At 72.2% G+C, this 57671-nt stretch carries 45 protein-coding genes (2 of these 45 cut by a window edge); 24 read left to right on the forward strand and 21 right to left on the reverse strand.

Going from position 1 to position 57671, the window contains the following annotated elements; all coding sequences use genetic code 11:
* Positions 1-61 carry the 5' end (the start) of an N-acetylmuramoyl-L-alanine amidase gene (locus B7C62_16170; GenBank protein ARF73624.1) on the reverse strand. Its footprint begins 710 nt before the window's first position, so the window shows 61 of its 771 coding nt (coding positions 1-61); the start codon lies at positions 59-61; its stop codon lies beyond the left edge, outside the window.
* A 170-nt stretch (positions 62-231) separates the two neighbouring features.
* Between B7C62_16170 and B7C62_16175 the strand changes: the two genes are divergently transcribed.
* Positions 232-1839 carry an amino acid transporter gene (locus B7C62_16175; protein ID ARF73625.1) on the forward strand — a complete coding sequence of 536 codons (1608 nt, stop codon included), beginning with the start codon at positions 232-234 and terminating at the stop codon, positions 1837-1839.
* A gap of 1 nt (position 1840) precedes the next feature.
* Positions 1841-2269 (forward strand): universal stress protein, encoded by a 429-nt coding sequence (locus B7C62_16180; protein ARF73626.1) that lies wholly within the window; start codon positions 1841-1843, stop codon positions 2267-2269.
* Between the two features lie 86 nt (positions 2270-2355).
* Here the strand turns inward: B7C62_16180 and B7C62_16185 are convergent, their stop codons facing one another.
* Positions 2356-3582: a cation/H(+) antiporter gene (locus tag B7C62_16185; protein ID ARF73627.1), complete on the reverse strand. Its 1227-nt coding sequence runs from the start codon at positions 3580-3582 to the stop codon at positions 2356-2358.
* 195 nt (positions 3583-3777) lie between these two features.
* Positions 3778-5397 (reverse strand): hypothetical protein, encoded by a 1620-nt coding sequence (locus B7C62_16190; GenBank protein ID ARF73628.1) that lies wholly within the window; start codon positions 5395-5397, stop codon positions 3778-3780.
* A gap of 278 nt (positions 5398-5675) precedes the next feature.
* Between B7C62_16190 and B7C62_16195 the strand changes: the two genes are divergently transcribed.
* Together B7C62_16195 and B7C62_16200 are read left to right on the forward strand one after the other, a co-directional pair.
* Positions 5676-8003, forward strand: a complete 2328-nt coding sequence (locus B7C62_16195) for a transporter (GenBank protein ID ARF73629.1) — start codon at positions 5676-5678, stop codon at positions 8001-8003.
* A 50-nt stretch (positions 8004-8053) separates the two neighbouring features.
* A complete protein-coding gene (locus B7C62_16200) occupies positions 8054-9166 on the forward strand; it encodes a hypothetical protein (GenBank protein ARF73630.1) in 1113 nt (370 codons plus the stop codon).
* 99 nt (positions 9167-9265) lie between these two features.
* Here B7C62_16200 and B7C62_16205 read toward each other — a convergent pair whose 3' ends face one another.
* The 3 genes from B7C62_16205 to B7C62_16215 form a co-directional block, all read right to left on the reverse strand.
* Positions 9266-10840, reverse strand: a complete 1575-nt coding sequence (locus tag B7C62_16205; protein ID ARF73631.1) for a DEAD/DEAH box helicase — start codon at positions 10838-10840, stop codon at positions 9266-9268.
* A 248-nt stretch (positions 10841-11088) separates the two neighbouring features.
* Complete coding sequence (locus B7C62_16210) at positions 11089-11292, reverse strand: cold shock domain protein CspD (protein ARF73632.1); 204 nt, start codon at positions 11290-11292, stop codon at positions 11089-11091.
* 421 nt (positions 11293-11713) lie between these two features.
* Complete coding sequence (locus B7C62_16215) at positions 11714-12040, reverse strand: MerR family transcriptional regulator (protein ID ARF73633.1); 327 nt, start codon at positions 12038-12040, stop codon at positions 11714-11716.
* A 409-nt stretch (positions 12041-12449) separates the two neighbouring features.
* Here B7C62_16215 and B7C62_16220 point away from each other — a divergent pair, with 409 nt between their 5' ends.
* The 4 genes from B7C62_16220 (at position 12450) to B7C62_16235 (ending at position 15784) form a co-directional block, all read left to right on the forward strand.
* Complete coding sequence (locus B7C62_16220) at positions 12450-13175, forward strand: hypothetical protein (GenBank protein ARF73634.1); 726 nt, start codon at positions 12450-12452, stop codon at positions 13173-13175.
* 10 nt (positions 13176-13185) lie between these two features.
* A complete protein-coding gene (locus B7C62_16225) occupies positions 13186-13785 on the forward strand; it encodes a toxin (GenBank protein ARF73635.1) in 600 nt (199 codons plus the stop codon).
* A 131-nt stretch (positions 13786-13916) separates the two neighbouring features.
* Positions 13917-15176 carry a hypothetical protein gene (locus B7C62_16230; GenBank protein ID ARF73636.1) on the forward strand — a complete coding sequence of 420 codons (1260 nt, stop codon included), beginning with the start codon at positions 13917-13919 and terminating at the stop codon, positions 15174-15176.
* Positions 15173-15784 carry a hypothetical protein gene (locus B7C62_16235; GenBank protein ARF73637.1) on the forward strand — a complete coding sequence of 204 codons (612 nt, stop codon included), beginning with the start codon at positions 15173-15175 and terminating at the stop codon, positions 15782-15784. The genes B7C62_16230 and B7C62_16235 overlap by 4 nt, the downstream gene beginning before the upstream one ends.
* 173 nt (positions 15785-15957) lie before the next feature.
* Here the strand turns inward: B7C62_16235 and B7C62_16240 are convergent, their stop codons facing one another.
* Complete coding sequence (locus B7C62_16240; GenBank protein ARF73638.1) at positions 15958-17487, reverse strand: chromosome partitioning protein ParB; 1530 nt, start codon at positions 17485-17487, stop codon at positions 15958-15960.
* 220 nt (positions 17488-17707) lie between these two features.
* On the opposite strand from B7C62_16240, the gene B7C62_16245 reads away from it, so the two are divergent.
* Together B7C62_16245 and B7C62_16250 are read left to right on the forward strand one after the other, a co-directional pair.
* Positions 17708-17959 carry a hypothetical protein gene (locus tag B7C62_16245; GenBank protein ARF77199.1) on the forward strand — a complete coding sequence of 84 codons (252 nt, stop codon included), beginning with the start codon at positions 17708-17710 and terminating at the stop codon, positions 17957-17959.
* 81 nt (positions 17960-18040) lie between these two features.
* Positions 18041-18904 (forward strand): GNAT family N-acetyltransferase, encoded by an 864-nt coding sequence (locus tag B7C62_16250; GenBank protein ID ARF73639.1) that lies wholly within the window; start codon positions 18041-18043, stop codon positions 18902-18904.
* A 48-nt stretch (positions 18905-18952) separates the two neighbouring features.
* Here the strand turns inward: B7C62_16250 and B7C62_16255 are convergent, their stop codons facing one another.
* From B7C62_16255 to B7C62_16285, 7 genes are all read right to left on the reverse strand, one after another.
* A complete protein-coding gene (locus B7C62_16255; protein ID ARF73640.1) occupies positions 18953-20719 on the reverse strand; it encodes a diguanylate cyclase in 1767 nt (588 codons plus the stop codon).
* An 85-nt stretch (positions 20720-20804) separates the two neighbouring features.
* On the reverse strand, positions 20805-21563 hold the full coding sequence (locus B7C62_16260; protein ARF77200.1) for an alpha/beta hydrolase: 759 nt from the start codon (positions 21561-21563) through the stop codon (positions 20805-20807).
* Between the two features lie 202 nt (positions 21564-21765).
* Positions 21766-23049, reverse strand: coding sequence for an ABC transporter (locus B7C62_16265; protein ARF73641.1), 1284 nt, complete (start codon positions 23047-23049; stop codon positions 21766-21768).
* Positions 23046-23846 carry a macrolide ABC transporter ATP-binding protein gene (locus B7C62_16270; GenBank protein ARF73642.1) on the reverse strand — a complete coding sequence of 267 codons (801 nt, stop codon included), beginning with the start codon at positions 23844-23846 and terminating at the stop codon, positions 23046-23048. The genes B7C62_16265 and B7C62_16270 overlap by 4 nt, the downstream gene beginning before the upstream one ends.
* On the reverse strand, positions 23843-25600 hold the full coding sequence (locus tag B7C62_16275) for a hypothetical protein (protein ARF73643.1): 1758 nt from the start codon (positions 25598-25600) through the stop codon (positions 23843-23845). Before B7C62_16275 ends, B7C62_16270 begins: the two co-directional genes overlap by 4 nt.
* A gap of 38 nt (positions 25601-25638) precedes the next feature.
* Positions 25639-26571, reverse strand: a complete 933-nt coding sequence (locus tag B7C62_16280; protein ID ARF73644.1) for a hypothetical protein — start codon at positions 26569-26571, stop codon at positions 25639-25641.
* 274 nt (positions 26572-26845) lie between these two features.
* Positions 26846-27253 (reverse strand): hypothetical protein, encoded by a 408-nt coding sequence (locus tag B7C62_16285; GenBank protein ID ARF73645.1) that lies wholly within the window; start codon positions 27251-27253, stop codon positions 26846-26848.
* A 590-nt stretch (positions 27254-27843) separates the two neighbouring features.
* On the opposite strand from B7C62_16285, the gene B7C62_16290 reads away from it, so the two are divergent.
* From B7C62_16290 to B7C62_16300, 3 genes are all read left to right on the forward strand, one after another.
* Positions 27844-28341 carry a hypothetical protein gene (locus B7C62_16290; GenBank protein ID ARF73646.1) on the forward strand — a complete coding sequence of 166 codons (498 nt, stop codon included), beginning with the start codon at positions 27844-27846 and terminating at the stop codon, positions 28339-28341.
* Between the two features lie 180 nt (positions 28342-28521).
* Positions 28522-29994, forward strand: a complete 1473-nt coding sequence (locus tag B7C62_16295) for a flotillin (protein ARF73647.1) — start codon at positions 28522-28524, stop codon at positions 29992-29994.
* A 141-nt stretch (positions 29995-30135) separates the two neighbouring features.
* The gene (locus tag B7C62_16300; GenBank protein ARF73648.1) at positions 30136-30696 is read left to right on the forward strand and encodes a damage-inducible protein DinB; all 561 of its coding nucleotides are present in this window, start codon (positions 30136-30138) and stop codon (positions 30694-30696) included.
* On the opposite strand, the gene B7C62_16305 is transcribed toward B7C62_16300, so the two are convergent.
* On the reverse strand, positions 30683-31798 hold the full coding sequence (locus B7C62_16305) for a hypothetical protein (protein ARF73649.1): 1116 nt from the start codon (positions 31796-31798) through the stop codon (positions 30683-30685). The two genes, B7C62_16300 and B7C62_16305, sit on opposite strands and share 14 nt — an antisense overlap.
* 282 nt (positions 31799-32080) lie before the next feature.
* Here B7C62_16305 and B7C62_16310 point away from each other — a divergent pair, with 282 nt between their 5' ends.
* Positions 32081-32515 carry a hypothetical protein gene (locus B7C62_16310; protein ID ARF73650.1) on the forward strand — a complete coding sequence of 145 codons (435 nt, stop codon included), beginning with the start codon at positions 32081-32083 and terminating at the stop codon, positions 32513-32515.
* Between the two features lie 449 nt (positions 32516-32964).
* Here B7C62_16310 and B7C62_16315 read toward each other — a convergent pair whose 3' ends face one another.
* Positions 32965-33372: a hypothetical protein gene (locus tag B7C62_16315; protein ID ARF73651.1), complete on the reverse strand. Its 408-nt coding sequence runs from the start codon at positions 33370-33372 to the stop codon at positions 32965-32967.
* A 172-nt stretch (positions 33373-33544) separates the two neighbouring features.
* Entirely contained in the window at positions 33545-33775 is a 231-nt protein-coding gene (locus tag B7C62_16320; GenBank protein ID ARF73652.1) for a hypothetical protein, read from the reverse strand.
* Positions 33776-34239: 464 nt separating this feature from the next.
* On the opposite strand from B7C62_16320, the gene B7C62_16325 reads away from it, so the two are divergent.
* Positions 34240-34695 (forward strand): Tellurite resistance TerB, encoded by a 456-nt coding sequence (locus B7C62_16325; GenBank protein ARF73653.1) that lies wholly within the window; start codon positions 34240-34242, stop codon positions 34693-34695.
* A 28-nt stretch (positions 34696-34723) separates the two neighbouring features.
* On the opposite strand, the gene B7C62_16330 is transcribed toward B7C62_16325, so the two are convergent.
* Positions 34724-35797: a regulator gene (locus B7C62_16330; GenBank protein ID ARF73654.1), complete on the reverse strand. Its 1074-nt coding sequence runs from the start codon at positions 35795-35797 to the stop codon at positions 34724-34726.
* A 512-nt stretch (positions 35798-36309) separates the two neighbouring features.
* Here B7C62_16330 and B7C62_16335 point away from each other — a divergent pair.
* The 4 genes from B7C62_16335 to B7C62_16350 all read left to right on the forward strand — a co-directional run bounded on the left by B7C62_16335 (position 36310) and on the right by B7C62_16350 (position 46960).
* Complete coding sequence (locus B7C62_16335; GenBank protein ID ARF77201.1) at positions 36310-36993, forward strand: hypothetical protein; 684 nt, start codon at positions 36310-36312, stop codon at positions 36991-36993.
* A gap of 371 nt (positions 36994-37364) precedes the next feature.
* Positions 37365-39488 (forward strand): hypothetical protein, encoded by a 2124-nt coding sequence (locus B7C62_16340; GenBank protein ARF73655.1) that lies wholly within the window; start codon positions 37365-37367, stop codon positions 39486-39488.
* A gap of 257 nt (positions 39489-39745) precedes the next feature.
* Complete coding sequence (locus tag B7C62_16345) at positions 39746-44872, forward strand: DNA repair ATPase (GenBank protein ID ARF73656.1); 5127 nt, start codon at positions 39746-39748, stop codon at positions 44870-44872.
* A 30-nt stretch (positions 44873-44902) separates the two neighbouring features.
* Positions 44903-46960 carry a potassium transporter TrkA gene (locus tag B7C62_16350; protein ARF73657.1) on the forward strand — a complete coding sequence of 686 codons (2058 nt, stop codon included), beginning with the start codon at positions 44903-44905 and terminating at the stop codon, positions 46958-46960.
* Between the two features lie 25 nt (positions 46961-46985).
* Here the strand turns inward: B7C62_16350 and B7C62_16355 are convergent, their stop codons facing one another.
* A complete protein-coding gene (locus tag B7C62_16355) occupies positions 46986-48053 on the reverse strand; it encodes a tryptophan--tRNA ligase (protein ID ARF73658.1) in 1068 nt (355 codons plus the stop codon).
* Positions 48054-48644: 591 nt separating this feature from the next.
* Here B7C62_16355 and B7C62_16360 point away from each other — a divergent pair.
* From B7C62_16360 to B7C62_16380, 5 genes are all read left to right on the forward strand, one after another.
* Positions 48645-50495 carry an alkyl/aryl-sulfatase gene (locus tag B7C62_16360; protein ARF73659.1) on the forward strand — a complete coding sequence of 617 codons (1851 nt, stop codon included), beginning with the start codon at positions 48645-48647 and terminating at the stop codon, positions 50493-50495.
* 163 nt (positions 50496-50658) lie between these two features.
* Positions 50659-51750 carry a 5,10-methylene tetrahydromethanopterin reductase gene (locus tag B7C62_16365; GenBank protein ARF73660.1) on the forward strand — a complete coding sequence of 364 codons (1092 nt, stop codon included), beginning with the start codon at positions 50659-50661 and terminating at the stop codon, positions 51748-51750.
* Positions 51751-51755: 5 nt separating this feature from the next.
* Positions 51756-52445: an oxidoreductase gene (locus B7C62_16370; protein ID ARF73661.1), complete on the forward strand. Its 690-nt coding sequence runs from the start codon at positions 51756-51758 to the stop codon at positions 52443-52445.
* A 115-nt stretch (positions 52446-52560) separates the two neighbouring features.
* Entirely contained in the window at positions 52561-52983 is a 423-nt protein-coding gene (locus B7C62_16375; GenBank protein ARF73662.1) for a universal stress protein UspA, read from the forward strand.
* A gap of 82 nt (positions 52984-53065) precedes the next feature.
* On the forward strand, positions 53066-56488 hold the full coding sequence (locus B7C62_16380) for an ATPase (protein ARF73663.1): 3423 nt from the start codon (positions 53066-53068) through the stop codon (positions 56486-56488).
* Between the two features lie 210 nt (positions 56489-56698).
* Here the strand turns inward: B7C62_16380 and B7C62_16385 are convergent, their stop codons facing one another.
* Together B7C62_16385 and B7C62_16390 are read right to left on the reverse strand one after the other, a co-directional pair.
* Positions 56699-57556, reverse strand: a complete 858-nt coding sequence (locus B7C62_16385; protein ID ARF73664.1) for an ABC transporter — start codon at positions 57554-57556, stop codon at positions 56699-56701.
* On the reverse strand, positions 57553-57671 hold the 3' portion of the coding sequence (locus tag B7C62_16390; GenBank protein ARF73665.1) for a daunorubicin/doxorubicin resistance ABC transporter ATP-binding protein DrrA. Its footprint extends 853 nt past the window's final position; 119 of the gene's 972 nt are visible here — the last part of the coding sequence; its start codon lies beyond the right edge, outside the window; it ends in the stop codon at positions 57553-57555. Before B7C62_16390 ends, B7C62_16385 begins: the two co-directional genes overlap by 4 nt.

Genomic DNA, 57671 nt, shown 5'->3' on the forward strand with positions numbered 1-57671 from the left:
GGAACACCAGGAGGACCAGAAGCAGCAGCAGGGTGCCCAGGGTGATTCGGCGGGACCACATGGACTCCACCCTGCGCCCTGACCTCGGCCTTCGCAGGAGGGCGGGCCGATCGGGTGACCCCTGCCCGGCGCGGTCGTTTCGTCCGGAATGCGCACCGGGGGCGGTGTTCTTACGATGAGATCCGGATCATCCGCCGCGCCCTGCGGCGGGCCCGCCCGGATCGAGGAACCATGGCCCACGACCGTACGCAGGACGCATCCGCGGTCAGCCTGAAACCGAACGCCATCGGGTTCGTCGACGCCCTCGTCATCGGCCTCAACGCGACCTCCCCCGCCTACTCCCTGGCCGCCGTGATCGGCCCGATCGTGGCCCTGGTGGGGATCTACGCCCCGGGCGTCATGTTCGCCTCCTTCGTCCCGATGCTGCTGATCGCCTCGGCGTTCTACTACCTCAACAAGGTGGACCAGGACTGCGGTACGACGTTCTCCTGGGTGACCCGGGCGATGGGCCCGTGGGCCGGGTGGCTCGGCGGCTGGGCGATCACCATGACCGGCGTGCTGGTGGTCGGTTCGCTGGCCGATGTGGCGGTGAGCTTCACCCTGCTGGCGGTGGGTCTGGACGGCTGGGTGGCCAACGACTTCGTGCGCCAGCTGCTGACCGTGCTGCTGATCATCGTGATGACCGGGCTCTGTGTGATCGGCACCGAGCTGTCGGCCAAGGTCCAGAACGCGCTGATCCTGCTCCAGGTCGCGTTCCTGCTGGTTTTCGTCGCGGTGGCGCTCTACCGGGTGTACGCGGGCACCACCGGCTTCGACTCCATCGAACCCTCGGCGAGCTGGCTCAACCCGTTCGGCGCCGGTGGGGCCGCGCTGACCGGCGGGCTGCTGCTCGGGGTGTTCATCTACTGGGGCTGGGAGTCGGCGGTCAACCTCACCGAGGAGACCGAGGACTCCGCGAGCGCGCCGGGGAAGGCGGGCCTGTGGTCCACGGTGGTGCTCCTGGTGACCTACCTGTCGGTGGCGATCGCGGTGGTCGCCTTCGCGGGGACGGCGTTCCTGGCGGAGAACGCGGGCGAGGAGGAGTTCATCTTCGCGCAGCTCGCCGGGGACGTGCTGGGCGGCTGGGACTGGATTCTGCTGCTGGCCGTCGCCACCTCCGCCATCGCCTCCACCCAGACCACGATCATCCCGGCGTCCCGGACCGCCCTGTCGATGGCCCGGCGTCAGGCGCTGCCCCAGCACTTCGGTCACATCAGCCCCCGGTTCCGTACCCCGGACGTCAGCACGTGGTGGGTCGCGGGCATCGCCATCGCCTGGTACCTGATCGTCAACCAGATCTCCACCAACGCCCTCTTCGACTCCCTCACCGCGCTCTCCCTCCTGATCGCCTTCTACTACGCCCTCACCGGGGTGGCCTGCGCCGTCTACTACCGGCGCCATCTGACCGAGAGCGTGCGCAACTTCGTCCTCATCGGCCTGGGTCCTGTGGTCGGTGCCGGACTGCTGGCCTGGCTGCTGGTGCGCTCGGTGATGGACATGTCCGACCCGGCCAACTCCTACAGCGGCACCTCCTGGTTCGGCCTCGGCCCGCCGCTGGTCATCGGCATCGTGATCTCCCTCGTCGGCGTGATCCTCATGGTGGTGTGGCGGCTGCGGGACGCGGTGTTCTGGCAGGAGCGGCCGTCGGTCGCCGACCCGGAACTGGTGCACGCCACGGTCGCGAAGTCCACCGGCGGGAAGTCCAGTGGCGGGAAGTCCGGTGCCGGGAAGCCCACCGGGGGTGGGTCCGCCGACGGCAGGTCCGCCGACGGTGATTCAGCCGACGGGAAGGAGCGCTGACATGTCGGTCGTCCTCGGTTACGACGAGTCCCCCGGCGCCGCCCGCGCCCTGCGCATCGCGATCGAGGTGGCGGCGGCGTACGGCGAGGAGCTGGTGCTCGTCTACGGCGCCGCCGCCCCGGGCCTGCGCGACGGGGCCGAGTACCGCAGCCACTACGACGCCATCCGGCAGGCCGGCCGCACCGGTCTGGAGCACGCACTCACAGCGGCCGAGGCAGCAAACGTACCGGCGAGCGTGGAGGTGCTGGACGAGAGCCCCGCACAGGCCCTCCTGGAGGCCGCCGAACGGCACGGCGCCCGGGTCATCGTCGTCGGCACCTGGGGCGAGAGCCCGATGCGCGGGGCCCTCCTCGGCTCCACCCCGCACAAGCTGCTCCACATGTCCCCGATCCCGGTGCTGTGCGTCCCGACGGAGGAGGACGCGCCCTAGCTCCTCCGCGTGAAGCTCCCGGGGCCCGGTGCGGGGCCCCTGAGCGCTCCGGAGACCCTCCGCACGGCCCCCGGGCGCTCCGGCCCTCACCACGCCTCCCCGCTCTCCGCCGCCCGGCCCGGCGCCGCCGCCCCCGTACCGCCCTCCTCCCTCCGCAGCAGCCGGAACGCCAGCAGCGGGAACGTCAGCACCGACAGCATCGCGGCGGCGACCAGGGCCGCGGCCTCCCCCGCGCCGATCACCTTCTCGTCCAGGCCGATCGCGGTGATCGCCACCACCAGCGGCAGACACGTGGAGGAGAACAGCGCGAGCGCGGACCGGGGAGCGCGCCCGGTCAGGTCGCGCGGGGCCAGCAGATACGCCGGTACGCCCCGGACCAGCAGGAACAGCAGCAGAAAGACCGGCAGGAGCAGCAGCGGACGGCCCCCGTCCAGAAGCGCCGCGAGGTCGAAGTCGATACCGGTCACGATGTAGAAGAACGGGACCAGGAAGCCGAAGCCGATGGCCTCGATCCGCCCCAGGATCTCCCCGCTGCGCTCGGGCACCGCCCCCTGGAGGACCAGCCGGGTCAGCATCCCGGCGGCGAACGCGCCGAGCAGGGTGTCCAGGCCGAACACATGGGCCAGCCCCAGCATCCCGGCGAGCAGCAGCATCACGAAGCGGACGGCGAACTGGCCGCTGCTGTGCAAGGTCTGGGCGATGATCCGGGCGAACCACGGGGGCCTCGGCCGCATCGCCCAGAGCACCGCGCCCACCGTGAGGGCCGCGAACACCGCCAGGACCGCGCTCGCCGCCCCCGGGCTCCGCCCGCTGAACAGCAGGGCCATCGCGATGATCGGCCCGAACTCGCCGACCGAACCGAACGCCATCACCACCGACCCGAACCTCCCCTCCAGCCGCCCCGCGTCCCGCAGGATCGGCAGCACCGCCCCCAGGGCCGTACTGGTGAGCGCGGTGCCGATGACCAGGCTCTTCGCCAGGTCCCCGCCGCTGAGCAGCAGGGCGATCCCGAGCCCGGCGGCGAACGAGCAGATCCAGGCCCCACCGGCCCGGCGCAGGGTGGGGCCGCGGACCTCGGCGAACCGGATCTCGTACCCCGCGAGGAAGATCAGCATCGAGAGGCCGAGGTCGGACAGGGCGTCGATGACCTGGTCGTGGTGGGCCCAGCCGAGCACATGGGGTCCGACCAGGATGCCGAGCACGATCTCGAAGATGACGACGGGGACGGACAGCCACCGCCCGGTCGCATAGCCGAGCAGCGGGGCGAGAACCGCCAGGGCCATGATCAGGACGAGGGTCCCGGGATGCTCCATCGCTCGTGTATAGCAAGGCACGTCCAGGAATCAGCCGATATGACACCTTGTCACCATTCCTTCCCACAAAGCCCGGTCGACCCGGTCGGCTCGGTCAGCCCAGTCGGCTCGGTCAGTTCGGGCAGCCGGTCAGCCGGTCAGCCAGTCAGCCAGTCAGCCAGTCAGCCGGTCAGCCGGTCAGCCCAGTCGGCTCGGTCAGTTCGGGCAGTGTGTGTCCCGGGCGGGCCGTGCCCCGGTCACCAGGAAGTCGCTGACCACCCGGTCCCCGCAGGCGTTGCCGCTGCCCAGATACATCCCGTGGCCGCCCTGTCCGACCGTCACCATGCGGGCCCGCTCCCCGAGCGCCGCCCGCATCTTCAGGGCCCCGGCCAGCGGGGTGGACGGATCGCGCAGGCTCTGGATCATCAGGATGTTCGAGGGGCCCTCGTCGGTCATCCGGGTGGGCCTCGGCTCCTCGTCGTACGTCCAGAAGGCGCACGGCGTGATGTTCACGGGCATCCCGGCCGTCAGCGGATGCCGCGCCCGGTCGGCGGCGACCCGGCGGGCGTACCCGGAGGCCGGCCCCGGCCAGCGCACGTCGTTGCAGACCGCCGCGACCGTCATCGACGCGTCCTCGTCCGGCAGCGGACCGGCCAGCTCCGGCGGAAGAACCGGGCGGCCCCGCGGGTCCTGGGCCTCCTTCACCAGCCGGGCCAGCCGGGGGAACGCGGCATCGCTGTACAGGGCGTTCTGGAGCGCCTGCCGTAGCAGGTTCCCGGTGAGCGGGGCGGACGGCACGTCCGAGGCCCTGGGGTGCCGGTCCAACTGCCGTGCCAGCGCCAGGAACAGCGGCTGTACGTCACCGGGGCGCCGGGCCAGCCGGAGCCCCTCGGCCTCCCGGGCCGGGTCCGCAGCCCAGGCCGCGAAGTCGGGGAAGCGCTCGGCGGCGCCCGGCGCCATGTTGGCCAGCCAGCCGTACGCCACCCGCCCCGGGTCCGGGTCGCCGGTGCTGTCCAGGACCAGGCGGTCGACCCGGTCCGGATGCCGCTGCGCGTACACCGCGCCGACATAACTCCCGTACGAGGAGCCCCAGAGCGACACCTTCCGCTCACCCAGCGCGCCGCGCAGCCGGTCCAGGTCGCGCACCTCGTTCTCCGTGGTGAAGGACCGCAGCACCGGGCCCCCGTTACGGGCGCAGAGCTCGGCCGTGCGGCGGGAGCGCTCGGTGTTGGCCGCTGTCGAGCCGTCCGGCGCGGGCCAGGACCGCAGCGTCACCAGATGCCGGTCGGCCGCCGGAATGCCGCAGCCCGCCCGGACGGAGGAGCCGACCCCGCGCGGGTCCAGGCTGACCAGGTCGTACGCCCCCTCGGTCGCCGCCCGCAGCGCCTCGCCCTTCTGCGCCAGGCGCTGCACCCCGGAGGAGCCGGGCCCGCCGGGGATCACGAACAGCGTGCCCCGCCGGGCGTCCGGCCGGTCGGTGCGCAGCCGGGCGACGGCCACCTCGACCGTGCGGCCCCCGGGGTCGCCGTAGTCCAACGGGACCCGCAGCACGGCACACTCCTGCCCGCCCGCCGGGACCGGCGCCCCGGCGGGCTGCTCACAGGGACGCCAGACGAGCGGGGACGAGGACATGAGCGAGGGCGGAGACATGGCCGGGGACGTGAACGAGGGCGGAGACGTGCCCGGGGACATGAGCGAGGACGGAGGCGCGAGCGGGGGCGCGGCGCGGCCCGCCGGGCTGCCGTGTGCGACCGGCGTCACGGCGGCGGTCAGCGTGGCGGCCGCCGCGGCGGCGGAGAGGGTGAACAGGAGTGCTCTACGGGTCCAATGCGTCATGGAACAAGCCTGGTTGACCCGAGCCCCGCCGCCCATCCGGGAGGCCGGTCAACACCCACGGGGGCATCCCCCAGGACAACCTGGGGCCACCCCCCCGGACCACCTGGGACCACCCCCCAGGCCCCCCCTGGTGCCACCCCCCGGACCACCCCTGCGGCATGCCCCCGTCACCCGTTCCCCCGCACCGGGGTGCCGGGTGGCGAGCGGAGCCGTTGAATGCGAAGTCCCCGACGCCTCGGACGGAGGCGCTTTCGGGAACGGCGCAGGACAGGAGCCCCATGCCGTCGTCACAGGCCCGCACCGGCCGGGAAGCCGCCCCGCGCCGGGGAGCGCTGCGCACCACCGGCGAGTGGTGCGCCCGGCACTTCCTCACCGTCCTGGTGCTGTGGGTGGCCGCGCTCGCCGGACTCCAGGTCCTCCAGCACGCCTACGGCGGCGACTACTCCGACGACTTCTCGCTCCCCGGCACCCAGTCGCAGGACGGCCTCGACGTCCTGAAGGCGCACGCCCCGTCGGCGGGCGGCTACAGCGCCCAAGTGGTGCTGCACGACGCCGACAAGCCACTCACCTCGGTCTCCGACCAGGTCGCCACGGCCGTCGCGGACCTGGAGAAGCTGCCCGACGTGCTCTCCGCGCAGAACCCACTGCCGTCCTCCGGTTCCACCCCGCCCCCACCGCCCGACCCCGACACCGGGCCGCTCTCCACCGACCAGAAGACCGCCTACATCACCGTCCGCTTCAGCGTGCAGCCCTCCACCCTGGACCCGTCCTACCTGGACGGGGTCGACGCGGCGGTCCAGCCGCTGCGCTCGGCCGGAGTGGAGGTGGAGTACGGCGGACCGCTCGGCGAGCTGGCCCGGCCCGAACCGAGCGACCGCACCAGCGAGGCGATCGGCTTCGGGGTGGCGATCGTGGTCCTGCTGATCGGTTTCGGCAGTCTGCTGGCCGCCGTGCTGCCGCTGGTCACCGCCCTGATCTGCGCCCTGTGCGGGCTCGCGCTGCTGGGGCTACTGGCCGCCGCCGCGACCTTCGCGACCGTCTCCCCGACGCTCGCCACGATGATCGGTATCGGCGTCGGCATCGACTACGCCCTCTTCCTGGTCACCCGGCACCGGCAGAACCTGATCGACGGCCAGGACCCGGTGACCGCCGCCGGGAACGCCGCCGCCACCAGCGGGCACGCCGTGCTGCTCTCCGGCTGCACGGTGATCATCGCGCTGTCCGGGCTGTGGGTCTCCGGCATCGGGTTCATCGGGAAGCTGGGCCTGGCCGCCGCGGTCACCGTGGTCACGGCGGTGCTCGGCGCCCTCACCCTCGTACCGGCGATCCTCGGCCTCATCGGCCGCCGCATCGACCGGGTGCGGGTACGGAAGCCGGTGGCCGAGACCGTACCGGCGCAGGAGGGCTCGGAAGCGGGCGGAAAGAAAGAGAAAGAAGAGAAGGAAGGGAACGCGAAGACCACAGGCACGAAGGAGCCCGGCGGGTGGCACCGGTACGCGCGGCGGGTGGAGCGGCGGCCCTGGTGGTTCCTGGCCGGTGGGGTGGTGGTGCTGGCGGTCCTCTCCTTCCCCGTCTTCTTCATCCAGCTCGGCCACATCGGCGACGGCGCCGACCCGAAGTCCTTCACCGACCGCCGCGCCTTCGACCTGATGTCCAGCGCCTTCGGCCCCGGCTCCAACGGCCCGCTGACCCTCGTCATCGACCAGAGCAAGGTGCCGTCGGGCGACCGCTCCGCCCTCGCGGACCAGGCGCAGAAGGCGCTCACCGGCGTCCCGGACGCGGCCGTGATCACCCCGCTCACCGCCACATCGGACGGTGACGTGCTGACCGCCACCGCCTACTCGGTGGCCGCCCCGCAGGACGAACGGACCACCTCCCTGGTGAACCGGCTGGTCGACGACGTACTGCCGCAGGCCGTCTCCGGCACGGACGCGAGCACGTACGTCACCGGCACCACCGCCGCCCAGGTCGACTTCCTGGACATCGTCTCCAGCCGGCTGCCCCTGATCATCGCGGTCGTCGTGGCCCTGGCGTTCCTGGTGATCCTGGCCGTCTTCCGGGGCCTGCTCGTCGCGGTGAAGGCCGCCGTGCTCAACGTCCTGTCGATCGCCGCCTCGTACGGGGTCGTGGTGGCCGTCTTCCAGTGGGGCTGGGGCGGTCCGGCGCTGGGGGTGTCGGGGAAGGTGCCGATCGAGAGTTACGTCCCGATGATGATGTTCGCCATCGTCTTCGGGCTGAGCATGGACTACGAGATCTTCCTGCTCTCCCGCATCCACGAGGCATGGCTGCGGACCGGCGACGCGCGGGCGAGCGTGGCGCACGCGCTGGAGATCACCGCCCGGGTCATCACCTGCGCGGCGCTGATCATGGTGAGCGTCTTCGCCGCGTTCATCATCAGCGACAACATCGTGGTGAAGATGCTGGGCCTGGGGCTCGCCGCCAGCGTGCTCATCGACGCCACCGTCGTACGGCTGCTGCTGGTCCCGGCGGTGATGACGCTGCTGGGCCGGTCCGCCTGGTGGATTCCGGGCCCGCTGGACCGGATTCTGCCGCACCTGGACGCGGAGGGGAGCGCACGGGAACCCGAGGCTCCCGCGAAAACGTGATGTGGGACACAGCGAGCGGAGGGAACGCCTCCGCGTTCTAGGGTGTCAGGATGCCTTCCCCCCGCACCTCGGAACAGCCGCGCCCCGGCACCGCCGCTGCCACCGCTCCCGCCACCGCCGCACCGGAGGCCGGAAAGCGGCCCGCCGACGGCCGGGACCACTTCTTCGACAACGCGAAGTACCTGGCGATCGTGCTGGTGGCGATCGGGCACGCGTGGGAGCCGCTGCCCGAGGGACGGCTGGTGGAGGCCGCGTACACCCTGATCTACGTCTTCCACATGCCGGTGTTCATCCTGATCGCGGGCTATCTCTCCCGTAACTTCGAGCTGCGGCCGGACCGGGTGTGGAAGCTGGTCACCAGCCTGCTGGTGCCGTACGTCATCTTCGAGGTCCTCTACACGGTCTTCCAGCGCGTCATGCGCGACCCGGACTACTCGCTGTCGCTGCTGTCGCCCTATTGGCTGCTGTGGTTCCTGCCCGCGCTGTTCTTCTGGCGGCTCTCCACCCCGGTCTGGCAGGCCGTGCGCTTCCCGGTGCTGGTCTCCCTCGCCATCGCCGCCGTGGCGACCGTGTCACCGGCCGCCGACGGGTCCCTGCCGGTCCAGCGCATCCTTCAGTTCCTGCCGTTCTACGTCCTGGGCCTGCGGCTGGGCCCGCAGCACTTCGCGTTCGTACGGCGTACGTGGGTGCGCGTCGTCTCCGTACCGGTCTTCGCGCTCGGACTGCTGGTCGCGTACTGGCTGGTGCCCCGGACCGCGACCTCGTGGTTCTTCCGGAAGAACAGCGCCCAGGAGATGGACACCCCCGAGTGGACCGGTCCGACGGCGACGCTCCTGCTCTTCGTGGCCGCGATCGTGCTCGGCGCGTGCTTCCTGGCCTGGGTGCCCAAGGGGCGTACATGGATGACCGCGCTGGGGACCTGCACGCTGTACGGGTACCTGCTGCACGGCTTCGTCATCCGGGGCCTGCGCTACGACGGCTTCTACGACCGGCCGTTCTTCAACACGACGCTGGGCACGGTCGCCGTCACCGCGGGCGCGGCCCTCATCGTGACCCTGCTGTGCACCCCGCCCGTACGCCGCCTGCTGCGGCCGGTGCTGGAACCCCGCATGGAGTGGGCCAGGCAGCGGACCGCTTCCCCGTCCTCCCCGTCGCGTTCCTGAGCGTCCCGTCGCGTTCCTGAGCGTACGGAGACACGGGGGGGGCCGCCGGGGCCCGGGCGTCCTCGGGGAGGCGGCGTGCACACCGCCTCCCCGCGCGGGCTACGCGGCGCGGTTGGACCGGCGCTGCGCGGCGGCGGCACGCGCCTCCGGCGTCGGCACACCGGGACGGCCGCGCCGGGCCGGGGCCCCGCCGCCGCGCTTGGTGCCGCGCCCCATGAACGCGCCGCCACCGCCGCGGCCGGAGCGCTCCTTGGGCGGGGCGGTGACGACCACCGGAACACCCGAGGGCGCCTGCGCACCGGTGATCCGGCTCAGCTCGGCCTCGCCGGAGCGGACCTGGGCGATCTGCGGGGTGATCCCGGCGTCCGCCATCAGCCGGGTCATCTCGCGGCGCTGGTTGGGCAGGACGAGCGTGACGACGCTGCCGGACTCCCCGGCGCGGGCCGTACGGCCGCCCCGGTGGAGGTAGTCCTTGTGGTCGCTCGGCGGGTCCACGTTGACGACGAGGTCCAGGTTGTCGACGTGGATGCCGCGGGCGGCGACGTTCGTGGCGACGAGGACCGTGACGTGCCCGGTCTTGAACCGCTCCAGGGTGCGGGTGCGCTGCGGCTGGGACTTGCCGCCGTGCAGCGCCGCCGCCCGGACCCCGCTGTGCAGCAGGTGGTCGGTGAGCTTGTCCACGGCGTGCTTGGTGTCCAGGAACATGATCACGCGGCCGTCGCGGGCGGCGATCTCCGTGGTGGTGGCGTACTTGTCGGCGCCCTGGACGTAGAGCACGTGGTGCTCCATCGTCGTGACGGCACCGGCGGCCGGGTCGACGGAGTGGACGACCGGGTCGTTCAGGTAGCGCCGCACGAGCAGGTCGACGTTGCGGTCGAGGGTGGCCGAGAAGAGCATCCGCTGCCCCTCCGGGTTCACCTGGTCGAGCAGCTCGGTGACCTGCGGCATGAAGCCCATGTCGGCCATCTGGTCGGCCTCGTCGAGGACCGTGACGGTGACCCGGTCGAGCTTGCAGTCGCCGCGCTCGATGAGGTCCTTGAGGCGGCCCGGGGTGGCGACGACGACCTCGGCGCCGCCGCGCAGCGCACTGGCCTGGCGGCCGATGGACATGCCGCCCACGACGGTGGCGAGGCGCAGCTTGAGCGAGCGGGCGTACGGGGTGAGCGCGTCGGTGACCTGCTGGGCCAGCTCCCGCGTCGGTACGAGGACCAGGGCGAGCGGACGCTTGGCGTCGGCTCGGCGCCCCTCGGTGCGGGCCAGCAGCGCCAGGCCGAAGGCGAGGGTCTTGCCCGAGCCGGTCCGGCCCCGGCCGAGCACGTCACGGCCGGCCAGCGAGTTCGGCAGGGTGGCCGCCTGGATCGGGAACGGGACGGTCACCCCTTCCGTGGCGAGGGCGGCCTTGAGCTTGGCGGGCATCTCCAGCTCGCCGAAGGTCTCGACGGCGGGGAGCGCCGGGGTGATGGTCACCGGCAGGGCGAACTCGCCCTTCGGCGCCGAGCTGCGGCGTCCGGCGCCACCGGAGCGCCCGCCCGCACCACCGGAGCGCTTGGGTCCGCCACCGAACCCGGCGGCACGGCGGTCGCCGCCGCCGGAGTAGCGGGAGGCGCCGGAGGGGGAGCCGGAGCGGCTGCGGCCGAATCGGTCGTTCGAGCGGGGAGTGCGTTCGCGGTTCATACGGAACCTTTCCTCGATGGGGCACGTATCGAGGGATTCTTTTTCGGGAAGCGGCCGTGAACGGCACCCAGAATCGCAAGAACGAGCCGATGAAATGACAAAAGCGAAGGACGGAGTCCGGCCGTCGGGAATCGGCGTGCCGGACGCGGCTTCGACGGGGGCGCGCCCGGCGGGCCCCGGAAACAGCAACGAGCTGGGGCCCGCACCCCAAGGTGCGGGCCCCAGCTGCGCAGTACTGCCTGAGTGGATCAGGCGGGGGTGATGTTCTCGGCCTGCGGGCCCTTCTGGCCCTGCGTGACGTCGAAGTTCACCTTCTGGCCCTCCTGCAGCTCACGGAAGCCGCTGGCGGCGATGTTGGAGTAGTGGGCGAAGACGTCAGCGCCGCCGCCGTCCTGCTCGATGAAGCCGAAGCCCTTTTCCGAGTTGAACCACTTCACGGTGCCAGTAGCCATGTCATATCTCCTTAGGGGAGGGGCAGTGCCCGTGGGCCCACACTGTGCGGACCCCACGTCGCCGCGATGATTACCCCGTCCGGAAGAACACCGGAAATACAAAAGCGCACCTGCCGACATCCAGTCGGCTGATGCACTTGTAAGTTTTTGGGAACCACAACTGCAACTGAGATCAACAGTAGCACGGCAGCCCCCTGAGAGGCTGAACGAAATATCACTCGGCAGGGCGGAACAAAACGGCGGGACAACCATGGGACAACAGCCGGAGAAGGACCGGACAGGGACCGGACAAGGACGGGGCAAGAGGACGGGAAAAAGCCTCATCGCCCATTGCGTGAAATTCTGTGCCGACGAATGCAGATATCTTCCCGGCCCACCGGAGGCCCGGGCCGGGCGATCCCGGCGGCCGGGCCCGTACACCTCAGCGGTCCGCGCCGCCCCGCAGCTCCTCGTTGAGGCGGAGCGCCTCTTCAAGCTGGTCCTCCAGGATGACGATCCGGCAGGCGGCCTCGACGGGCGTCCCTCCGTCGACCAGCTCGCGGGCGCGGGCGGCGATGCGCAACTGGTAGCGGGAGTAGCGGCGGTGGCCGCCCTCGGACCGCAGCGGCGTAATCAGCCGGGCCTCACCGATCGCCCGCAGGAAACCCGGCGTCGCCCCGATCATCTCGGCGGCCCGCCCCATCGTGTAGGCGGGGTAGTCGTCGTCATCGAGCCGGTCCATGGCGTTCGAGGGGGGCTCCGGGGGCATCTGCACCTCTTCTGTCACGCAGGACCGAGGACCCGGGGGCGGTGTGGCGCCTGCGGGGTGCCCCTCTGCCGCGTAACGCTGTTCTCGCCTGACTGCACAAGAAACCCTAATCGCCCGGGAAGGCCATGTCTATCGCGACCGGAGCAGGTTTGGGCGGGCACCGGCGGGGCGGCGGACGGGGCGCCCGAGAGGACTGACCGACTGGTCAGTTGTCGTCGGGCGGACCGCGGGGCCATAATGCACGCGTAGCCCTTCACGCATCCCCCGTCGTGAAGGGCTACACCCCTGTCCGGAACCGGTTCCGGACAGGGCGGGACCGGGCCCGAAGCAGGGGAGAACCTCATGAGCAAGGGACTCCCCTCGTGGTCCCCTGCTCATGTTTTTTCGAGTTAACAGTGACGTAGAGTGTTTGCGCAAGCTCAGTTCCGACTCCGAGGTGAGCGTGGAGGCCCGGATGGCCATGGTCGACGGTGACGAACCCGGTACGGAACGGAACGAACCGCCCGGGCCACCTGGACCTCCCGGACTGACCGGACCTTCCGGACCTTCCGAGCCGAACGGCCAGCCCCCGCTGAACTCGCTGCGGCAGAAGGTCGAGTACATGGTCGAGAAGACCTTCCCCGGCCAGAAGGTCTCGGGCCGGGTCTTCGCGGAGCTGGTGCGGGAGCGCGGCGGCTCCCTCTCGCACAGCTACTTCTCCAACATCCTCGCCGGGAAGGTCACCCAGCCGTCGGAGGAGATCCTCAAGGCCCTCGGGCTGGGGTTCGGCGTGGACTGGCGCTTCTTCAAGGACGAGTCCGAGGTCGTCGACGACGTCGTGGCCGGTCTCCAGTTCCTGGCCAAGCGGCGGACCGGCGAGATCAGCGGGGTGGCGGGCCGGGGACTGGACGCGGACGGGCTCCCGCCGGAGCTGCTCCGGTTCGCGCTCTCCCTGCTGGAGGACGCGGCACGGGACGGCGCCGTACGGGACAGCCCACGGGACGACGCCCTACGGGATGGCGCGCGGGACGCCGTACGGGGCAGCCCACGGGACGGTGCGGAAGGCGGCGCGGGCAGCTCACCGGACGGCTCCGGGAGCAAGGAGAACGCGGGCGGTGAGGGCATGCGCCACCGCCCGGCCGGTCCGGGAGCGTAGCGTCGGTGGCATGTCCCTGCGGAAGCTGCGCAAAGAGTGCGAGGACCGGCTCGCCGACCTGCCCATCCCGGCGCCCTTCTCGCTGACCGGTCTGGTCGCCAACATGGAGGCGGCGCGCGGCCGCACCATCCGGCTGCACGAACTGCCGGACCACCTCGCCCGCGTCAACGCCGCCTGCGGGCTGCGCCTGAAGGCGGGCGACACCAGCCTCGTCCTCTACCGCCGCAGGCCGACCGCGTACCAGACCGAACACGTCATCCTGCACGAGCTGTGCCACGAGTGGTTCGACCACGGGACGACGCTCGACGCGGAGCAACTGCGCACACTGCTCCCGGTCTTCGACACCTCGCTGATCGCCCGGATGCTCTCCCCCGAGGCCGCCGAGTCCCTCGCCTCCGGCGGCTCCACCGTGCAGGCCCGCGCGCAGTACGCCACCCACGACGAACGCATGGCCGAATTCGGTGCCTCGCTGATCCCGCGCATGGCGCGGGATCTCACCACCGATGACATGGTGGGGCGGCTGACCGACTCCCTGTCCCGCCCGGTGGCCCACCGCCGACGCGGGCTGTTCCCCCGGATCGGCCGGAGGGGGCCCTCGGACGACGCGTGACCCAGGGGCCTGCCGCCTCACCTGACACGTGCTACCACCGGCCCTCCCCCCCAACCCCGCGCCCCCGACACCCGAGGACGAAGACGCTGTGACCCCCCCTCGATCTCGCCGGTTACCTGATAGCCGGCCTGATGACAGCCGTTGCCCTGTGGCGTATGCCCGCCGCCCTGTGGGGCGACGAGGAGGACCGCAGACGGCGGGCCCTGTGGGGCTGTTACGCCGGATTCGCGATCGCCCTGTGGACGAAGACCGAGGCGGTGCGCACCGGGCTCAACAACAGCGCCGTCACCGACCTCGCCGTCCTCATCAAGCACTACACCGCGACGGTGGCGATTCTGGCCATCCTCAGCTACATCGTCGCCATCTACGGCAGCTACCCGGAAGCGGGCGCCGTCCCCCGCCACGTACGGTTCGCCCGGCTCGTCCAGCGGGTCGCGGCGAAGGCGTCGGTGGCGACGCTGGTCCTGCTGACCGTCCTCTTCTTCACCGTGGTCGACCGCTCCGAGCCCTCCGACCGCTTCGTCTCCGACCACGCGGGCGAGTGGGGCGCCACGCTCTACATGAGCGTCTTCTACCTCTACCTCGGCGCCGCATCCGCCGTCTGCGCCTTCCAGTGGGCGCTGGCCACCGCCGACGCCCGGCGGCGCCATCTGCGGATCGGGCTCGGGATGATGACGTTCGCGATGTTCATCGGCGTCGGCTACACCGTCAGCCGGACCCTGTTCCTCTGGATCAGCGTGGTGGACGAGCCGAGCGAGGCGTTCGCCCTCCGCTTCGACCAGGTGACCGAGGCCGCGCAGCTGGTCCTCTTCGCGTTCTTCGCCCTCGGCGCGTCCGTCCCCGCCTTCAGCACCGGCGCACGCCGGGTGCGGCTGTGGCGGGCCCAGGTCCGGCTGCACGCCCTCTGGTACGAGCTGATGGCGTCCTTCCCCGACCAGCCCTTCGACCCGCCCGCCTCCCTCGCCCGGGAGCTGACCCGGGTCGACGCCCCGGCCGACCTGCGTGTGGACCGCTGGGCCGCCGACATCGCGGACGCGGTGGAGAAACTGCGCCATTACGTCCCCGACGAGCTGGTCCCCGCCGCCGAACGGGCCGCCGCCGCGCGGGAGACCGCCGATGCCCGCCGGACGGCGGCGCTCAGTGACGCGTACTGGATCAGGGCCGCCCTGCTGGCCAAGGAGTCCGGCGCCGCCGCCGGTCCCGCCGCCCGGGTGGCCACCCAGCACGCCGCCGACCAGGACGGCGAGGTGGCCCGGCTGGAGCGGGTCGCCGCCGCGTACCGGACGGTCACCGAGGAGGGCGCCCGCGAGGTGCTCGCGGCGGCGACCACACCCCGTACAGCGACCGCGGCCCGTACGGCGGACACGGCGACGACGGAGAAGAGCTCGTGAGCACCACCACCGGCAGCACGCCCCCCGGAGCCACCGCCCGCACCTCCCTCGCCCGTACGGTCACCGACGTACTCCAGCCCCGCAACACCCTGCTGGCCGGGATGCTCGGCCTCGGGCTCGCCGCCGCCGGTGACGGGACCGGGCTGCTCTGGGGGTTCCTCGGGGCGCTCTGCGCCGGGCTGATCCCGGCGGGGTACATCGAGTGGGAGCGCGGACGCGGCACCTGGGGCGACCGCCATGTCGTGGACCGTACGAAGCGGGCGCCGATCTTCTTCGTCATCCTCGGCTCGATCGGGGCCGGTTCGGTGGTGATGGTCCTCGGCGGCGCGCCCCGGGGCATCCTCGTCGCGATGCTCGCGCTCTGGGTGATGACGATCGGGCTGCTGGCCGTCAACACCGTGTGGAAGATTTCGGTCGACTCGGCGGTGGCCTCGGCGGTGGTGGCCCTGCTCGCGGTCGTGCACTCCCCGTGGTGGCTGGCCGCGTACGGGCTGACGGTGGCAGTCTGCTGGTCACGGGTGGCCCTCGGCTACCACACGACCGCCCAGACCGTGGCGGGTGCGGCGCTGGGGGCGGCGACGACGGTGGCGTACGCGTTCGGGGGCTGACGAAGCGTTACGGGGGCGGGGTACGGGGGCTGACGAAGCGTTACGGGGCGGGGAAAGCTCTGGGGCTGACGAAGCGTTACGGGGCGGGGTGCGGGGGTGAGTGACCCGCACCCCACCCCCGTACCCCCTCACAACGCGCCCCCTCACACCGCCCCTTCAGCACGCGCGCGGGCTCACACCCCCGCGCACTGCCCCGTGCGCGGGCCGCGGACCTCGTTCTCCCGGCCCGTGTTGTCCGGGGCCGGAGCGTTGGCCGAGCAGACCAGCGGGCCGGTGATCGTGTTGGCGGCGAACTGGACGCCTCCGGTGTTGCCGGTGAGGACGACCGCCCCGGTGACCGAGTTGGCGGTGCAGCCCGGGCCGCCCGCCCGGACGGGTCCGGCCGTACGGCTGACGGCCACTGGCCCCGTGAGGCTCGAACCGCATACGTGGACCGCCGCCGCGCCGTCCGCCTGGAGCGGGCCCTCCAGCATGGAGCCGGTCAGAACGAGGGCGGCTCCGGCGCGCACGGTGACCGGTCCGCGCAGGGCGGCGCGCTCGGCGCAGGTGACGCCGTTCGTGACGGTCAGCGGACCGTTCCGTACGCCGGTGATCCGCGCCGTGCACTCCGGCGCGCGCACCACCCGGGCCTTGTAGTCGAGCGATTCGGCGAGCTTGCCCGGCTTGGGGTCCGCCAGCGGCCTGCTCAGCTTGGCGAAATCCCCGCCCGTCTCCTTCTTGCCGCCGTTCCACTCCGCGATCCGGCCGAGCTGCGCGGCGGTCCTCCCGTCGTCGACGACCGCGTCGGCGTCGAGCGCGGCCATCGACTTCGAGGCGCTCTTGACCAGGTCGAGGTAGGGCCCGGGGGAGGTCAGGTCGTACGCGTTCGTGTCGTGCTTCCCGCGCAGCCAGGAGCCCCAGGAGAACTCCAGGAACTCCGTCGCCCCGTCCGGGACTTCGTAGCCGATGCCCCGGGTGAAGTAGACGAGGCTGCGGTACGGGTCGTCCCGGAAGTTCGAGATCCCCAGTCGGCTCGGCAGCTGCTCGACGCCCAGCGGCCGGTTGTTCTCGTCGCGCAGCCAGACCTTCTTCTCGGCGGTCATGCGCTGCCAGAACGCGGCGGTGGAGAGGGAGCTGAAGTTGTCGGTGACGCGGAGCCGGACCGGCAGCCGGGTGCTCCCGTCGGGGCCCTCCAGGAAGGACGTCAGCGTGTGGTGGCCGTCGGTGAGGTAGAGCTTCCCGCCCGGTCCGACCACGGCCGTCTTCATCGGGGCGAGCGACTCCGCGGTCTCCTGGCCGAGCGGCACGGTGCACGTGAAGCTCGCCGGGTCGTCCAGCCGGGCGCCGGGGCCCACCGAGGCCGCCTCGCCCTGGCCGTTGGTCTCGCACCAGTCGTCGAAGCGCTTGTTGACGCCGCCCGCCGCCTCGTCCCGGTCGCTGCCGTAGCGGCCCTGCTTGTAGAAGACCTGGTCGAAGCCGAGGACGGCCTGGGTGGGGTGGAGTTCGCCGAGGGTGACGTCGATCAGATCGCCCGGCCGCGCGCAGCTGTACGGCAGAGGCCCGCTCCCGGCGCACACCCCGGCGCCGACCGGACCCGCGCCACCCGCTCCGGCGGCGGTCGCCGTGCCCGTACCCACGCCGACGACGACCGTGCTCGCGGCCAGCGCTCCGGCCAGCAGCCGGGCCCCGCGCCGGGGCAGGCCGGCAGCCTTCGATCTGTTCATGGACGACCTCTCCGTACGGGCGTTGCTTCCGCTCTGCCGCTCTCTCTCGCGGTGACGATCGCAAGGCACGGCGACGCGGGCACGGACGGGATGTGAACGGACCATGACGCTGTCATGCCACGGCAACGAGACCGTCCGTTTGCGGGGGCGGCGGACACCCGGTTACGTGGAGGACGCCGGTTACGGAGGACGCGACCCGGACCACCTGGAGGTACCTCCCATGGCGAAGAAGAACCGTTCCGCTCCCGCCAAGGGCCTGCGCGGCAGCAAGGCGGGGCTCGCGCTGAGCCTGGGCAGCAGCGCGCTCGCCGTCCTCCGGGCGTCCAAGCAGGTACGCCGGGCCAGGAGCAGGCACGACACGCTGAGCACCGCCGACGCGGTGGCGGGGATGCTGCCGCTGATCACCTCGGCCGCCCTGATCCTGCGGCAGCTGCGCGGCCGGAACCGGGAGAAGACCCCCGAGACGGCGTGAGCGCGCGGCGGCGGAGGACCGTCACCCCGACGGCGTAACGAGCGATCACTGAACGGCCCCCGCCCCGGGTACGGCTGTACCGTGCCGAACCCCGCCGAGAACGACTTCGCGATCGCCGCCGCCAGTGCCGAGGACATCGCCCTGCTGGGCGCATGGGCCCACGAGGAGGGCTGGAACCCGGGCCTCACCGACGGCGGGGTCTTCTTCCCGACCGACCCCGGCGGCTTCCTGATCGGCCGCCTCGACGGCGTACCGGTCACCTCCGTCTCCGTCGTGCGCTACGGCCCCGGCCACGGCTTCCTGGGCTTCTATATGACCCGCCCCCACCTGCGCGGCCAGGGGTACGGGCTGCGCACCTGGCAGGCCGGGACGGCCCGGCTCGGCGACCGGAACACCGGGCTGGACGGGGTGCCCGCGCAGCAGGACAACTACCGCCGCTCCGGCTTCCGCACCTGCTGGAGCAACGCCCGGTACGAGGGCACTCCGCCGCCGGACGTCGCACCGCCCCCGGGCACCGCCCTGGTCGACGCCCGTTCCGTACCGTTCGCCCAACTCGCCGCGTACGACCGGCGGTTCTTCCCCGCGCCCCGGGACGGCTTCCTGGCGGCCTGGATCACGGCGCCCCGGCGCACCGCGCTGGCGGCGGTGCGGGACGGGGAGCTGCACGGCCTCGCGGTGGTACGGGAGTGCCGCGCCGCCTCCCGTATCGGACCGCTGTACGCCGCGTCCCCGCAGGTGGCGGCGGCGCTGGTGAGCGCGCTCGCGGCGACGGTGCCGGACGGGCCGGTGGCGATCGACGTACCCGACCTGAACCCGGCGGCGGTACGGCTCGCGGGCGAGCTGGGCCTGACGCCGTCGTTCGGGACGGCCCGGATGTACACGGGCCCGCAGCCGGTGATCGACCGGGCCGGGTACTACGGCATCACCAGCCTGGAGCTGGGCTGAGGACCTCAGGGCCCGAGGGCCCGAGGACCTCAAGCGGAACCACCGGGCCTACGCCGAACCGCCCGGCCTCCGCAGGACCGGCGGCTCCTCCCTGATCCGGGAGGCCAGCACCGCGATGTCGTCCTCCGCGTCCCCGCCGAACCGGTCCAGCACCCGGTCGAGCAGCTCCTCCAGGGTCCCGCCGGGCGGCAGGGTCAGCGAGGCCAGCCGCGCCACGGAGACGTCGATGTCCTCGCCCCGGCGCTCCACCAGACCGTCGGTGTACATGAACAGCACGGTCCCCGGCCCGCACGGCACGGAGGTGGTCCGGTAGCCGCCGAAGCCGGTGCCCAGCGGCGGCCCGGACTCCACCGGGACGATATGGGCCCGCGAGGCCCCCGGGTCGATGAAGACCGGCGGCAGATGGCCCGCGCTGGCCACCTCGCAGACCCCGCCGAACCGGTCCACGACGGCCAGCAGGCAGGTCGCCGCCCGGTCCAGGCCCGACCGCTCCACCATGGCGTCGAGCTGCTCCAGGATCTGGTGCGGCGGCAGGTCGTCGCCCGCCAGCAGCCGCAGCAGCGAGCGGTAGTGGCTCATCGCCACGGCCGCCTCCACCCCGTGCCCCATCACATCGCCCATCGCCTTGAGGTGGCGGCCGTCCTGGAGCGGTACGACGTCGAACCAGTCGCCGCCCACCAGGACGCCCCGGTCGGCGGGCAGGTACCGGGTGGCGATCTCCACGTGCGGGTGGGGGCCGCGGGGTTCGGAGAGCAGGGAGCCCTGGAGCTCGCGGGCGATGCTGTGCTCGTGGTCGTAGCGGCGGGCGTGGTCGAGGTCGACGGCGGCCCGCCCGGCGAGCTCCCGGGCCACGACCACGTCCTGGTCGCTGAAGGCGGACGAGCCCTCGGCCCGTACGAGGGTGAGGGCGCCGAGCGGGCGGCCCCGGGCGGTCAGCGGGACGGCGAGCGCCTCGCGCAGGCCGAGGGCCTGGGAGGCGGTGATCCGCTCCGAGGTGAAGGCGGAGCGGCCGCGCCGGTGGTCCTCCCAGTCGTCCAGGACCGGCTCGTTCTCGGCCAGGCAGCGGGTGACGGCGGAGTCCGCCGCGAAGTCGACGTACTCCCCCGGGTGCCCGAACCGCTGCACCTGCTCGTCGAGCGGCCCCCGGCCCCGCAGCGCGGCCCGCCGCAGCCGCAGGACACCGGGGTCGGCGCGGCGTACGGGGTGGCCCACCTCGGGCGGGAAGACGTCGACGGCCGCCACATCGGCGAAGGAGGGCACGACGAACTCGGCGAGCTCCCGGCAGGTGGTGTCCATGTCGAGCGTGGTGCCGATCCGGACGGCGGCCGTGGAGAGCAGGGTGACATGGCCCCGGGCCTCCTCCAGCTCCGCCCGCTGCCGGGCCACATCGCTGATCTCGACGACGATCACCATCAGCCCGCACACGTCCCCGCCGGTCTCCAGCCGGTGGTAGGTGGCGCGCCAGAACCGGGGGTCGTCGGAGGCGGCGGCCCAGGTCCGGCCGCTGATCGTCTGCTCCCGGGGCTCCCCGTCGCGCAGCACCCCGCGCAGGACGGCGGCCTGGCCGCGGAGTTCGGGGAGCACCTCGGAGAAGGTCCGGCCGATGTGGGACCCGGCGGGCAGCCCGTTGAGCCGTTCGAGCGCCGGGTTGACGTAGGTGTAGCGGAGGTTCGCGTCGAGTACGGCCACTCCGGCGGGGTTGCCGTCGAGCAGGGCGGCCACGGTCGGGGGGTCGAAGGACGACGGCATGCCGTCGCCGCACGCTTCGGCCTGCAAGGGGTTCTCCTCCGCCGTCGACGGCCTCCGGATCTCCATCGTGGGCGGCCGTCCCCGGCACCGCATCCGCAGCGCGGCCGGGTGCGCGGGGGGGGGGCTTGCATGTCTCCAGAGGCTCTCCGCCTCAGGGGCTCGACAGGAGGCCGGCGCTCCGGTCGGCGCGGAGCCGGTCGAGGTCGAGGGTGCCGTCGGTGGCCTCGGCGGTCGGCGGCAGGCCGAGGGCGGCGGTGACCGGTCCCGGCAGGGTGCCCGTCCCCAGCAACCCGGTGACCAGGGCCGTCGTGAGGTGGTGCCAGGCCGGGGCTCGGCGGATCATGGCATGGTCGCCGCCCCGGACGGTGACCATGCAGGTACGGGCGCCGGCCCGGCGGGCCCGTGCGGTGAGGGACTGGGTGGCCTGGGGGCTGGTGACCCGGTCCCGGCTGCTGTGCACCAGGACGATGTCGCGCCCGGCGAGCTGGGTCACCGGGTCGCCCGGCGGGCACCAGGGGGCGAGGCCGACGACTCCCCGTACGAGGGGGTGCCCGGCGGCGAGCAGGGCGGCGCGGGCGCCCATGGAGTGGCCGAGGAGGACCACCGGAGGGCCGTCGCCGTCCCCCGCCGCCGCCTCCTCGCCGAGGGCGTCCAGCGCGGCCAGGGCGTCGCGGAGGGCGTCGGCACGGTGCCCGTTCCAGCCCCGGTGGCCGTACCGCACCTGCCGGACGAGTACCTCCGTACGGTCGTCACCGCCGCCGGGTACGCGGGTGGCGCGGCGCAGGGCGCGGACGAAGGGGCGCATCCGTACGCCGGGGAGGTTGAGGAGGCCGGGCGGCGGGGGCTCCACCCCGGTCTCGTAACCCCCGTGCAGGACGAGCACCGCCGCCGACGGCGGTCGCCCCGTCATGGGTGCCTGCGGCATGTCTGCCTCCGGTGGGGCATGCGTACCTCCGCTGTGGACGGGCGGGCGGACGGGTGCCGGAGACCCGCTCCCGCTCTCTGTCCTTGTTCGTTCCCGGAGGGCCCGCGGATGGGTGCGGCGGTTCCGGACGCTTCTCCGGAACGGTAGCGAAAAGGCCCGCGGAGGCGAACCGCCCGCCCGCCCCCCGTCAGCGGCGCAGGGCTTCGGCGGGCTCGATGCGGGAGGCCCGCCACGCGGGGTAGACACCGGCGAGCAGCCCCGTGGCCAGCCCGATCAGCGGGGCCGCCGCGACGACACCGGGGTGGAGAACGGGGGTCCACTCGCGGTTGAGGGCCACACCGACGACCGTCAGGGCCCCCAGCGAGGTGCCGACGAGCCCGCCGAGCGCCCCCAGGACCCCTGATTCGGCCAGGAACTGGGCGGTGATGTGCCGGGCCCGGGCGCCGAGCGACCGGCGGAGGCCGATCTCACCGGTCCTTTCGAGGACGGCCACCAGCGTCGTGTTGGCGATGCCCACCGCCCCGATCAGCAGACAGATGGCGGCGAGGACGAGGAAGAGCTGCCCGAGGTCGGTGGAGACCCCGCCGCGCAGCGCCTTCGGGTCCGGGGGCGGGACGACGGAGAAGTACTCCGGGTGGTCGGGCCGCAGGGCGTGGGCCGCCTCGTGGGCGATCTGCGGGGCCGCCCCCAGCTCCGTGGAGACGATCATGCCCGCCCCCTCCTCGGGCGGCCCCCACAGCTGGAGCGCCGTGGAGCGCGGCACCACGACGGACAGGAAGGACTCCGCCTTGCGGTCCACTCCGCCGATGACGCCCATCACCACGAAGGGTCGGGTGCCGATGAAGACGGTCGGCCGGGACTCCAGGGTGGTGATGCCGAGGCGGGCGGCCAGGCCCTGCCCGATGAGGACGACCTCGGAGGCGTTGCGCTCGTGGTGGTCGCCGAAGAGGCTGCCCTCGCGCAGCCGGGCCCCGACAGCGGTCAGGGCGCCGGGCGTCGCCGCCGTCACGGAGGGCTGCTCGGCCCCGGTGCGCGCGCCCGCGGCGAGGGAGGTGGTGAGCCGGTCGTCCTCGAACAGCCGGACCGGCCAGTGCGTCCCGGCCGCCCGTACGCCGTTGAGCGCGGTCAGACGCGCGTCGGCGTCCGGAGGGAAGGCGCCGCCGACGACATCGCCCGAAGCGGCCGACACGTCCTCGATGCTCACTTCCGTCGCCGACAGGACGTTGAACCGGGTGTCGATCTGGGCGGCGGCGGTGGCCGTGAGCCCGAGCACGGCGACGAACGCGCCGACGCCGAGCACGGTGCCCAGGGCGGTGAGCAGGGAACGGGCGGGGCGTTGCAGCATCCCGGCGGTGGCCTCGGCGACCAGATCGCGCGCGGAGAGCCGGGTGGTGTCCTGCTGCCCGGGGGATGCTTCGCGGGTACGCCGCCGGGGGCGCGGGAGGGCGAGGCGGGGCCGGGGCACCTTCATACCGCCCCTCCCGCCGCCAGGGCCGCGGCTCCGGCTGCTGTTACGGCTCCGACTCCGTCTCCCGCTCCGGCTTCGTACGCGGGTCCGTCCTCGCGCGTCTCGTTCAGCCGCCCGTCGCGGATCGTCACGGTGCGTCCGCCGCGCAGCGCCACCTGCCGGTCGTGGGTGATGACGACCACGGTCAGCCCCTCCCGGTGCAGATCCGCGAGGAGCTCCATCACCTTCCGCGCGTTCTCCGAGTCGAGGTTCCCGGTCGGTTCGTCGCACAGCAGCAGGGACGGCCCGCCCGCCACCGCGCGGGCGATGGCCACGCGCTGCCGCTCTCCCCCCGAGAGCCGGGTGGGCGGGGAGGCGGTCCGGTGGGCGAGGCCGACCCGTTCCAGTGCCGTACGCGCCCGGGCCAGGCGCTCGGCGGGCGGGACGCCGGTGTACACCATGGCGAGGGCGACGTTCTCCAGGGCGGTGCGGTGCGGCAGCAGGTGGAAGGACTGGAAGACGAAGCCGACGCGGTTGCCCCGCAGCCCGGTGCGGGCCTTGTCGCTCAGCTCACGGGTGGGGATGCCGTCCAGGAGGTACGTACCGGTGGTGGGCGCGTCCAGCAGTCCGGCGATGTTGAGGAACGTCGACTTGCCCGACCCCGAGGGCCCGACGACGGTGACGAACTCGCCCCGTCCGATACGGAGGTCGGAGGGCCGCAACGCGGGCACCGGGGGCGGCCCGGGATAGGTGAGCCCGACCCCTCGGAACTCGATGACCGGGGTGGTGTCCGGGGCAGGGTCCGGCGGGGCGCCCGTCACGGGGCCTCACCTGCCGGTCCCTCGTCGCCCGAGGGGCGGATGCCGATGACGACCCGGTCCCCGTCGTCCAGACCGCCACGAACGTCACGGCCGCCACGGCTGTCACGACCGGCGGAGTCGACGGGGTCGGCGGGGTTGACGGGGGTGACCTCGACGAGCCCGTCCGCCTCCATGCCCGTACGGACCTCGACCCGGTCCCGCCGCCCGTCGGCGCGGAGCACGGAGACGGCCGTCGAGCCGTCGGGGTCCGAGACCAGGGCGGTGACCGGTACGGCCAGCACCTCCCCCTTGCTGCGGGCGGCGGCGACGGTCACCCGCACCTCCCGGCCCGACAGCGCGTCGGCGAGCGGGCGCTTCGCCGTGATCCTGACCGGGTAGCCGGGCGAACCGCCGCGTGTCTCCAGCCCTTCGGAATCGGCCCCGGCCTTCCGCTCCCGCGCGGGGGCGTCCCCGACGAAGGAGATCCCGGCCGGTACGGGCCGCTGGTCCAGCTCCGAGTGGACCTCGGCGCCCTGGCCGACCTTGAGCAGGCCCACCTGGGACTCCGGAACATGGGCCTCCACCACCAGTTCGCCGCTGGACAGCCGCATGACGCCGCCGCTGACCGCCGAGCCCACGTCCGCGGTCAGGGATTCCACCCTGGCCGGGAAGCCGGTGGCGTACACGACCTCGGAGGCGGGGAGCAGGGGGCCCTGGCGCCCCTGCTCGTCGGCCAGGTCGGCGCGGGCGGCGGTCAGGTCCTGGGCGGCCCGCGCGGCCGCCGTCCTGAGCTCGGCGATGCTCTCGCCGTCGGCGGCCCCCTTCGGGTCCCCCGCACTCCCGGTGTCCGCCGCCCCGGTCGCCCGGGTGGCCCGGGTGACGGCGGCGGCGGTGTCCTCGGCCTGGCGCTCGGCGTCGGTGACGGCCTGCCGGGCGGTCTTCAGGGCCTCCGCCCCGTCCTCGTGCGCCGGGCGCGGCTCGTGGCCGCGCTTGCCGTAGAAGGCGGTGAGGGCCGTCCCGGTGCCGGTTCCGAAGGTGCCCGGCCGGTCGGGGGCGGTGCTGTGGCCGAAGCCCCGCAGGGCCTTCTGGAGCTGCTCGACGTCCGGGCCCCGGGTGCCCGGCCTCAGGTCCCGGTAGACGGGAAGCGCGCCCGGCAGCGCGAAGACGGGCCGCCCGGAGACCTCCAGGAGGATGTCCCCGGCCCCGACGGCGTCCCCGGCGTTCTTGACGACCCGGGTCACCACGGCCCGCCCCGCCGTGTCGCCGGACTCCCCGGGCGAGACGTCGACCACCTGGGTGGCCTTGACCGTCCCGCGCACGATCAGGGTGTCCTTGAGCACCCGCCGCTCCACCGGAGCCGTCAGCACGTCCGGGGGCGGCGCCTCGGCCGCGGCGGCGGCCTCGGCCGGTGACTTGACGAAGGCCGAGGCGCCGACCCCGGAGGCCGCGAGGACCGCCGCGACGACGGCGATGGCCACCACCCAGCGCCGCCGCCCCGCGAGCCGGGAGGCCCCGGCGTCCGCGGACACGTCCTGCGCGGGCGCGCCTTGAGCGAGCTCGACCTGAGCGGGCGTGCCCTGCGCGGGCGTGCCTTGGGCAGGCGTGCCTTGGGCGAACTCGACCTGCGCGGGCGTGCCCTGGCCGTGCCCGGCCTGCCCGTACGTATCCGTGTCCTGGCCGCGCCCGGCCTGGCTGCCCGTGCCCTGCTCGTACACGTCCTGCTCGTACACGTCCTGCTCGTACACGTCCTGCCCGTACGCGTCCCGGCCGCCCATGTCCCTCTCCGTCACGTCCGCCCTCCCCGGCCCGGGCCTCAGCCGGTCCGGACGTCGGCGGCCCGGTCCATCCAGCTCGCTATCGCGTTCCTGACCTCGGCGAACGCTTCCGGCTTGGCCTCGATGTACTGCTTCTGGTAGGCGACGTCCACGGCGTTCCAGACCCCGACGACGTTGTGCCGCTCCTTGCAGCGGACGTCGGCCACCGCGACCGCGATCTCGGCCTGGGAGGCGGTGACGTTGCCGCTCCACGCCTCGTCGTCCAATGATTCGAGCGGGGTGGCGTAGGTGTACCCCTCCTCCGCCATACAGGCCGACCACTTCTTGAACACGGCAGTGACCTGAGGGGCCTCGGCGGCCTTGAAGACCGAGTCGATGTTGGCGTCGACGGCGATCTCCGTGTCGTCCACCCCCCGGCCGGCCGATCCGGTGAGCGCCTTGTTCGCCTCGCCGAAGCACCCGTGGTCGGGCACCTTCTCGCCGTTGACGGTCTGACCGCCCGGACCGAACTTGCTGTTGTCCGAGGCGCCCGTCAGCGCCACCAGCGCTTCCCCGCTGGGCGGCGGCATCTTCTCGACGGACCCCTGCTGCCTCTTGACGCCCCGGGTGTAGCCGTTGAGCTCCGCGTCGGCGATGTCGTTCGCCCCGTACCGCCACAGGGCGAGCCGGTCGGGCATGCCGGGGTCCTTCTCCCGTACGGGACGGGGGTGGTCGAAGCCGAACCGGCTCATGCACCGCACCTGGACGGCGTCATGCGCCTTCGTCAGCTGGAGCCGCTGCTCCGGGCTGAGCAGGTAGGGCTCGATGGGCAGCGAGACCTTCTCGGTGGAGAGCATCTGCTGTACGGCCCCGACCTTGGGCACCGGGACCGCGTCCGCGTCGCCCTTGCCGTCCCCGCCGCCTCCGCAGCCGGTGACGAGCAGAACAGGAACACAGATCGCCGCGGAAGCGGCGAGGCGTGCTGTGCGCATGGCGGAAGGCTCCTGGAAAAGAAAATGAGGAGAAAGGCAGGGCAGAGAACGCGGAAGCGAAAAGGAAAAGGAAGGGGAAGAGGCAGGGAGAGCGAAAAGGAACCAGGCAGCGGGGAACGAGGAGGAGCGAGCCGTGCGGGGCACCCGATTCGGGCCCACCTGCCCCGCACAGCCCGCTCCGGCGAGCGGCCTCTCTTCCTGCGCGCCGGGCTCGTGGGCCCGGCACACGCCCTGCTCAGCCGCACCGGAATCGGCTGGACGCAGGCGTGGGACCTCAGCGGTGGTGCTTGCCCGACGCGTTCTTGTTCTTCAGGCTCGCGTTGAGGTTCTGGGCCCCGGCGACGCCGATCGTCTGGCAGGCCACCTGGCAGTTGAAGTTGATGCCGCGGTACACCGTGAACTGGTAGTTGTAGTCGTGGCTGTTGACCGAGCCCGCGTTGTTCTTGACGTTCTGGCCCGCACCGGCGCTGCCGTTCGTGCTGGCGACGAACTTCTTGCCCGCGTAGTCGCCGAGCTCGCCCCACTGCTTGTAGATGCCGCCCTGGTAGCTCGTGCCGTAGTGGAGACACGTGTACCCGGACGAGCACGCGGCGGCAGCCGCCGCCGGCTGCGCGAAGATGATGCCCGATCCGATGACGGCCGCGGCGGCGGTTGCGGCGGCAAAGCGACGTGCGGTGAACATAGTTCTCCCTCAGCAAATACGAAAAGGACCGTACGGCCACAGAAAAGGGACATAAGACCTTCCCCGCAGCCACGTCGGCAGGTTATGCAGGCCCCTCTACCGGAAGAAATGATTCCAATGATTGGTCTCGACCAACGAGACCCCGAAAGCCCCCATACACTTACTAATCAACCGACCGATCGCGACGTTGACCGAAATTCGCCTGTTAAAAACCAGACCATTTCAAGAAGTCGCACATAAATCGCACAAGGCCCATAATTTAATCAATGCCACCCAAGCGGACAACGCGCCCGGCCAGGAACGCTGAGTGTTCACACAAGCACGGATCGCCTCATCCACCGGTCGTTGCCGACGCGAAACCCCGGACGATGAGGGACGTCGGAGCGGGAGCGTGTCGGGGAGCTCGACCACACTGGGTTGCCGGGCACCAGCGCCCTGTCACTCCACCCCCTGCCGCTCGGGTGTCCGGCATCAAAGCCGTGTAAAGATTGCCGGAACCCGGCAGTGCTGGGCAGCGGGCAGGTATGGGATCATCCAGCCAGTTCGACGGAAAACATTCGGGGGAAGTCGAAAAACAGGGGAGTGATCACGTGACCTTCTTTCTCGGTCTCGGCATTGCGGGGATCGTCCTGCTTGCCCTTTCCCTCATCTTCGGCGGCGTCCTCGAAGGGCTGCTCGACGGGTTCTTCGACGGCCTGCTGTCGCTCCCGGTGATCGCCGGCTTCATCTCGATGCTCGGCTTCGGCGGGGCGATCGTCCTCGGCGCCACGAGTGCCGGACCGGTCGTGGCCACCGTCATCGGCACCGCGGCCGGAGTCGCCGCGGGCTGGCTGACCTGGAAACTCAGCAAGGCCCTGATGCGGGACCAGACCTCTGCCACCCCGCGCGGCGGCGACCTCGTCGGCACGTCCGGGACGGTCGTGACGGCCATTCCGGCCGACGGCTACGGCGAGGTGATGCTGCGGCTCGCGGGACACCCCGTGAAATACGCGGCCAAGTCCCCGGAGCCCGTCGTCCGGGGCACCGAGGTCTGGGTGGAGGCGGAGCTGTCGACCACCTCGGTCTCCGTCCGCCCGGTCGAGCGCTGACCACGCGAACCGACCGCGCGCCACGCCACACCCACACACCCCACACCCCATCCACCGCCCCACCCCCACACCCACCCCATCCATCACCCCACCACTCACCACCCACCAACACCCCACCCAGCACCCCGCACCACAAACAATCTGCCGTCCCCCATCCGGGAGGCAGGGGGGACACTTCTCATGAGTCCAGTTGTCACCGCCGTCATCGGCATCGTCGTACTCCTCGTCCTGCTCGGCCTGGTCGTCATCACGCGGTACAAGGTCGCCGGGCCCAGCGAGGCGTTCATCATCACCGGCCGCCGCGGCAAGAAGTCGGTCGATCCGGTCACCGGCCTCACCAGCATCGACAACAGCGGCCAGAAGGTCGTCGTCGGTGGCGGTGTCTTCGTCGTGCCGTTCGTCCAGCAGAAGTTCACCCTGGACCTCTCCAGTCGGCACATCCCGATCGCCGTCCGGGGCGCGGTCACCCTGCGCGGTGTGAAGTCCAACCTCGAAGGCGTCGCGATCGTCAAGGTCGGGGGCAGTGAGGACGCGATCCGCGCCGCCGCGCAGCGCTTCCTCCAGCAGCAGGACGGCATCGTCGGCTTCACCCAGGAAGTGCTCTCCGGTGCGCTCCGCGCGATCGTCGGCCGGATGTCGGTCGAGGACATCATCCGCGACCGGGCCGCGTTCGCCGGGCAGGTCGCGGAGGAGGCCGAGACCAGCCTCTCCGGCCAGGGCCTGATCCTGGACGCCTTCCAGATCCAGGACATCACCACCGAGGGCTCCTACCTGGAGGACCTCGGCCGCCCCGAGGCCGCCCGCGCCAAGCAGGAGGCGGACATCGCCGAGGCGATCGCCAAGCGCGCCTCGGAGCAGGCCCGGCTGAAGGCGGCCGAGGAGATCGCCATCGCCGAGCGGACGTACTACCTGAAGCAGGCCGAGATCAAGGCCGAGACCGAAGCCGCCGCCGCCAAGGCCAACGCCGCCGGTCCGCTCGCCGAGGCCGCGCGCCAGCAGGAAGTCCTCCAGGAGCAGGAGAAGGTCGCCGAGCGCCAGGCCGCGCTGACCGACCGCGAGCTGGACACCAAGGTCCGTAAGCCCGCCGACGCCGCCCGCTACCAGGCCGAGCAGGAGGCGGAGGCCCGCCGTATCGCCCTGGTCAAGGAGGCCGAGGCGGACGCGGAGCGCTCGCGCCTGACCGGTGAGGGTGAGAAGCTCCACCGTTCGGCGCTGGCCGACGCGGTGCGCATCGAGGGTGAGGCCGAGGCCGCGTCGATCGCCGCGAAGGGTGCGGCGGAGGCCGAGGCCATGCAGAAGAAGGCCGACGCGTTCGCGCAGTACGGTGACGCGGCCGTCCTCCAGATGCTGGTCGAGGTCCTCCCGGATGTCGTCGCGAAGGCGTCCGAGCCGCTGAGCGCCATCGACAAGATGACGGTCATCTCGACGGACGGCGCGAGCCAGCTGGCCCGTACGGTCACCGACAACGTCGCCCAGGGCGTGGAGCTGCTCAGCTCGACGACGGGCGTGGACGTGGCGGCGCTTCTGGACAACCTGAAGAACCGCACGGCCGCCGCCACCACGGTTGCGGCGCCGTCGCAGAAGAGCGACAACAGCAAGTCCGGCAACGACAGCAACGACAAGGACAAGGGTCAGATCGAGATCACGGACTGACCCCCTCCGCCCCGGCTCCACCGCCTGTGCCCGGCGACGTACGTCCGTACCGTCGCCGGGCACAGGCGTGTCCGGGCACTCCCCCGGCCCGCAGCACAAACCCGCTTCTCATCACCCGCGTCGCTGTGCGAGGTTCGTACGGTGAACGCCTCCTCGCCCCCGCCCTCCCCCGCCGCACCGGCCGACCTCCTCCGCTGGCAGTTCGACCTGACCTGGTCGCTGTTCGAGTACCACATGGAGCGGATCGAGCCCGACGACTTCCTGTGGGAACCGGCGGCGAACTGCTGGACGGTACGCAGGTCCGCCGACGGCACCTGGACGCCGGACTGGGCGGACACCGAGCCCGACCCCGTACCCGTACCGACCATCGGCTGGCTGAGCTGGCACATGGGCTGGTGGTGGAGTGTGGCCACGGACCACGCCCGCGGCAGAACGCCCCGGGGCCGCCACAGCGTCATCTGGCCCGGCGCGGGCGCCCCGGCCGTCGAGTGGCTGCGCGGCCTGCGTACGGAGTGGCTGACGGCGCTGGACGGCCTCACCGCCACCGACCTGGCGTCCCCGGCCCGGTTCCCCCAGCAGGACGACGCCCAGTACACCGTCGCCCACATGATCGCGTGGGTGAATGCCGAACTCATGAAGAACGTTGCGGAAATCGGCCAACTCCGCCTCCAGCGAGCCGCCGCACCGCCTACGGCCCGGTGACCACCCCGGGGGCGGTGGCGGTGGCGGCGGCGAGAAGCCGCGCCCGCCACCCGTCGGGAGCCCGCCCGGCCTCCACAGCCTTCGCCGCGTCCTCGGCGAGATCGACCCCGAGATCGACGGCCCGCCGCTCGGCCCACCGCGCCCAGGCGGCAGCCTGCTCGCAGTCCGGGCACATGGTCTGACCACCCATGGCCCGGAAGACGTGCTCGGTCCCGGGCCCCTGGCAGGTGACGAGGGGCGGAACGTACGGCGGAGCAACGGGCGGGGCCGGGACGGCCGCCTCCACCTTCTGGAGAGGCTCCCGCCGCTCCCTCTCGGGTGCCTCGGGCATCTTCTCCGCCAGCCGGTGCCGCAGGAACCCCACGGCCGACCGGACCCCTTCCGGTGGCAGACCACTGCTCAGTACGCGCCGGAGGTCACCGCCCGACACCCCGCGCCGCAACCACTCGGCAGCCTGCGCGACGAGCCCCCGGGCCTCGGCGACCCCGAGATGCAACCCGCGATGGGAGTGCCGGAGGGACAGCAACACCCGCTCGGCTTCGGCCTCTTGACCCACCAGGGGCTCCACCAGGGACCCCGTCAGAGGCCCCACATCCGCATCCGTATCCGTATCCACATCCGCATCCGGTCCCGGTCCCGGGGCTTCGGAGGGTGGGCGGGATAAGTTCTTCTCTCGTTCTTCGTCTACCGGTAGTTGGCCACCGACCACCCGAGCCCCCGGCTCACCGACGGCCGGAAACTGCACACCCGGAGACGCGGCAGCCCCCACAGCGGACTCGCTCCAGACCGCGCGGGCCTCGGTATCGGTCAACGGAACGTTGGAGAACAGCTGTTGAGTGACCCACAACCCCCGCTCCCCCGACACCCGCCGCTCATGCACGAACCCGTTCACGACCAACTGCGCCTTGGCCCGCTGGAACGCACGCCCCTTGATGCCCAGCTTCAGAGCATGCCCGGAGAGAGCCAGAGACGTCCGGTCGTCGGGCAACCCCTGTACGTACAACAGCAGGATCTTCGCGTCACTGCACAGACGCGGATGACGCACGACATCGTGCGATGCCTTCGTGTAGCGCCGAACGGGCGCGATAGCATGCCAAAGCATCCCGGTGGACCTCGCAGCTTCCACTAGTTGGGTGAAGGCCCTCGGGTGGGTGCTGTAACACCTCCGGGGGCCGCTCCATGCGTACGCAACGCGCAACACACAGAGCGTGATGACACGATCACCGTACAGCAGGCGGGAGGGCGTTCACGCCCAAATCGACGCGAGACGACCTCAAGTCCCCCTCCAGAGGCACGCGATCGCTCCCCAAAGCTCCGTCTGTTGAACAATCAAATTGTCGAAATCTCGACGGCGCCCCTTACCCCGGCTGAGACGCTGGTCCTCATGACCACGCCACTGACCGCTCGCCAACGCCTTTCCGAGCTCCACCGCTACGCGGCCGTAAGCGGCGAGGACTTCACCGCCCAGAACCTTGCTTCCACCCGCACGAACCAACTCCGCTTCGCGCGCTGCTCATTCGCCGGAGCGGACCTCCGCTACGCCACCCTGGAAGGCTGCTGGTTCAAGTTCTGCGACTTCAGCGGCGCCGACCTGCGAGGAGCCTCCCTACGCGGCGCGGTCCTGGCCGGCTGCGACCTCCGCGACGCGGACCTGCGCGACGCCGACCTGACGGACGTACGCCTGAGCAGCGTCAACACCGGCATCCCCCGCCTGGGCCCAACTGACGTAACAGGCGCCCGCTTCGAGGGAACATCACTGCGCAACGCCCTTGCGGAGGACGTCATCGGCTGGCCGTTGGGGCTGGTGCGAAACGAATAGCCCCGCGAAACCTGTTCCACCAGGTGAGGGGCACGCTTGACCACCGCCCACGGCAGAACAGGCCGTTCGGCGGACACCTGACGTTCCCAGCACCGCCTGAACTCGCGTCAGCACGGCTCGACCGGCAGCAGCTCACCCACCCGGCCCGGCAGTTCGGGGTACTCGCGCCGGGCTGCGGCGATCGATGCCAGAGCCGCCCATGACGCCTCCGCGACGGGTCCGGGGCGACCCGCCGCGAGGCCGCCGACCGAGAACACGGCCCGGCCGATGTGACGGCGGAGCAATGTGAGGTGTCCGGACCATCATCGCTGACTTCACCCCGGCTCGTTGGGCGCCGGGGTGAAGTCGATCGCTACGGCTCCGAGCCGCTTCCATCGGAGCACCTGCGCAGGGTCATCGACGGAGCGAGCGGGAGCCGGCCCCTTCGCCGGTCCCGTCCGCTCGCGCCTTCACCACGGTTTGCACGGGCCGAAGCTGACCCGGCCGCCCGGACCGACGGCACGCGCCCGGATCTCGGGCTGCGCGAGCGTATTGCCCCAGGGGACCTGCGCTCCCCAGCCGGCCTCGCGAAGCCCCACGCCCACCCACACCATCCGGCCGTCCTCGAAGCCCATCACCTGGACCGCGATTCCCGATGTTTCGCTGGTGACGGTTCCGTTGTAGCCGAGGCGGAAGCCCGGGTGTCCCGCGATGCTTTCGCTTGAGCGGTAGTGGTGCCAGCCGCCCACCCCCGGGACCGAGCCCTCGCACCCGAAGGTCAGCGTGTCCAGGGCCACGACGGGTGCTTCGGCGACCGGGGCGGGGGCCGCGCCAGCGGGGCCGGTGACAAGACCCGACAGCGCGAGGACGGCCGCCACCGATCCGGCCAACCGATGCTTCCCATACTTACGGCGTGCGCTCATAGCGGTTCTCCGTCGTTCGCGAACGATGCTTGGAGAAGCACTGTGCAACCCGTGGCGGTACGTTCCCAACGGTCACACAGGGTATTTACCCCGAATGAACGAAGCCGAATCGATCCTCCCGTTCACCTCACCCCGCGCACTCCGCGGTGAGGGCCCGCTGCTGGAAGGTCTCGGGAGTGCCCGGGGTGGTGGCGCCCAGGCGGCGGGCCAGGTCCTCGGCGGTGCGGCCGGTGAATTCGTCGCGGAGGCTGTACTCGGGGTCGCCCGGGGCGGCGGCGGAAGTGGTGACCTTGTTCCCGGCCGACTGGACGTCGCCCTGCGACTCGCCCTGGCCCAGGACGCCGTTGTCGTACGGCATCGTGACTCCGCACCGAGGCCACGCCACCGGCCGGGGATGTCCCCGTCGTCGGAGTCGCACCTCGGCGACTCCCACTGGAGCGCCATCAGCCGGGAAACAGCCCAGGAACTCGGCGGCGCCTCGGTATCGCCCCGGTGCCGTACCCGTCCTGCTCACCCTGGCCGTCACCGTCACGGTGCTGCTGCGGAAGGCGGCCGGGCAGGCGCAGCCGGAGCGGGTACCCGTGCCCCCGTCCGTACGGTCCACCGAGCAGAGCCCTCCTGAGGCTCGGACGGCCGGGCGCCGGGGCCGCCGGGCTCCCGCACCGCGTCCTGCCGATCGCCAACTCCCCCTGGCAGCAACGCCGGACAGTCTCCGGCCCGGACCCGCGAATCCGGGGCGGGGGGCCACCGTCCCTGCTAGCTTCTACACGTCTGTAGAGTTTTCTTTTGTTCCGGCATTGCACCGCAACGTATGGAGATGTCATGGCCCTGTGGGATCGGATCAAGGAATCCGCTTCGTCTATGCAGACGCAGCTGGAAGCGAAGAAGAACGACCTCAAGTCGGGGGCGTTCCGGGACGCGAGCATGGCCATGTGTGCTCTGGTCGCCGCCGCCGACGGCTCGATCGACGCGTCCGAGCGTCAGCGCGTCGCCGCGCTGATCTCGAACAACGACGTCCTGAAGAACTTCCCCGCCGACGACCTTCAGCGGCGGTTCAACGACTACCTGAACAAGCTCACCGCCGACTTCGACTTCGGCAAGGTCAGCGTGCTCCAGGAGATCGCCAAGGCGAAGAAGAAGCCCGCCGAGGCGCGTGCCGTCATCCAGATCGGCATCATCATCGGCGGCGCCGACGGCGACTTCGACAAGACGGAGCAGGCCGTCGTGCGCGAGGCGTGCTTCGCCCTGGACCTGCCCCCGCACGAGTTCGACCTCTGAGCGACGCGTCACGGGCCGGCCGGGCGCCTCACAGCTCCTTGGCCGGCCAGTCCAGCAGGCGGGCGCCGATCACCGCCGTCTGAAGGCTGTAGCGGTGCATCGGGTCCGCCGGGTCGGAGCCCGTGAGCTGGTGGATGCGTTCCAGGCGGTACGTCAGCGCCCGTACGCTCAGCGCCAGGCGGCGGGCCGTCTCGGCCGCCACGCACCCCGCGTCGAAGTAGACCGCGAGCGTCTTCAGCAGCGGTTCGGCGCCGCCCCGCGCCTTCTGCAGCGGGCCCAGCTCGCTGCGCACCAGATCCGCCATCGCCTGCCGGTCCCGGGTCAGCACCGGGTAGACCAGGAGGTCCGAGGCGTACAGCACCGGGTCCTCCATCCCCATCCGGTCGGCGAGATCGAGGGCTTCCAGCGCCTCGTCGTAACTGTGGACCACCCCGCCCGGACCCTTGTGCGGACGGCCGACCGCGACCTGGCCGCCGTCCGTCGCCGCGTGCGACTGCTTGGCGAAGTAGCGCAGGACGTCGGGCTGGCTGCCGGGGGCGATGCAGACGATCCGCCCGTCCTTCGTCGTCAGCAGGATCTTGCGCCCGCTGAACCGGGTCAGCAGCGCCGCCTCCACACTGCGCGGCACCGCGTCCGTCTCCGTGTACGCCTCCGGGCCCACCGCCACCGCGACCGCGTGCGCCCGCGAAAGCCGCAGGCCGAAGCGGGTGGCCCGCTCCGCGAGATGCACCAAGTCGCTGCGCCCGTACAGGAGATCGTCGATGAACTCGCGGCGCGCCGCCTCCTCCCGCCGGACCGTCAGCCGCTGCGCGCGCTCGAAGCCTTCCGCGAACGCGTCGACCGCCTGCTCCACGGCGGCCAGCACCGCGTCCGCCGTGGCAGGGTTGTTTCCGGCAGCCGCGCGCGGCCATGCCTCGCGCGTCTGGGCCAGATGCATCGTCACCAACGCACGCAGCTGGTGGCCCGCGTCGGCCGCCTCACGGCCCAACGCCCGGCGCATCTCCAGTTCGTTACGCGTCAGACGACGCCCCGTGGTGGCGACTTCGCCCAGAATATGGGCATAGTTGCCCAGTATTTCCTCGGGAATCCTCGGCTCTGCCACGCACACTCCTTCAACCTTGCAACAGTCCTGTCATTCCACCAACGCGCACAGGGTGGTGCCGGTGCCCGGCATTAGGAAAGCGTAAAGATTGCCGGAGTCCGGCAATGCGGTGGGTGGGGGTCGGATGACAGGATCAGGTCAGCAACACAACGGGGGAACACACGGGGGAGCACGGGGGACACGGGGGAAAACAGGGGCCCTTCCGGACGATCCACGGGGGATCACACGGGGGATCACGGGGGATTCGGAGATCCGATCACGGGGATCACGGGTCGGAGATCCGACGGGCACCTGAGGGGAGCAACCCGGTTGCTGCGGCACTGTTCGCGGTGGCGCAGCGCCGGGCCCCACCACCGCCGGACCCCACCACGGCCGTACGCGTACGTCACGCACGTACGTACCGGTCGAACGGCCCGTACCGGCCGGTGATCGCTCACGACTCCCCCGTACTGTTCGAAAAAGCGCGCCCCGCCACCGGGCCGGGGCGCAGAACCGCAGAGGGGGTGGGACCGGTGAACGAGTTCCTGGACGCGGCACTCGGCTTCCCCGCCGTCATCTTCGGCGCGGCCCTCGTGGTCGTCGTCTGCTTCTGGCTCCTCGTGCTGGCCGGTGCCGCCGATCAGCACTCCTTCGACTCGGACGTCGACTCCGGCGCCGTCGGCTTCGGCGGGGTGCCGGTCACGGTCTCCGTGTCGCTGCTCGTGGTCGTCGCCTGGTTCGGCAGCCTGAGCGGCACGGTCCTGCTGGACCGGGCCGACGCCGCCGGTACCACCCGCGCGGTGCTCGCCGTCGCCGTACTCGTCGGCTCGCTCCTCCTCGCCTGGGGCGCCGTCCGCCTTCTCGCACACCTCTTCCGCCGGTACTTCCCGGCGGAACCTCCGCCGTCACGCAAGGACTTCGTCGGGCGCGTGTGCACCATCCGCACCGGCTCCGTCAGCGCCGTCTTCGGCCAGGCCGAAGTCGCCGCGGCCGACGGCTCGACGGCCATCGTCCAGGTCCGCCAGGCCCCCCGGGCCCCGCAGCTCGCCGGACTGCGCGCCGAGGAGATCCTCGTCTCGGGCAGTACGGGACTCCTCTACGCGTACGACGAAGAGGGCGAGTTCTTCTGGGTGTCGCCGTACGACGCGGCGCTCGACCCGGGTCCGAAGGAGAAACCGGGCGGGCGGCCGGGGCTGCCGGAAGCCGCGGACGGCTGACCCGGCGGGGCGTGTGCCCGGCCGGGGCCCGGGGGACGGGGACAAGGGACGGAAGTCCTGTGGCCCTGTGGTCCGGTCTCGTCGCCGCGGTGGGCCGCCGACCGTCTCGGGGCGGATGCGGATACGGACGCGGATACGAGTCGGGCGCGGGGCGTGGCACCTGCCGGTCCGGCCCCGGACCGGCCCCGGACCGGGCCGGGCCGGGTGCGGGATCTCGGCAGGGCCCTTGAAGAGAGGGGGCTTCACGGGACCTTCTCCCCCCGTTGACGCGCGTCCTTCTTCTGTTCGCCTTTTCGCCCCCGCCCCTTCCTTCCTCTTCCTTCTTCTTCGCCTGTTCTCACTTACGTACCCTCCAGCCGCCAAGGACTCTTATGGATGCCATCTCCTTGGGCATCGGCGTCACCATCGCCGTTGTCCTGCTCATCGTCATCGTCATCGCCTTCGTCGTCACCCGGCTGTTCCGCAAGGTCGAGCAGGGCAAGGCGCTGATCATCTCCAAGACCAAGAAGGTCGACGTGACCTTCACCGGTGCCGTCGTCCTGCCCGTGCTCCACAAGGCCGAGACGATGGACATCTCGGTGAAGAAGATCGAGATCCACCGCGCCGGACGCGAGGGGCTGATCTGCCAGGACAACATCCGCGCCGACATCCAGATCACCTTCTTCGTCCGGGTCAACAAGACCGTCGAGGACGTCATCAAGGTCGCCCAGGCCATCGGCACCGAGCGGGCGAGCGACCGGGTCGCCATCCAGGAGTTCTTCGCCGCGAAGTTCTCCGAGGCCCTCAAGACCGTCGGCAAGCAGCTCGACTTCGTCGACCTGTACACCAAGCGCGAGGAGTTCCGGGACCGGATCATCCAGGTCATCGGGACCGACCTGAACGGCTACCACCTCGACGACGCCGCGATCGACTTCCTCGAGCAGACCCCGATGTCGCAGCTCGACGGCTCCAACATCCTCGACGCCCAGGGCATCCGGAAGATCACCGAGCTGACGGCGATCGAGCACGTGCGCACCAACGAGTTCCAGCGCACCGAGCAGAAGGAGATCACCCGGCAGGACGTCGACGCCCGCGAGACCATCCTGGAGCTGGAGCGCCGGCAGGCCGAGGCGGAGATCAAGCAGCGCCGCGAGGTCGAGGTGATGCGCGCCCGTGAGGAGGCGGCCACCGCCCGGGTGCAGGAGGAGGAGCGGCTCGGCGCGCAGACCGCGTTCATCAAGACCGAGGAGCAGCTCGGCATCCAGCGCGAGAACCAGGCGCGGGAGATCGCCGTCGCGCAGAAGAACCGCGAGCGCGTCATCGCCGTCGAGAGCGAGCGCATCGAGAAGGACCGGCTGCTGGAGGTCATCGGGCGCGAGCGCGAGACCGAGCTCAACCGGATCGCCGCCACCAAGGAGGTCGAGGCCGAGCGCCGTGAGGTCGCCGACGTCATCCGGGAGCGGATCGCGGTGGACCGTACGGTCGCCGAGCAGGAGGAGTCGATCCTGACCCTGCGCGCTGTCGAGGACGCCGAGCGGGCCCGTAAGTCGGTCATCATCGCCGCCGAGGCGGAGGCGCAGGAGAAGCTGGTCAAGGACATCAAGGCGGCCGAGGCTGCAGAGGCCGCCTCCGCGCACCTGGCGGCCGAGCAGCTCACGCTCGCCGAGGCCCGGCTCAAGACCGCCGACCTCGACGCGCAGGCCAAGCTGCGGCTCGCGGAGGGTGTGCAGGCCGAGACGGCCGCACCGGGGCTCGCCGCCGTGCAGGTCCGTGAGGCCGAGGCGGACGTCACGGAGAAGGCCGGTCTCGCGGAGGCCGAGGCCACGACGGCGCGGCTCAAGGCGGAGGCCGAGGGCGCACGGCTCAAGGCGCTCGCCGTCGCGGAGGGTACGCAGGCCCAGGCGACGGCCGACGCGGCGGTCATCGGCGAGAAGCTGAAGGCCGAGGCCGCGGGCCTCACGGAGAAGGCGGCCGCGATGGCGGCGCTGGACGAGGCTTCGCGCGGGCACGAGGAGTACCGTCTGCGGCTCGACGCCGAGAAGGAGGTCCGGCTGGCCGGTCTCGAGGTGCAGCGGCAGGTCGCCGAGGCGCAGGCGACGGTGCTCGCGACGGGTCTGGAGAACGCCGACATCGACATCGTCGGCGGCGACTCGGTCTTCTTCGACCGGCTCGTCTCGTCGGTCTCGCTCGGCAAGGCCGTCGACGGGTTCGTCGGCAACTCGAAGACCGCGCAGACGCTGGCAGGACCGTGGCTGGACGGCTCGTCGTCGTTCACGGACGACCTGAGCCGGGTGCTGGGGTCGGTCTCCACGGGGGATGTGCAGAATCTGACGGTGTCGGCGCTGCTGATGCGGCTGATGGGGTCCTCCGGTGCGGCCTCGGGGCAGGTCGAGCAGCTGCTCGCCGCCGCGCGGAAGCTGGGCCTGGCGGATCTGCCGGTGTCCTCGGTGGTGGGTACGCCGGTCGCTCCCGCAGGGGATGTGGCGGCCCGCAACGGGGCCGGGGCCGTGGGGTAGGGCCTCCGCCGCCGGTCCGTCCGGCGTCGGAGGGCGGAGCCCCGGCCGGGGACCGACAGGCCGGGTGGAGTGCCCCACGGGGGTGGGCGCCTCACCCGGCCGGGATCACCCGGCCCGGGGTTCCGTCCCCCACGCCGGACGGGCCGGGAAGGCCGGACCGGGCTGGACCGGTACCGGAACGGGTCGGCCGGGGTGTCCCACGGGGGTGGGCACCCCGGTCGGCCTGACGAGACGAACACGTAGGGAGAGCCGTACGCATGGACAGCGACATCACCGCCACCACCACCGCGCCGCAGGGCGGGGAGGGCGATGTGGATGCCGGTGCCTATGAGGTGCTGCGGCGGCGGCTCTCCGCCCAGGCCGGGGAGCTCGTGCGGCGGGCCGAGGCGCTCAACGCACGGCGGACCGAGGAGTTCGGCTCGACCGGGCTGCGGCTCCTGGCCACCGAGCAGGTGCGCACCGAGCGCGCCTCCGTGCCCCGCGACCTCATTGCCGTGGGCGGGCGGCTGCTCTTCGGCTTCGAGCGGGGGCCGGGGGCCCGGGACGAGGCCGGGGTCGGGGACGTACTCCTCGTACGGAATGCGGGGCCCGAGAACGGCGTACGGAGCTCGGGGCCGGGGAACGACGGCGCCGGGCAGCAGGACGACGGCACCACGCAGCAGGCCGACGGCACAGAGCCTCAGGGCAACGACGCCGAGCCCGAGACCTCCCTCCTCGACGACGACGGCTTCCGGCGCGAGTTCGCCTCCCTCCACCGCTACTTCCGCGATGCCCGCCTCCTGCGTCTGCGCCGCGTCAACGGCAAGCTGCTCGCCGTCTTCCGGACCGGCAAGGACGCCGAGGACATCCGGGTGCTGCGCTGGGCGCTGGGGCCGGACGGGTCGCCCGGGGCCTTCCTCGACGCGCAGGGCGAGCGGGACCATGTCTTCCCGCCCTCCCACGACTTTGACTGGACCGTGGCCGGGCGTGACGCCCACGTGCCCGGGCGCCACCCGCACATCGCCATCGGCAAGGGCGGCGGGCTCTTCGTCGACACGGTCGGCGGGACGCTGACCGTGAAGGTCACCGATGACACCGAGTCGCCGGACGGGATCTACGAGGAGCCGGTCGACGAGCCGTTGCAGTCGCTGGCGGACGCGGACGTGGAGTACGCGGAGGTCGGGCCGCTGACGCTGCTGCGCGTGCGGCCGTACAAGGAGGAGAGCTGGCGGTACCTCGTCTTCAACTCGCTGCTCTCGACCGTCCAACGGCTCGACTCCATCGGGCCCGCCTGCCGCCGCCTCCCCGAGGACCAGGGGATCATCTTCCCCGGCGGCTACTATCTCACCACCGGCACCGCCAAGACCTTCGATACGGCGGAGGAGCTGACCGAGCCGGTCTTCGAGGGCGCGGTGCGCTCGCCCAACGGCGAGGACGTGCTGTACGTCTTCCGCTCCCGCGACGGCGTCCGCAGCCTCCTCCTCCCCTACAACCTGATCCGCCAGGAGGTCGCCACCCCGCTCAACGGACGTGGGCACGCCCTGCTGGACGACGGAACGCTGATCCTGCTCCGCGACAACCCGGACGGCCCGGACGTTCCGGCGCGGGTGCACCCGTTGCAGCGCTGGCAGACGCCGTACGTCTCCGACACCTACGCCGCCGCCCGCCCGGCCGGGACCGGTCCGCTCGCCCGGACCGGCAACGCCGATCTCGTGCGCGGGATCTCGGACTGCCTCGCGCTCGCGCACGGGGTGCGGGACATGACGCCGACGACCGCCGTGTACGGGCAGCTCGCCGCCGACTGCGCCCGCGCCCAGGACCGCTACCACTGGCTCTCCGACCCCGAACTCGGCTTGCTGGCAGAGCCGTTGGGCGAGCTGCGAACCACCGCCCAGCAGGTGCTGGCCGAGTTCACCGCCGTACAGGAACTGACGCAGCGGGCCGCCGACGCGCTGGAGGAGACCACCGCCCGCATCACCGCGCTCGTGCGCCGGGTGCGCGGGGAGGTGCCGGGGTCGGCCGCCGCGTGGGTGGAGCGGCTGACCGAACTGCGGCAGGCGCACGGGCACTTGGCGACGATCGGCGAGATGCGGTACGCCGACGGGGAGCGGATCGCCGAGCTGTCGGCCCGGACCGAGGACGACATCGCCTCCGCCGCCCAGCGGGCCGTGTCGTTCCTCGCCCGCGAGGACGCCTTCGACGGATACCACGAGGAGATCGCCGGGCTGGTCGAGGACGCGGGCGCGCTGGCGACCGTACGGGACGCCGCCGCCGTGTCCGACCGGCTCACCACGATGACGGACGGGCTGGCGACCGTCACGGATGTGGTGGCCGGTCTGGAGATCGGTGACGCGACCGTGCGGACGTCGATCCTGGAGCGGATCGCCGAGGTGCTGGGCGGCGCCAACCGGGCCCGCGCCACGCTGGACGCGCGACGGCGGGAGCTGCTGTCGAAGGAGGGGCGGGCCGAGTTCGCCGCCGAGTTCGCGCTGCTCGGGCAGGCGGTGACGGGGGCGCTGGCGGCGGCCGACTCACCGGAGCACTGCGACGACCAACTGGCGCGGCTGCTGCTCCAGTTGGAGAACCTGGAGTCGCGGTTCGCGGAGTTCGACGACTTCCTCGCCGAGCTGGCCGAGCGCCGGAGCGAGGTGTACGAGGCGTTCTCGGCGCGCAAGCAGACGCTCCAGGACGAGCGGGCGCGGCGGGCCGAGCGGCTCGCCGGGTCGGCGCAGCGGGTGCTGGAGACCATCGGCCGGCGGGTGGCCGCGCTGGACGATCTGGACGCCGTCCACACGTACTTCGCCTCCGATCCGATGGTCGCCAAGGTCCGGCGGACCGCCGACGAACTGCGCGAACTCGGCGATCCCGTACGGGCCGAGGAGCTGGACGGACGGCTGAAGGCCGCCCGGCAGGAGGCCGGGCGGGCGCTGCGGGACCGCACCGAGCTGTACGCGGACGGCGGGTCCGTCATCAAGCTGGGGCGCCACCGGTTCGCCGTCAACACCCAGCCGTTCGACCTCACGCTCGTGCCCTCCGGGGACCGGCTCGCCTTCGCGCTGACCGGGACCGACTACCGGGCGCCGGTCACCGACCCGGCGTTCGAGGCGACCCGCCCGTACTGGGAGCAGCCTCTGCCCTCGGAGTCGGCGGCCGTCTACCGGGGCGAGTTCCTGGCGGCCCGCCTCCTGGCGGAGCAGGGGGCCGAGCGCCTCGCCGCGCTGGCCGATGACGAACTGGCTCTGCTGGTACGGGAGTCAGCGGCGGAGGCGTACGACGAGGGGTACACGCGGGGCGTCCACGACGAGGACGCCACCGCCGTCCTGCGTGCCCTGCTGCGGCTGCACGCGGGCGCGGGGCTGCTGCGCCACGAGCCCGCCGTCCGGGCCGCCGCGCAGCTGTTCTGGGTGTACGGCACCGAGGAGGCGCAACGTGCCTCCTGGACCCGGCGGGCGGTCTCGCTGGCCCGCGCCCGCGACACGTTCGGGCTGGCCCCGGCCATCGCGGTGCTCCAGGAGGAGTGGGCCGCGGAGATCGCCGGGTTCGGTGGCTCCGGCGTACGGGCCGAGGCCGTCGCCGCCTACCTTTTCGAGGAGGTGACCGGCGGGCCCGCCGGGTTCGTCGTGGGCGCCGCGATCCGCTCCTTCCTGGACGCCTTCCACCGGGCCGCCGGGCCGGACGCGTACGCGGACGACCTCGCCGCCCTCGGGGACGACCTGGCCGCCCGGAAGCAGCTCGTGGAGGGCTGGCTGACCCCGTACGCGGAGGCCACCGGCACCGGCCCCGGCGACCTGGCGGAGGCCGTGGCGGTGGAGCTCTGCCCGGAGCTGGAGCGGTACGGGTGCGACGCGCCGCTCACGGAGCGGGTGGAGGGCCTCCTCGGCGACCACCCGCGCATCGGGAGCGGCGGGGCCCTCACCGTACGCATCGATGAACTCCTGGCCCGTACGGGGGAGTTCCGCACGCACGCCGTGCCCGCCTTCCGGGCCTACCAGCGGCTGCGGACCTCCCTGGTGGCCGCCGAGCGCGGGCGGCTGCGGCTGGACGACCACCGGCCGCGCGTGATGTCGGCGTTCGTCCGCAACCGGCTGCTGGACGAGGTGTACCTGCCGCTGATCGGCGACAGCCTCGCCAAGCAGCTCGGCACCGCCGACGCCGACCGGCGCACCGACTCGCAGGGTCTGCTCCTGCTCGTCTCGCCGCCCGGCTACGGTAAGACGACGCTGATGGAGTACGTCGCGGACCGGCTCGGGATGGTCCTCGTCAAGATCAGCGGGCCGAACCTGGGCCACGACGTCACCTCCCTCGACCCGGACCGGGCCCCGAGCGCCACCGCCCGGCAGGAGATCGAGAAGATCAACTTCGCGCTGGAGGCGGGCAACAACACGCTGCTCTACCTGGACGACATCCAGCACACCTCGCCCGAACTGCTCCAGAAGTTCATCCCGTTGTGCGATGCCACGCGCCGCATCGAGGGCGTCCGGGACGGTGAGCCGCGCAGCTACGACCTGCGGGGCAAGCGGTTCGCGGTCTGCATGGCGGGCAACCCCTACACCGAGTCCGGCGAGCAGTTCCGCATCCCGGACATGCTCGCCAACCGGGCCGACGTGTGGAATCTGGGCGAGGTGCTCAGCGGGCGCGAGGACGTCTTCGCGCTGAGCTTCGTGGAGAACGCGCTGACCGCCAACCCGGTGCTGGCTCCGCTCGCCGCCCGTTCGCGCGACGACCTGGCGCTGCTGGTGCGGCTGGCGGGCGGCGGCGATCCCTCGGCCCGCGCCGAGCACCTGGAACACCCGTACTCGGCGGTGGAGTTGGACGCCGTACTGGCCGTGCTGCGGCATCTGCTCACCGCCCGGGAGACCGTCCTCGCGGTCAACGCGGCGTACATCGCCTCGGCCGCGCAGACGGACGCGACGCGCACCGAGCCGCCGTTCCGGCTCCAGGGGTCGTACCGCAACATGAACAAGATCGCGGAGCGGATCGTGCCCGTCATGAACGACGCCGAGCTCTCCGCCGTCGTCGACGACCACTACGCGGGCGAGGCCCAGACGCTCACCACGGGCGCCGAGGCCAACCTGCTGAAGCTGGCCGCCCTGCGCGGGACGCTCACCCCGGAGCAGGCCGGGCGGTGGGCGGCGATCACCTCCTCGTACGTCCGTACGCAGGCGCTCGGCGGACCGGACGGCGACCCGATGACCCGGGCGGTGGCGGCCCTCGGGCTGCTCGCGGACCGGATCGCGGCGGTGGAGACGGCGATCCAGCGGGCGGCCGACCCGCGCCACCTGCTGGCGGGGCCGCCGAGCGCGGTGAACCGGCCGCCCGCTCCCACGGTCGACCAGCCGGTCGGCGAACAGAACCGGCCGGTCCACCCGAACCACCGTGCGAAGATCACAAACACTCCACACTGACCGGGCAGACCGAGCCGGAAGGATGACGGCATGCTGGGTTTCGTGCCCCCACTTCCTCAGCAACCGGGACGCCCGCCGACCGGACGCCCCCAGCCCGGACGCCCGCAGCCAGGGCGTCCGCCGTCCTCCGGCCACATGATCGTCTGCGGTGACGACGCGCTCGCGCGCCGGCTCGCCGTCGAACTGCGCTTCGTATACGGGGAACGGGTCACCCTGCTCCTGCCGCCCGGCCGTGACGCCAACAGCCCGGAGACACCGCTGACCCAACGGGGGCGCGCGGCAGCCCTGTTCGGCCGGATGTCGGCGGCCATGAACCGCACGGCGGGGAACGGAACCGGCTCCACGGGCGGCACCGGGGGCGGCAACGACACCAACGCCGGGGTCGAGGCCGTCCGGATCATGGAGGCGCCCGAGCCCTCCGACGACGTACTGGAGGAGGCGGGCGTCGACCGGGCCGCCGCCCTCGCGCTCGTCTACGACGACGACGAGCGCAACATCCGCGCCGCCCTGACCGCCCGCCGCCTCAACCCCCGTCTGCGGCTGGTCATCCGGCTCTACAACCGCAAGCTGGGGCTCCACCTGGAGGAGCTGCTCGACCAGGCGGCGGCCGTCGCCATGCCCGGTATCGACCCGGCGGCGCTCGACGCCTCCACCACCGTCCTCTCCGACGCCGACACCGCCGCCCCCGCCCTCGCCGCCACCGCGCTGACCGGCAGCAGCAAGGTCATCCAGGCCGAGGGGCTGCTCCTGCGCGCCGCCGAACGCCCGCCGCCCGGCCCCGGCGAGCGGGCCGACCCCGGGCTCTGCACCCTCGCCCTGCTCTCCTCCACCACCAACGACCCGGCGGGCGCCGAAGGTTCGGACAGCAGCGGCGACGAGGGGCCCGAACTCCTCCCGGACGACCGGTCCGTGGCCGCCGCGACCGGGCGCGGCACCGTCGTCCTGGAAGCCATCAGCCGCGCCGACCCGGACCGCCCCGCGACCCGGATGGGCGGCAGGGGCGCCCCGCTCGCCCAGGTCTTCTCCCGCCGACTGCGCTGGTCCGCCCTCGGGTTCGCGCTGGCGGCGGTCGCCCTGGTGATCGTCTCGGTCCTCACCACCGAGGACACCCTGCTGCACTCCGCCTACCTCATCCTGCTCGACCTGCTGAGCATGAACGACCCCTCGGAGGACGGCTCGACGGCCCGGAAGATCATCCAGATCTTCTCCGGTGTCGCCGGAATCCTCCTGCTCCCGCTGCTGATCGCCGCCGTCCTGGAGGCGTTCGGCACCCTGCGCACCGCCTCCTCGCTGCGCCGCCCGCCGCGCGGCCTGTCGGGGCACGTGGTGCTGCTGGGGCTCGGCAAGATCGGTACGCGGGTCCTCGTACGCCTCCGTGAACTCGACATCCCCGTGGTCGTCGTGGAGGAGGACCCCGAGGCGCGGGGCATCCCGCTGGCCCGCTCCATGCACGTGCCGACCGTCCTCGGCGACGTCACCCAGGAGGGCGTCCTCGAAGCCGCCAAGATCCGCCGCGCCCACGCCCTCCTCGCGCTCACCAGCATCGACACGACGAACCTGGAGGCGACGCTGTACGCACGGTCGGTGAAGCCCGACCTGAGGGTGGCGCTGCGGCTGTACGACGACGAGTTCGCCACCGCCGTCTACCGCACCCTGCGCACCGCGCACCCCCAGGCCCTGACCCGCTCCCGGTCCGTATCGCACCTGGCCGCGCCCTCCTTCGCGGTTGCCATGATGGGCCGTCAGATCCTGGGCGCGGTCCCGGTCGAGCGGAAGGTGATGCTCTTCGCGGCCCTGGAGGTGGAGGGACATCCGCAGCTGGAGGGCCGCACGGTGGAGCAGGCGTTCCGGGCGGGCGCATGGCGGGTCCTGGCCATCGACGCGACCCCGCCCGCCGACCGCAACCCGGACCTGGCGGCGCTGCCCCCGTACCCCCCGGAGGGCGGCACTCCGCCGCCCTCCGGCCTGGTCTGGGACCTGCATCCCGGGTACGTCCTGCGCGCCCAGGACCGGGTGGTGATCGCGGCCACCCGGCGGGGGCTGGCGGAACTGCTGCGGCGGCAGCGGTCGGTGGTGCCGGGGCAGTGAGGGGCTTCGGGCAGCTCGGCGGGGGCTACCGGAACGTGCCCATCGCCTCCCGCACCTCCGCCAGGGTCGCTTCCGCGAGCGCGTTCGCCCGCTCGTTGCCCGCGCGCAGGACGGACCGTACGTACGTGAGGTCCGCCGCGTACTCCGCCCGCCGGGCCCGGAAGGGGGCCAGGTGGCCGTTGACGGCGTCGGTCACCGTCCGCTTGAGAGCGGCCGCGCCGCCGTCGCCGATCTCCGCCGCGACCTCGTGCGGGTCCCGCTCCAGGCAGAGGGCGGCGAGCAGGACGAGCGAGGAGACGCCGGGGCGGGTGTCGGGGTCGTAGGTGATGTGCCGGTCGGCGTCCGTGGTCGCGCCCCTGATCAGGCGGGCCGTCTCGTCGGCGGTGGCGCCGAGGGGGACGGAGTTGGCACGGCTCTTGCTCATCTTCGTGCCGTCGGTACCGAGGAGGAGGGGTGCGGCGGAAAGCAGGGCGTCCGGTTCCGGGAAGACGTTCCCGTACCGCTCGTTGAAGCGGCGGGCGACCGTCCGGGTCAGTTCGAGGTGGGGCAGCTGGTCCTGGCCCACGGGGACCACGTTGCCCTTGCAGAAGAGGATGTCGGCCGCCTGGTGGGCCGGGTAGGTGTACATCAGCCCGCTCACCGCCGACTGCCGGGAGTGCGCGATCTCGTCCTTCACTGTGGGGTTGCGGCCCAGCTCCGCGACGGAGACGAGGCTGAGGAAGGGCAGCAGGAGCTGGTTGAGCGCGGGGACGGCGCTGTGGTTGAAGACGGTGGACCGGGCGGGGTCGATCCCGAGAGCCAGATAGTCCAGGAGCAGCCCGTCGGTGTACTCCTGGAGCCGCTCGGCGGTGTCCCGGTCGGTGAGCACCTGGTAGTCGGCGATCAGGACGAAGACGTCCACGCCGAGGTCCTGGAGGCGGACCCGGTTGCGCAGGGTGCCGAAGTAGTGGCCGAGGTGGAGGGGGCCGGTGGGGCGGTCGCCGGTGAGGACCCGGAAGCCGCCGGGGTCCTGGGCGATCCGGCGCTCCAGCTCGGCGCTGCGGAGTTCGGCGGGGGCGGGTGCGGTGGGGGCGGTGGCTGTGGCGGTGCTCATGGGTGGGGTCTCCTCGCGGGTGGTGGTGCGTGGAGGACGGCCCGGGCGGTGGGGGTCTGCGGTGCCCCCGTTCCCGTACATCGCGCCTGAAAGAAGGCAGCGAAAAGGGCCGTCCATGGTGAACGGCCCTGGGTTCCGTGCAGACAGCTGCTGCGGCCGCTCCTCAGAAGGAGCGCCACCAGTTTCGGCACGGTACGGAGGTCATGCGGTCAGTGTAGCGGCCATGGGCTCGGGGCCGGGGTGAATAGACCGTTAGCCGGTGGTCGGCAGCCGGTACGGAGGTGGGCGCGGCCTCTACTTGTCCGCGTGTCCGCCCACGTAGAAGAGAATCCAGATGAAACCCGCGAAGAGGTGGGTCGCGAAGACGTAGACGAAGACGCGCAGAGCCACGCCCCGCGCCTTCCAGCTCTCGCTGTCGTTGCCGCCGACGCCGTCCTTCTCGCTCATGCCCTCCGCCCTCTCCCTCACCCGCTGTCTTCCCGCCCGTCGCCCATCAGGCAGGCGACCCCGACAGCGTACGCCTGACCGGGACCGGCACAGGAGGAATGTACGACATGCACCCTTATCGGCCTTCCGCTCTACTGAGCTTTCATGGACAACCTCCCGTTCGACGACACGACCGACTTCACCAACGCCGACCGTGGCTTCGTCACCGCCCTCGACCCCGCCGTGATCACCGCGGACGACGGCCGGGTGATCTGGGACAACGACGGTTACGCCTTCCTCGACGCCGAGTGCCCCGACACCGCCCACCCGAGCCTCTGGCGGCAGGCACAGCTCTGCGCCCGGCAAGGGCTGTACGAGGTCACCGAGGGCATCTACCAGGTGCGCGGGCTCGACATCGCGAACATGACCCTGGTCGAGGGCGAACGCGGGGTCGTCGTCATCGACCCCCTGATCTCGGCCGAGACGGCCGCCGCCGCGCTGGCGCTCTACCGGGGCCACCGCGGCGACCGGCCCGTCACCGCGCTGATCTACACCCACTCGCACGCCGACCACTTCGGCGGCGCGCGCGGAGTGCTGCCCCCGGGCACGGAAGCGGGCATCCCGGTCCTCGCGCCCGCCGGCTTCCTGGAGCACGCCGTCAGCGAGAACGTCTACGCGGGCAACGCCATGACGCGCCGGGCGATGTACATGTACGGCGACAGCCTGCCGAAGGCTCCCGACGGACAGATCGGCGCCGGGCTCGGCATGACCACCTCCACCGGCACGGTGACGCTGATCCCGCCGAGCGCGGACATCACGCACACGGGCCAGGAGGAGGTGCTCGACGGTGTACGGATCATCTTCCAGCTCACCCCGGGCACCGAGGCCCCGGCCGAGATGAACTTCCTCTTCCCGGACCACCGCGCGCTCTGCCTGGCCGAGAACGCCACGCACACCATGCACAACATCGTGACCCTGCGCGGGGCCGTCGTGCGCGACGCGCGGATCTGGTCGCGCTATCTGGACGAGGCCGTCGAGCTGTTCGGCGACGCGACGGACGTCGCCTTCGCGTCACACCACTGGCCCACCTGGGGCCGGGAGAACGTACGGGACTTCCTGCTCACCCAGCGCGACCTGTACGCGTACCTCCACGACCAGACCCTGCGCCTGCTCAACGCCGGACTGACCGGGCCCGAGATCGCGGAGACGATCGAGCTGCCGCCCGCGCTGGAGAAGTGCTGGCACGTCCGCGGCTACTACGGCTCGCTCAGCCACAACGTGAAGGCGGTGTACCAGCGCTACCTGGGCTGGTTCGACGGCAACCCGGCGTATCTGTGGGAGCACCCGCCGGTGGAGTCGGCCGTGCGGTACGTCGACTGCATGGGCGGCGCCGACGCCGTGATCGCGAAGGCGCGCGACTACGCCGGGGCGGGTGACCTGCGGTTCGCCGCGACTCTGCTGAACCATGTCGTCTTCGCCGACGCCTCGAACGCGACGGCCCGCGCGGAGCTGGCCGGGGTCTACCGCAGGCTGGGCCACGGCGCGGAGAACGGGCCCTGGCGGAACTTCTACCTGATGGGCGCGAAGGAGCTGGAGGAGGGCGCGGGCACCATCGCGCTGGAGACCACGAGCCCGGAGATGGCGATGGCGCTGACCGTGGAGCAGCTCATCGACTCGCTCGCCGTACGGGTCGACGGGCCGCGCGCCTGGGACAAGGAGCTGGCGATCGACCTCGTGATCACCGACGGTCCGCCCGGACCGGGACCGGGGGCGCCCCCCTCCCGGCACCGACTCACGCTGCGCAACGGTGCCCTCACCCACCGCACCGCCGGCCCGGGGGCCGACTCCTGGGGCCCGGCGGGGCTGACGCTCACCCTCACCAAGCCGCAGCTGCTCTCCGTCCTGGCGGGCGGGGGGACGGCCGGGATCGAGCAGAGCGGGGACGCGTCGCTGCTCGGTGAGCTCGTCTCCGTACTCGCGGAACCGGACACGTCGTTCCCGATCGTGACGCCGTGAGCGTTCGCTGTCGTGGCTGACGCTGTGAGCGGTGAAGTTGCTGGTCAGGGTGGTGACTGAGGCAGGGGAACAGATCGCGGGGGCATCCCGTTATAGGGTGTAGTTCAACGTTCAATCAAATGCCCCGCGATCACCTGCCCACCACCCTCAGGAGGCGGACGCCATGCAGTTCGGGATCTTCACCGTCGGAGACGTCACCACCGACCCGACCACCGGCCGGACGCCGACCGAGAACGAGCGGATCAAGGCGACCCTGGCCATCGCGCAGAAGGCCGAGGAGGTCGGTCTGGACGTCTTCGCGACCGGCGAGCACCACAACCCGCCGTTCGTCCCGTCCTCCCCGACGACGACCCTCGGCTACCTCGCGGCCCGCACCGAGAACCTGATCCTGTCCACGTCCACCACCCTGATCACCACCAACGACCCGGTGAAGATCGCCGAGGACTACGCCACCCTCCAGCACCTCGCCGACGGCCGCGTCGACCTGATGATGGGCCGGGGCAACACCGGACCGGTCTACCCCTGGTTCGGCAAGGACATCCGCCAGGGCATCCCGATGGCCATCGAGAACTACGCCCTGCTGCACAAGCTGTGGCGCGAGGACGTCGTGGACTGGGAGGGCAAGTTCCGTACGCCGTTGCAGTCGTTCACCGCCACCCCGCGCCCGCTGGACGGCGTCCCGCCGTTCGTCTGGCACGGCTCCATCCGCTCCCCCGAGATCGCGGAACAGGCCGCCTATTACGGTGACGGCTTCTTCCACAACAACATCTTCTGGCCAATGGAGCACACGAAGAAAATGGTGTCCCTCTATAGGCGCCGTTACGCCCACTACGGTCACGGCACCGCCGAACAGGCCATCGTCGGGCTCGGCGGCCAGGTGTTCATGCGGAAGAACTCGCAGGACGCGGTACGGGAGTTCCGCCCGTACTTCGACAACGCGCCGGTCTACGGCCACGGCCCGTCCCTGGAGGACTTCACCCGCGAGACCCCGCTGACCGTGGGCTCCCCGCAGCAGGTCATCGAGCGGACGCTGACGTTCCGGGACGCGGTCGGCGACTACCAGCGGCAGCTGTTCCTGATGGACCACGCGGGGCTCCCGCTGAAGACGGTCCTGGAGCAGCTCGACATCCTCGGCGAGGAGGTCGTGCCCGTCCTGCGCAAGGAGTTCGCCAACCTGCGGCCGGCCGGAGTGCCGGAGTCCGCACCCGTCCACCCGGCGGTGACCGCCGCCCGGGCCTCCCGGAAGGAGGGCTGACCCCCATGTTCGCCACCACACCCCTGCGCATCGTCGCCGTCTCGGCGGGGCTGAGCCAACCATCCTCCACCCGGCTGCTGGCCGACCGGCTGGCCGCCGCCACCCGGGAGCGCCTCGCGGCGGACCAGGACCGGAACGACAGGGACGTCGAGGTTCGCGTCATCGAGCTGCGCGACCTCGCCGTGGACATCGCCAACCACCTGGTCAGCGGGTTTCCCCCGGCCGCGCTGCGGGAGGCGATCGACGCGGTGACGGAGGCGGACGGGCTGATCGCCGTGACGCCCGTGTTCACCGCCTCGTACAGCGGACTGTTCAAGTCGTTCTTCGACCTGGTCGACCACACCGCGCTGACCGGCAAGCCCGTCGTGATCGCCGCGACGGGCGGCACGGCCCGGCACTCGCTGGTCCTGGAGCACGCGCTGCGACCGCTCTTCGCCTACCTGCGGGCCGTCACCGTACCGACGTCCGTCTACGCCGCGTCCGAGGACTGGGGCTCCTCCGGTGACACGTACACCGAGGGGCTGCCCGCCCGCATCCGGCGCGCGGGCGGCGAGCTGGCCTCGGCGGTGCTGGGCCGCACGGTCTCCGGGGCCTCCCGGGCACCGGGCCCGGCCGACGGGGAGGAGGCGGCGGCTGAAGGAGAGGACGCGGTCGTCCCCTTCGAGCAGCAGCTCGCGGCCCTGCGCCCGGCCTGAGCCGATCCGGGCCCCTCCCACCACGCCCCTGCCGTAGCCCTGCCCCAGCCCTATTGTCCGGTTTGACTACAGTGAAGGCGGACGCTGTACCGAGCCGTACGAGCTGGAGGCAGATATGGGCAGGATCGTCGTGGGTGTCGACGGGTCCGATCCTTCGATCAAGGCGCTGCACTGGGCCGTTCGCCAGGCCGAGCTGACCGGCGACACCGTGGAGGCCGTCAACAGCTGGGAGTACCCCGCGACCAGCTGGGCCTCGATGATGCCGGGCCTGCCGGAGGACTTCGACCCGCAGGCGCTGGCGTCCGTCTCGCTCAACGAGGCCCTGGAGGAGGCCCTGGGCGAGGAGGGGGCCGCCGCGGTCAGCAAGATCGTGGTCATCGGCAACCCCGCCCAGACCCTGCTGGACCGGGCCAGGGGCGCCAACCTGCTCGTCGTGGGCGCCCGGGGCCGCAGCGGCTTCAAGGCGACCCTGCTCGGCTCGGTCAGCCTCCACGTCACCCAGCACGCGCCGTGCCCGGTGACGGTGGTACGCGGCTGAGGGAGCCTCCCCGCCCTGTGCGCCGACCGGGTGCCCCGCAAAAGCAGGGGCCGTTGTCAGTGGGGCCTCCTATCGTGTGGTCATGACCCCTGCTCTGTTCGGGCGCGACCATCCCGCAGGCGTCCTCCGCTCGGAGATCGTCCGGGCCACGGACAGCCACGGCGGTCTCGTGCTGGTGACGGGCGAGGCCGGAATCGGGAAGACCACCCTCGTCACCGACGCGGCGCACGAGGCGCGGCGGCGCGGGGCGCTGGTGGTCGGCGGTTCCTGCTGGGACTCCGACAGCACCCCCGGCTACTGGCCCTGGGTGCAGGTGCTGCGCGGGCTGCGCCGCTCCGCCACGGCGGCGGAGTGGGCGGCGGCCCAGGAGGCGTCGGACGGGCGGCTCGGCATCCTCCTCGGCGACCCCGGGAGCGGCGGCGCGGGCCCCGGCCCGGACGGCGCCGACGGTACGGAGCCGGGGCCCGGCGCGGACGGCGCGGAGGCGTTCGGGCTGTACGACGCGGTGACCACCGCCCTGGTCACCGTCTCGCAGAGCCGCCCGCTGGTGGTGGTCCTGGACGACCTCCACAGCGCCGACCCGGCCTCGCTCCGGCTGCTCGAATTCGCCGCCCAGCACGCCTGGTTCGAGCGGCTGCTGCTGGTGGGCACCTACCGGGACGTAGAGGTGGAGGCCCCCGGGCACCCGCTCCAGCAGCTGATCCTGCCCCTCGTCTCCCGCGCCTCCGTCACCCTCACGCTGACCGGCCTGGGCCGCGACGAGGTGGGTGCGCTGATGGCCGTGACGACGGGCCGTGAGCCCGCGCCGCACCTGGTGGACGAGGTCCACCGGCGCACCGGCGGCAACCCGTTCTTCGTCGAGCAGACGGCCCGGCTCTGGCACAGCGGCAGCCCCGTGTCCACCATCCCGCCGGGGGTGCGGGAGGCGGTCCGGCAGCGGCTGCGCCTGCTGCCGGACGCGGTCGTCTCGCTGCTGACCACCGCCGCCGTGCTGGGCCGGGAGTTCCGCCGTCAGGTGCTGGCCGTGGTGCACGGCTCCCCGGTCCCCCAGGTGGAGCGGCTGCTGGAGTCGGCGATCGTCGCCCGGCTGGTGGTCCCGCACCCCTCCGGGAGCTACGCCTTCGCCCACGACCTGCTGCGCGAGACGCTGTACGCCTCCCTCGGCGACGCCGACACCCGCCGCCGCCATGCCGATGCCGTACGGGCGCTGGACGCGCACGGCGGGCTCGACGACGCGGTGCGGCCCGGGGACCTCGCCCGCCACGCCCACCTGGCCGGGGCAGAGCTGGAGCGCGACCGCCGGATCGACCTGCTGCTCGCCGCCGCCGAGGACGCCGGGGGGCGGCTGGCCGACGAGGAGGCCATCGGCCACTACCGCCGGGCCCTCGCGGTGGCGTCGGGGGAGGAGGGTCCGGAGACGGGCGGTCCGGGGTCGGCCGGGGAGACGGGCGGTCCGGGGTCGGCCGAGGTGACGGGCGGCGCTTCGGCGCAGGACGCTTCGGGGAAGGACGCTCCGGTGCGGGCCGTGCCGCTCCCCGATCACCGCCGGATCGTGCTGATCTGCCTCGACCTGGGCGAACTGCTGCGGCACGCCGGGGAGATCGCCGAGGGGGACCGCCTGCTGGACCGGGCGGTGGATCTGGCGCGGGAGCTGGACGAGCCCGAGCTGCTGGCCCGGGTGGCGATCACCCTGTACCGCCAGCGCGTCCTGGGCGGCGGTGGCCCGTTCACGGTGACGTTCCTGGGCGAGGTCCACCGCAGGATCACCGGAGAGGACGGGCAGGACAGCCTCTCCGCCGACCGGCTCGCCCAGGAGCTGGCCATCCACATCATGGCGCTGGCCCGCAACGGCTCGGACGACGAGGCCCTCGCCTTCTCCCTCTGGGCACGCCACGACTCCGTATGGGGACTCGGCTCGGCGGTGGAACGGCTGGGGCTGACCGACGAGATGGCCGTCCTCGGCCGGCGCACCCGGAACCTGGACATGGAGCTGCACGCCACGTCCATGCGCTGGGTCGCCCTGCTGGAGCTGGGCGACCCGGGCTTCATCGACCAGTACCACGTCTTCGTCCGGGTCGCCGAGCGCTCGGATCTCCCCCGGTTCGCCCTGGCCATCACCGTCGACAGCAGCCTGATCGCCTCCCTCCAGGGCCGGTTCGCCGAGGCGGCGGAGGCGCTCCAGGACGAGGCCATGGAGGGCAACGACCACGAGTCGTTCAGCTTCATGGCGTGCCATCTGCGCTGGTCCCTGCATCTGCTCCGGGGGCACTTCGCGGAGGCCGAGAAGATCCTCACCACGCTGCCGGGCAACCGGCATCCGCACCCCGGGCTGCTGGAGGCGCTCACCGCCGTGGAACAGGGCGACGCGGCCCCGGCCCTCCGTCTGATCGCCGAGCAGTCGGACCGCCCGGCCCCCTACCCCCGGGCGTTCATGCCGCTCTGGCTCCGGCTGCTGGCCCAGACCGCCGCGGCCACCGGCGACCGGCGGCTCATCGCCCGCGCGGAGGACGAGCTCACCCCCTACACGGGCCAGTGGGTCGTCTCGCTGTACGGGTGCGACATCGGCGGCCCCGTCGACCTCTGGCTCGGCATGCTCGCCGCCGCCCGCGACGACCGGGACACGGCGGTGGCCACGCTCACCGAGGCCGCCGCATCGGCGGACCGCCTCGGCGCCCGCCCCTGGGCCGTACGCGCCCGGCTCCACCTGGCCCGCTCCCTGCTCGCCCGCGCGGAGCCGGGCGACCCGGACCGGGCTCGCCTGCTCCTGGCCGAGGGGGAGCGGGAGGCGGCCGAGCTGGGGCTGCGCCATCTGGCCTCCGAAGCGGCCGCCCTCCGCACGCCCCGGCCGCCCACGGACCACGGGACCACCGCTCCGGAGCCCGCACCCCCCACCGTCACGGGCACCGCTCCCGCCGCTGGCGCAACTCCCGCTCCCGCCTCCCCCGGCCCCGCCCCGGCTGCCGCCGAGTTCCGTCGTGACGGGCCGGTGTGGCAGCTGCGCTGGGACGGGCGGACCGTGCATGTCCCGGACGCCAAGGGGCTGCGGGACCTGCACAGCCTGCTGGGGCTGCCCGGGACCGACGTCCCGGCCGTCGAACTGCTCGCCCCCGAAGGCGGCCGTGCGGTCGTGGCCGCCGGACAGCTGGGCGGCGACCCGGTGCTCGACGAGGAGGCCAAGCGCCGGTACAAGGACCATCTGGACCGGCTGGACGCCGAGATAGACCGCGCGGCGGCACGGGACGACACCCGCCAGGTCGAGGCGTACGACCGGGAGCGGCAGGCCCTCCTCGACCAGCTGCGCACGGCGGCGGGGCTCGGCGGCCGGACCCGCCGTCTGGGCGACCAGACCGAGCGGGCCCGCAAGACGGTCACCGCCCGCATCCGCGACACCCTGCGCAAGCTGGACTCCCTCCACCCCGAACTGGCGGCGCACCTGCGGCAGTCCGTGACGACCGGCACCACCTGCGCCTACCGCCCCGACCGCACTCCGGAGTGGCGGCTGTGACCCCGTAGGAGCTGTGCCCCCGCAGGACCGGACCGGCAGGCCCCGCACGTAGCACCGGACCGGCAGGCCCCGGACGTGGCCACCGGACCGGCAGGCCCGGGGCGGCCCGGCCCACAACGCACCGGGCCGCCGCCCGGCACAGCGGGCGGCGGCCTGTGAGGCGGGGCAGGTGTCGCCCCGCCTCCCTTCCGGCTGGTCACTCCCAGCTGGTCACTTCCGGTTGTAGAGCCGCATCGTCACGAACCCGAAGACCACCATGATCACTCCGGCCCACCCCAGCGACCAGGCGAGATCGGCCGCCGGCCAGTTGCCCGCCATCAACTCGCGGACCGCCGTGGCCAGGTGGGTGATGGGGCTGTTGTTCACGAACGCCTGGAGCCAGCCCGGCATCGTCTGCGGGTCGACGAAGACATTGCTGAGGAACGTCAGCGGGAAGATCACCATCATGCTGACGCCCATCACGGACTTCTCCGTGCGCAGCAGCAGCCCGAACATGGTCCAGATCCACGAGAACGCGAACGAGAACACCAGCAGCAGGGCGACCCCGGCCAGCACCCCGAGCACCCCGCCGCCCGGACGGAAGCCGATGATCATGCCGACGGTGAGCATCACCACCGAGGCCAGCACATAGCGCAGGACATCGCCGAGGAGATAGCCGACCATCGGCGCGGGCCGCCAGATCGGCAGCGTACGGAACCGGTCGAAGACGCCCTTGGTGATGTCGGTGTTGACCGAGACACCCGTGTACATCGTGATCATGATGACGCTCATCACCAGGATGCCGGGCAGCAGGAACTGGATGTACTCCTGCGTGGAGCCGGCCAGCGCCCCTCCGAAGAGGTACGTGTACATCAGGACCAGCATGATCGGGAAAGCCGTCACATCGAAGAGCTGTTCCGGCACGTGCTTGATCTTCAGCATGGCGCGCCAGCCGAAGGTGAGGGAGGCCGACAGCGCGCTGGGCCTCGACGGCCGGTCCAGGCCGACCAGGAGAGCGGAGAGCCGCTCCTTGTCCGGTGCGGCGAGAACGACGTCGTCCAGCTCCGTCTTGGTGGTCGCGGTGCTCATGCCGCCACTCCCTTCTTGTCCGTGAGGGCGAGGAAGACCTCGTCGAGGCTGGGCTGTCCCAGCGAGAAGTTGTCGACCGTGATGCCGGACCGGGCCAGCTCGGCCAGGGCCCGTG

The sequence above is a fragment of the Kitasatospora albolonga genome (assembly GCA_002082585.1).
Classification (GTDB): Bacteria; Actinomycetota; Actinomycetes; order Streptomycetales; family Streptomycetaceae; genus Streptomyces; species Streptomyces stephensoniae.

Bases quoted from the DNA above. Each gene is read 5' to 3' on its own strand.
- B7C62_16175 (ARF73625.1), top strand. From the start codon at position 232: ATGGCCCACGACCGTACGCAGGACGCATCCGCGGTCAGCCTGAAACCG.
- B7C62_16180 (ARF73626.1), top strand. From the start codon at position 1,841: ATGTCGGTCGTCCTCGGTTACGACGAGTCCCCCGGCGCCGCCCGCGCC.
- B7C62_16185 (ARF73627.1), bottom strand. From the start codon at position 3,582: ATGGAGCATCCCGGGACCCTCGTCCTGATCATGGCCCTGGCGGTTCTC.
- B7C62_16190 (ARF73628.1), bottom strand. From the start codon at position 5,397: ATGACGCATTGGACCCGTAGAGCACTCCTGTTCACCCTCTCCGCCGCC.
- B7C62_16195 (ARF73629.1), top strand. From the start codon at position 5,676: ATGCCGTCGTCACAGGCCCGCACCGGCCGGGAAGCCGCCCCGCGCCGG.
- B7C62_16200 (ARF73630.1), top strand. From the start codon at position 8,054: ATGCCTTCCCCCCGCACCTCGGAACAGCCGCGCCCCGGCACCGCCGCT.
- B7C62_16205 (ARF73631.1), bottom strand. From the start codon at position 10,840: ATGAACCGCGAACGCACTCCCCGCTCGAACGACCGATTCGGCCGCAGC.
- B7C62_16210 (ARF73632.1), bottom strand. From the start codon at position 11,292: ATGGCTACTGGCACCGTGAAGTGGTTCAACTCGGAAAAGGGCTTCGGC.
- B7C62_16215 (ARF73633.1), bottom strand. From the start codon at position 12,040: ATGCCCCCGGAGCCCCCCTCGAACGCCATGGACCGGCTCGATGACGAC.
- B7C62_16225 (ARF73635.1), top strand. From the start codon at position 13,186: ATGTCCCTGCGGAAGCTGCGCAAAGAGTGCGAGGACCGGCTCGCCGAC.
- B7C62_16230 (ARF73636.1), top strand. From the start codon at position 13,917: ATGACAGCCGTTGCCCTGTGGCGTATGCCCGCCGCCCTGTGGGGCGAC.
- B7C62_16240 (ARF73638.1), bottom strand. From the start codon at position 17,487: ATGAACAGATCGAAGGCTGCCGGCCTGCCCCGGCGCGGGGCCCGGCTG.
- B7C62_16245 (ARF77199.1), top strand. From the start codon at position 17,708: ATGGCGAAGAAGAACCGTTCCGCTCCCGCCAAGGGCCTGCGCGGCAGC.
- B7C62_16255 (ARF73640.1), bottom strand. From the start codon at position 20,719: ATGGAGATCCGGAGGCCGTCGACGGCGGAGGAGAACCCCTTGCAGGCC.
- B7C62_16260 (ARF77200.1), bottom strand. From the start codon at position 21,563: ATGACGGGGCGACCGCCGTCGGCGGCGGTGCTCGTCCTGCACGGGGGT.
- B7C62_16265 (ARF73641.1), bottom strand. From the start codon at position 23,049: ATGAAGGTGCCCCGGCCCCGCCTCGCCCTCCCGCGCCCCCGGCGGCGT.
- B7C62_16275 (ARF73643.1), bottom strand. From the start codon at position 25,600: ATGGGCGGCCGGGACGCGTACGGGCAGGACGTGTACGAGCAGGACGTG.
- B7C62_16280 (ARF73644.1), bottom strand. From the start codon at position 26,571: ATGCGCACAGCACGCCTCGCCGCTTCCGCGGCGATCTGTGTTCCTGTT.
- B7C62_16285 (ARF73645.1), bottom strand. From the start codon at position 27,253: ATGTTCACCGCACGTCGCTTTGCCGCCGCAACCGCCGCCGCGGCCGTC.
- B7C62_16295 (ARF73647.1), top strand. From the start codon at position 28,522: ATGAGTCCAGTTGTCACCGCCGTCATCGGCATCGTCGTACTCCTCGTC.
- B7C62_16305 (ARF73649.1), bottom strand. From the start codon at position 31,798: ATGCTTTGGCATGCTATCGCGCCCGTTCGGCGCTACACGAAGGCATCG.
- B7C62_16310 (ARF73650.1), top strand. From the start codon at position 32,081: ATGACCACGCCACTGACCGCTCGCCAACGCCTTTCCGAGCTCCACCGC.
- B7C62_16320 (ARF73652.1), bottom strand. From the start codon at position 33,775: ATGCCGTACGACAACGGCGTCCTGGGCCAGGGCGAGTCGCAGGGCGAC.
- B7C62_16325 (ARF73653.1), top strand. From the start codon at position 34,240: ATGGCCCTGTGGGATCGGATCAAGGAATCCGCTTCGTCTATGCAGACG.
- B7C62_16340 (ARF73655.1), top strand. From the start codon at position 37,365: ATGGATGCCATCTCCTTGGGCATCGGCGTCACCATCGCCGTTGTCCTG.
- B7C62_16345 (ARF73656.1), top strand. From the start codon at position 39,746: ATGGACAGCGACATCACCGCCACCACCACCGCGCCGCAGGGCGGGGAG.
- B7C62_16350 (ARF73657.1), top strand. From the start codon at position 44,903: ATGCTGGGTTTCGTGCCCCCACTTCCTCAGCAACCGGGACGCCCGCCG.
- B7C62_16355 (ARF73658.1), bottom strand. From the start codon at position 48,053: ATGAGCACCGCCACAGCCACCGCCCCCACCGCACCCGCCCCCGCCGAA.
- B7C62_16360 (ARF73659.1), top strand. From the start codon at position 48,645: ATGGACAACCTCCCGTTCGACGACACGACCGACTTCACCAACGCCGAC.
- B7C62_16365 (ARF73660.1), top strand. From the start codon at position 50,659: ATGCAGTTCGGGATCTTCACCGTCGGAGACGTCACCACCGACCCGACC.
- B7C62_16370 (ARF73661.1), top strand. From the start codon at position 51,756: ATGTTCGCCACCACACCCCTGCGCATCGTCGCCGTCTCGGCGGGGCTG.
- B7C62_16375 (ARF73662.1), top strand. From the start codon at position 52,561: ATGGGCAGGATCGTCGTGGGTGTCGACGGGTCCGATCCTTCGATCAAG.
- B7C62_16380 (ARF73663.1), top strand. From the start codon at position 53,066: ATGACCCCTGCTCTGTTCGGGCGCGACCATCCCGCAGGCGTCCTCCGC.
- B7C62_16385 (ARF73664.1), bottom strand. From the start codon at position 57,556: ATGAGCACCGCGACCACCAAGACGGAGCTGGACGACGTCGTTCTCGCC.